We start from the raw sequence: 57,671 nt of genomic DNA on the forward strand, positions 1-57,671 counted from the left end.
CCCCTTAATAAAAAAGTGTGTAAATCAAATCACAGATAAAATTATAAAATATTGAAATGATTGAATAGTGGAGGCGTGTACCGGAGTCGAACCGATCTACATGGATTTGCAATCCAGTGCATAACCGCTTTGCTAACACGCCGTATTGAAGAGATTTAATGGAGCGGGAAACGAGGCTCGAACTCGCGACCCCGACCTTGGCAAGGTCGTGCTCTACCAACTGAGCTATTCCCACTTTAAGTCTTTGTTCTTAAAGAACGAGGTGCATTTTACGGATTTTCAGACCTATGTCAAATGCTAATTTAATTATTTTATTTCAAATGCTGAAAAAAAGATCACAACGCTGAAAAATCAATAAATGCATAGCTAATTCGTTGATTTTATAAGCATAAATCAATCTATTAAACTGATCTTTCAAGATAGAAAAAAAGCGGTTGAAATCCGCTATTTTTTTGCAAATTTCAACCGCTTGTATAAATAAGTTAAATTAACCTATTAGCGTTTTTTCGCTTTTGCGTTTGGTAAGTCTGTGATAGAACCTTCAAACACTTCTGCTGCTAAACCTACAGATTCGTGTAATGTAGGGTGAGCGTGGATAGTTAAAGCGATATCTTCCGCATCACAACCCATTTCGATTGCAAGGCCGATTTCACCTAATAATTCGCCACCGTTGCTACCTACGATTGCACCACCGAGTAAACGGTGTGTATCTTTATCGAAGATAAGTTTAGTCATACCTTCTGAACACTCAGAAGCAATCGCACGACCTGATGCAGCCCATGGGAACTTCGCCACTTCAAAGTTTAAGCCTTCTTGACGACATTCTTTTTCAGTTTTACCTACCCAAGCAACTTCCGGCTCAGTATAAGCGATTGATGGAATCACTTTCGGATCGAAGTAGTGTTTTTGACCTGCAATCACTTCTGCGGCAACGTGACCTTCGTGAACACCTTTGTGAGCTAACATTGGCTGACCAACGATATCACCGATAGCAAAAATGTGTGGTACGTTTGTACGCATTTGTTTGTCAACAGCGATGAAACCACGATCATCAACGTTTACGCCAGCTTTGCCCGCATCGATTAATTTACCGTTTGGTGTACGACCAATAGCAACAAGCACTGCATCATAACGTTTAGTATCGTTACATGCTTTACCTTCCATTGAAACATAGATACCATCATCTTTCGCTTCAACTGCGGTTACTTTAGTTTCAAGCATTAACTTGAATTTTTTCTCGATTTGTTTGGTGTAGATTGCTACAACATCTTTATCTGCTGCTGGGATAACTTGGTCGAACATTTCAACCACTTCAATCTCTGAACCTAGAGAGTGATAAACTGTACCCATCTCTAAACCAATGATACCGCCCCCCATGATAAGAAGTTTTTTCGGTACTTCTTTTAATTTAAGTGCATCTGTTGAATCCCAAATACGTGGATCTTCATGCGGGATAAATGGTAATTGAATTGGACGAGAACCCGCTGCAATAATTGCATTATCAAATTTAACAGTAGTTGGGTTACCATCACGATCACGTGCAACTAATGTATTTGGATCAGTAAATGCTGCTAAGCCTTCAACCACGGTCACTTTACGTGCTTTTGCCATACCTGCTAAACCGCCTGTTAATTTAGCGACTACAGCATCTTTACCTGCACGAACTTCGTCTAAATTGATAGTTGGTTCACCAAAGTAAATACCATTTTTGGTTGCGTGTTTTGCTTCTTCAATTACTTTAGAAACGTGTAATAACGCTTTTGATGGAATACAACCTACGTTTAAACATACCCCACCTAAAGTTGAATAACGTTCTACAAGAACGGTTTCTAAACCTAAGTCAGCACAACGGAACGCAGCTGAATAACCTGCAGGACCTGCACCAAGTACAACTACTTGGGTTTTAATTTCTTTACTCATATCTTTTCCTTTTCAAGCGGTCAATTTTGTCAATTTTCTTGCAAATCCGACCGCTTACAGATTGATTACATTGCTAAGTTACACAACCTAATTACATTACTAGGCGACGGATATCTGCTAATACACCGTTGATGTAACTTAAGAAACGAGCACCATCAGCACCATCGATCACGCGGTGGTCGAATGATAATGATAATGGAAGCATTAAGCGTGGTGAGAATTCTTTACCGTTCCATACAGGTGCCATTTCAGATTTAGACACACCCAAAATTGCTACTTCTGGTGCATTCACAATTGGGGTAAAGTGGGTTGTACCAATACCGCCCAAGCTTGAAATCGTGAAGCAGCCGCCTTGCATATCTGAACCAGTCAATTTGCCTTCGCGTGCTTTTTTCGAGACTTCCATCAACTCGCGAGATAACTCAATAATGCCTTTTTTGTTCACGTTTTTGAATACAGGAACCACTAAGCCATTTGGTGTATCTACAGCCACACCAATGTTGATGTATTTCTTAATTGTTAATTTTTGACCATCTTCAGAAATTGAGCTGTTGAAACGCGGGAACGCTTCTAACGCTTTTGCAACCGCTTTCATAATGAACACAACTGGTGTAATTTTCACATCAAGTTTTTGTTTTTCAACAATCTTGTTCTGTTCTTTACGGAATGCTTCTAATTCTGTGATATCTGTACGATCGAAGTGTGTAACGTGAGGAATCATTACCCAGTTACGGTGTAAGTTCGCACCAGAAATCTTATTGATACGGCTTAATTCTACTTCTTCAACTTCACCAAATTTGCTGAAGTCTACTTTCGGCCATGGTAATAAGCCTAAACCTGCACCGTTTGCAACACCGTTACCTGCTGCCGCTGCAACAGTACCTGTTTCAAACGCTTTAACTGCAGTTTTAACGTATGCTTGGATATCTTCTTTAACAATACGACCTTTACGACCTGAACCTTTCACTTTATCTAAGTTCACACCGAATTCACGTGCTAAACGACGAATTACCGGTGTCGCGTGTGCATAAGCCCCTGCCGCTACTACTGCATCTTGGCTTAAACCAGAAACGTTACCGCCTTGAGCTGATTGCGCTGCCGGTTGTGCCGCTGGTGCTGGCGCAGCTGCTTGTGCTGCAGGAGCAGGAGCTGCTGCCGGTGCTGCACCTTGAACTTCAAATTTCATGATTAATGAACCGGTTGACACTTTATCACCAGATTTCACTAAAATTTCTTTCACAACACCTGCAAATGGTGCCGGAACTTCCATTGAAGCTTTGTCACCTTCAACAGTAATTAAAGATTGCTCTTCAGATACTGTATCACCAACATTTACCATGATTTCAGTTACGTTTACTTCATCACCGCCGATATCAGGTACGTTCACTTCTTTAATTGCTGAAGCTGTTGCAGCCGGTGCAGCTGCTTGTACTGGCGCTTCTACAGCAATCGGTGCTGCTGACGCAGTTTCAAATTTCATAATTAATTTGCCGGTTGAAACTTTATCGCCTACATTGATTAAAATTTCTTTTACAACGCCCGCGATAGGTGCTGGAACTTCCATAGAAGCTTTATCACCTTCTACATTGATGATAGATTGATCAACTTCAACTGAATCGCCCACTTTCACCATAATTTCAGTCACATTAACTTCATCACCACCAATATCTGGTACGTTCACTTCGACGATTGCTGATGCAGTCGCTGCTGGTGCAGGATCTGCAGCAGCTGGTGCTTCTGCTGCTGGAGCTGCTCCTGCTGCTTCTAACACTAACATTGGTGAACCTGTTGTTACTTTATCGCCAACTTTAACTAAAACTTCTTTTACAACACCTGCTTCTGGTGCAGGCACTTCCATTGAAGCTTTATCACCTTCCACATTGATGATTGATTGGTCAGCAGAAATGGTATCACCCACGTTTACCATCACTTCTGTTACGGTAACTTCATCGCTACCGATATCTGGTACATTAATTTGTTTTGACATTTTGGTAATCCTTCTTTTAGAAATGGACAGAGCAATACCCTGTCCTTTTTTGCAAAATCTTAACTGATTTTGACCGCTTCCACTATGCGTATAATGGGTTGATACGATCTACGTTCAAGCCAAATTTCGCAATTGTATCTGCAACTACTTGGCTAGTTACTGTACCTTCTTTCGCTAATTGTGATAACGCTGCAACAACAACGTAACGAGCATCAACTTCGAAATGTTCACGTAAGTTAGCACGGCTGTCTGAACGACCGAAACCGTCTGTACCTAACACGTGGAAGTGTTTGCTCGGTACGAACGCACGAATTTGATCCGCATATTGTTTCACATAGTCAGTTGAAGCAACTGTCGGTAAATCCGCTAATACTTGTGCTACATAAGGAACACGTTGTTCCGCTGTTGGGTGTAATAAGTTCCAACGTACTGCATCGTTACCTTCACGCGCTAATTCGTTGAATGATGGTGCAGAGAATACGTCTGAAGTTACGCCATAGTCATTCGCAAGGATTTGTGCTGCTTCACGAACGTGACGCATAATTGCACCAGAACCTAATAACTGAACGTGACCTTTGCCTTTACCTTTAACAGTTTCAAATTTATATAAACCTTTACGGATACCTTCTTCAGCACCTGCTGGCATTGCCGGTTGATCCATTACTTCGTTTAATGTTGTCATGTAATAGAAAACATCTTCTTGTTTTTCACCATACATACGGTTGATACCGTCTTGCATGATTACCGCAACTTCAAACGCAAATGATGGGTCGTAAGTAATACAGTTAGGGATAATACCTGCTTGAATATGGCTATGACCATCTTCGTGTTGTAAACCTTCACCGTTTAACGTTGTACGACCAGACGTACCACCGACCATGAAACCACGAGCTAATTGGTCACCCGCTAACCACATCATATCGCCCACACGTTGGAAACCGAACATTGAGTAATAGATGAAGAATGGGATCATCGGTTGGTTGCTTACAGAGTAAGACGTTGCTGCTGCAACCCAAGACGCTGCACCACCTAATTCGTTGATACCTTCTTGTAGCACTTGGCCGTCTTTCGCTTCACGATAGTAAGCCACCAAATCACGGTCTGAAGGTGTATAGTTTTGACCGTGCGGGTTGTAAATACCCACTTGACGGAATAAACCTTCCATACCGAATGTACGCGCTTCGTCTACAATCATCGGCACGATTGTTTTACCGATGTTTTTATCTTTTAATAAGATATTTAATGCACGTGTAAACGCCATTGTGGTTGAAATACCACGTGGTTGTTCTTCAAGTAACGCTTTGAATTCTTCTAATGCAGGTACTTTATACTCTACGTCAAATTTAGGACGACGAGCCGGAACATAACCGTTTAATGCTTTACGTTGACCGTGAATGTAGTTGTATTCTTCAGAACCTTCAGCAAATTTGATGTACTCAAGATTTTCTACTTGCTCATCCGTTAATGGTAATTCGAAGTAGTCACGGAAGCCTTTTAAGCTTTCTAATGACATTTTTTTCGATTGGTGAGCAGTATTTTTACTTTCTGCTTCAGGGATTTTATAACCTTTAACTTGGTGAGCTAAAATCACAACCGGTTTGTCTGATTTTTGCGCTTTCGCATATGCAGCGTAAAGTTTTTCGCTGTCGTGTGCACCACGGCGAAGATCCCAAATCTCTTCGTCTGTCATATCAGCAACTAATGCAGCTGTTTCTGGGTAACGACCGAAGAAGTGTTCACGAATATAAGCACCGTCTTTTGATTTGAAGGTTAAGTAGTCACCATCAACCATTTCCATCATTAATTGTGCTAATTTACCTGAAGTATCTTTCGCGAATAATTTATCCCAGTTGCTGCCCCATAATACTTTGATTACTTCCCAACCTGCGCCTGTGAATAAACCTTCTAACTCTTGAACGATTTTACCGTTACCGTTTACCGGACCGTCTAAACGTTGTAAGTTACAGCTTACAGTGAAAATTAAGTTATTTAATTTTTCACGAGCAGCAAATGTTAACGCACCTTTAGACTCGATTTCATCCATCTCACCATCACCTAAGAATGCGTAAACTTTTTGGTCTGACGTATCTTTTAAGCCACGGTTTTCAAGGTATTTTAAGAAACGTGCTTGATAAATCGCATTAACAGGACCTAAACCCATTGATACGGTTGAGAATTGCCAGAATTCAGGCATTAATTTCGGGTGTGGGTATGAAGATAAACCATCCGCAAATGCTTCTTGACGGAAATTGTCTAATTGTTCTTCTGTTAAACGACCTTCCACATAAGCACGTGCATACATACCTGGTGCTGCGTGACCTTGGAAGAATACTAAGTCGCCACCGTTTTTCTCAGTTGCCGCTTTGAAGAAGTGGTTGTAGCACACTTCATACATTGTTGCCGCTGATTGGAAAGTTGAAATATGACCACCTAAGTCAAGATCTTTCTTCTGGCTACGTAAAACCATTGCGATAGCGTTCCAACGTACTGCAGAACGAATATGACGTTCAATTTTGTGGTCACCCGGGTAAGCTGGTTGTGCAGACACAGGGATAGTATTTACATATGCTGTTGTCACACCAGATTGAACCGGCACGCCATCTTTACGCGCTTGGCTTAATAATTCATCGATAATGAATTGTGCACGTTCAACACCTTCTACACGGATTAATGAATCAAGTGATTCTAACCACTCTTTGGTTTCAAATGGATCTACATCTCTTTCTAACTCTGACATAGGTTGTCCTTATTTTAAGTAAATAATGAGTGATAAGTTCTCTATACTTAAACTTATCGTTTGATGAAATTATAGACATTCATTCGATTAGACTAAACATAAAATACACAGAAAGTTTAACAAAATGTAAAAACCTGTTTTCTATTCGAGTGAATATCTTGCGATATCTACTTGATTTTAAACACTTTTTATCACACTATAAAAAATGTTGAAAATTTGTAGAAAAATTTTGGCTAACAAGATAACAAAATTGACCTATTTTGTCTATTTTTTTGACCTGCGCCAACCGTTGTCTTTCCTATAAACAAGCGGTTAAAACCTGCAATTTTTTTACAAATTTTAACCGCTTGTTTAAGGGCTATTTATTAAGTTTGATCTGTTTGGCCAGCTCTTGAATCAGCGCCGGCCCCTGATAAATCATTGCTGAATAAACTTGTAATAAACTTGCGCCCGCATCAATTTTTTCCTGACCGGAGGAGACAGAATGAATACCTCCGCTACCAATAATTGGCAACTGCCCGTTTAATTCCTTAGCCAACCTACGGATTAAATGGGTACTGAGCGAATTTAATGGCTTACCGCTTAAGCCGCCTTGCTGTTCCGCATGTTTTAAACCTGCTACCGGTTCTCGAGATAAAGTGGTATTACCGGCAATAACGCCGTCAATCTTATGTCGTACCAAACTATCCGCTACCGAAGCAACTTCTTCATCCGTTAAATCCGGCGCAATTTTCAGAACAAGCGGTTTATATTTTGCAAACTTTTGCGAAAGTATTGATTGTTCTTGCTTTAATGCACTCAGCAATTCATCTAATGCATCACCGTATTGCAATGAACGTAAATTCTTGGTATTCGGTGAAGAAATATTCACCGTAATATAATCGGCATACTCATACACCTTACGTAAACAAATTTGGTAATCATCCAAAGCGTTCTCAATTGGCGTAAAGGCATTTTTACCAATATTAATTCCGAGTACCCCGTCATATTTGGAACGCTTCACATTTTCTACCAACAAATCCACACCGTAATTATTAAAACCATTACGATTGATAATGCCCTCTGCTTCCAAAAGACGGAATTGACGTGGCTTAGGGTTACCGTCTTGTGCAACCGGTGTAACCGTTCCTACTTCAATAAAACTGAATCCTAACTTGCCAAAACCGTCAATCGCTTCGCCGTTTTTATCCGCACCGGCGGCAAGACCGATAGGATTTTTAAACTGCAGCCCCATCACCTCAACTGGATTATGAGGAATGGGTAAAGGATCAAAAGGTAATTTTCCGACAAGTTTAAGCGCTTGAACGGAAAAATTATGCGCATTTTCAGCGTCCATAGCAAACAGACATTTACGAATGAGGGAATACATGATGAGCTCTTCGGTTAATAGAAAGAAATAGATAAACTAAGGGCGAGTATTCAACTCGCCCTTATCAGAAATTATGCGTCAAACATTGCAGAAATGGACTCTTCGTTGCTAATACGACGAATAGCTTCTGCTAACATGCTTGATAATGTTAATGCACGCACTTTGTTTAATGCTTTGATTTCATCAGAAAGTGGAATTGTATCGGTAACAACTACTTCATCTAATGCTGGGTTCGCTAAGTTCATTGCTGCAGTACCTGAGAATACCGCATGCGTTGCGTAAGCAACCACTTTGGTTGCACCACGTTCTTTCAATGCTTCCGCAGCTTTAACTAACGTACCGCCAGTGTCGATCATATCGTCAACTAAGATACAGTCACGACCGGCAACATCACCGATAATATGCATTACTTGTGATACGTTTGCTTTTGGACGGCGTTTATCAATGATTGCCATATCCGCATCATTTAACAATTTAGCGATCGCACGCGCACGTACTACACCACCGATATCCGGCGATACCACCATCGGATTGTTTAAATCCGTTTTCTTAACAATGTCTTCGATAAGCACAGGTGAACCGAATACGTTATCTACCGGCACATCAAAGAAACCTTGGATTTGTTCTGCGTGTAAGTCACAAGTTAACACGCGATCAACACCTACGCTTGAAAGGAAGTCCGCCACAACTTTTGCCGTAATCGGCACACGCGCTGAACGAACGCGACGGTCTTGACGAGCATAACCGAAATAAGGAATAACAGCCGTGATACGACCTGCAGACGCACGACGTAAAGCATCAACCATCACAATCAATTCCATTAAGTTGTCATTAGTTGGTGCGCAAGTTGATTGGATAATAAATACATCCGAACCACGTACGTTTTCATTAATTTGAACTTGAATTTCACCGTCGCTAAAACGACCGACTGTTGCATTGCCTAAAGAAATGTAAAGGCGTTCTGCAATACGTTTTGCAAGTTCTGGCGTTGCGTTACCCGCAAACAGTTTGATATCTGGCATTGGAATTGATCCTTGAATTTACAAAGGGAAGTTAGGGAATTAAGTTTAATTTTTTGTGCAAAGGCGAGATATTCTGCCCTTTAGCAACAAAACCACACACGTTTTGAGGTTTGCAGTCGAAGACTTTCTTCGCGTCTTCTTTTGAATTAAATTCGGCAAAAATACAAGCACCTGTGCCCGTTAACCGAAACGATGCATATTCTACCAATTCTTGAACAAGATCTTCAACCTCTGAATAATGATCTCGTACAACTTTTTCGCAATCGTTTGCCCAATCGCTAGCTAACAGTTCTTCCAAACTACATTTTGGCGTATTTCGAGGCAAATCTGGGTCATTAAAAACGACTGCGGTCGAAATAGAAACGCTCGGTTTTAACACTACAAACCATTTCTCTTCCGGCTCGCACGGTGTTAACACTTCACCGACGCCTTCCGCAAAAGCAGCAACACCACGCACAAAAATCGGCACATCCGCACCTAAGCTCAGCCCTAATGCAGCAAGCTCTTCAAGACTTAAGCCGGTTTGCCAAAAATGATTTAATCCGACTAATACGGTTGCTGCATTCGATGAACCGCCGCCAACGCCGCCGCCCATTGGCAAACGCTTAGTTACACTGATTTTGGCACCTTTCGTACAAGCGGTATGCTTTTGTAATAATTTTGCAGCTCGATAAATTAAGTTCTGCTCTTTTTCAACCCCTTCAATTTCGTTTAACAATTCAATTTCACCGCTCTGATTTACTTCCAGTGAAATCTCATCGCCAAAATCTAAAAATTGAAATAAGGTTTGTAACTCGTGGTAACCGTCTGTGCGTCTATTAGTAATGTATAAGAAAAGATTTAACTTAGCCGGGCTAGGTAAAGTGACTTTATTCATTAATACGTCCATTGATCAATACGAATTTTTAAGGTTTGTTGACCATTCTCTAATACGATTAACTTCGGTAAGTTCGGTTGGCGATCTTCGTGATATTCAACATAGCTCGCTTGCCACACTTGACCATTAATCGGATAACTAAATTGTGAAAGTTGACGTTTTTCATTCACAATATAATTACTGTTTTTTTCCGGCTGACCTTTTACCCAATAGGCAAATTGATCAATCGGAAACGAAACACCGATAATTTCTTCCATCAGTGCATTCACATCCGCTTCCGTACGTGAACGCCCTTCGCTGTCCGAAACGGTTAATCCCCGTTGAGTACGATGTAATTTCATCGACTTTGTCGATAAATTTGATGAAAGCTCTAAGCCGAAATTATTTGCTGATTGGTATTGCCAATCAAAGTGTGAAGAAAAACGCTCTTCAGGTGAAATGTACCCGAATTGCCCTTTTGCTTGATAACGCTTAATTTGCGCTAATTGATTAAGATGTTGCTGCCATTTGGCATCAGTATATGGGATTTGTGCGGTCGGTGTCTGAACGGTTGTAGGTGCATCTAACACCGAATTACAGCCCGTTAACACTAACATCGCGCCGAGCGAAATTAAAAAAGAAAATTTTTTCATAGCGAACCTTTTATAACATGAGTGGCTATTCTACCTTATAAGCGGTCTAATTCTGTTAAAAATTTGTAATTTTTTAGCCATTTTTGACCGCTTGTAAAAAACGAAAAGTCTCCCGAAAGGGAGACTTTGTTCGATTAGCTAAACTGAAGGCTATGTAATTGTTTATAAGCCCCGTTTTGTGCGAGTAATTGAGTGTGAGAACCACGTTCGATAATTTGTCCGTGATCGACGACTAAAATTTCATCAGCTTTTTCAATCGTAGATAAGCGATGCGCGATCACAAGCACAGTTTTATCTTTTTGTAACTCAGCAAGTGCCGCTTGAATTGCACGTTCGGATTCCGTATCTAGTGCGGAAGTCGCTTCATCCAATACTAATACCGGCGAATTACGTAATAAAGCACGGGCAATCGCTAAACGTTGACGCTGCCCTCCCGAAAGGCTAGCCCCATTTTCGCCGATCACCGTATCTAAACCGTCATCGAGCTTCTCAATAAACTCCATCGCATGTGCCGCTGTCGCTGCCGCAATAATTTGCTCACGACTATATTTCTCGGTAGCCGCATAAGCGATATTATTGGCAATCGTGTCATTGAATAAATGCACTTGCTGTGAAACCACCGAACATTGTTCACGTAAATTCGCTAATTTATAGTCTTGGATATTTACGCCATCCAATGTAATTTCACCTTCATCAATATCATAAAAACGCGTTAATAGATTCACAATTGTTGATTTGCCTGAGCCGGAACGACCGACTAATGCCACTGTTTTGCCTTGCGGAATAGCAAAAGAAATGCGATCTAATGCACGTTCGTCTTTACCTTCATAACTAAACGAAACATTATTGAATGTCACATCGCCTTTTGCTCGAGCCACTTCTTGAGTACCAAGATCTTTCTCTGTTTTCAAATCAAGGAATTCAAATAACGTTTGACAAGCCGCCATACCACGTTGGAACTGTGAATTCACATTCGTCAACGATTTTAACGGACGTAACATTGCCATCATAGATGAAAACACCACGGTAAACGAACCTGCCGTAAGATTTTCACTTATCACTTCAGGGAATGTCGCTACATATAAAACAACCGATAAAGCAAAAGACGCAATTAATTGCACAACACCATCTGAAATCCCATCTGCCGAGACGATTTTCATCCCTTTACGGCGCATATCATTACTTACCCGATCAAAACGCTCTTTTTCAACTTGCTGACCGCCGAATGATAAAACAACCTTATGCCCTTTTAACATCTGTTCGGTAGTTACGGTTAATTCACCCATTGAACTTTGGATATGACGGCTCAATTTACGGAAACGTTTTGACACAATACCGATTAATATACCGATGATCGGCGCCATAACAAATAACACTAACGATAATTGCCAACTGGTGTAAATCATCACCACAAATAATGAAATTAAATATGCCCCTTCACGTACGATAGTGACTAATGCGTGTGAAGAAGAAGTCGCAACCATTTCCGTATCATACGTTACACGAGAAAGAGAGCGTCCAACCGGATTTTGGTCAAAATAACTGACCGGCATATACATTAAGTGTTGGAAAATATTACGACGTAAAGTCATCACAATATTGCCCGAAACCCAAGCCAAGCAATAACCGGCAATATAGTTCGTGATACCTCTCACTAAAATAAATACCACGACTAACACAGCCATAAGTTTTAAAAAGCTGTGATCCGCCTGACCAAATCCTTGATCTAATAAAGGTTTTAAAAGATAGATAAGCCCCGAATCTACCAGTGCATTCAGCACAAGTGCCACCGCACCGACAGCAAGTCCCCACTTATAAGGCGTAATCGTTGGAAATAAACGCTTAAACGTTTTAAAGGTCGAAAGATCTTTTTCTTGCATAATGTCCATTCTTAATTTTCAAAAATCGGGGCATTGTACCCTGAATTGAATGAGATACCAAATTAATAGAATAAAGCTAATACAAGTCTGAACACGAAAGGCGCTAAAACGGATGAAAGTACGCCACTTAATACCAATGCGATAGAGCTGTAGCTACCGGTTTTGACGCTATATTCCATACAACGCCCCGTTCCTGACGCATGAGAAACAGCTCCCATAGCTAAACCGATAGCACGGACATTACATACGCCAATATAATGTAAGAAGCTAAATCCGAATACCGATCCTAACAGTCCGGCAACCAGCACGCCAACCGCTGTTACTGCGGAACTTGCGCAAATTTGGCTTGAAATCGCAGTTGCTATCGGCGTAGAAATCGATTTATGTACAATTGCCGCAAGAATAGACGGACTTGTGCCCAGTAACACGGCAAATAGCACACCGGTTAACATTGTACATACGCTGCTAAATACAACAACCGCTAAAATCGGACGCCATTTTTTACGAATTTGCGGTAGCTGCTCATAGAATGGTAAGGCGAGTGCAACAACAGACACACCAAGTAAATTATTGATCGGAAAATTGCCCTGATAATATTCCGCATAAGGCACTTTACCCATCACAATCACTAAAATGACGGTTGCCAAAGCAATCACAAAAGGATTAAGTACGGACGAACGTAATTTTTGGCTGATACGCAGCCCAGTAAGAAAGGCGAAAATAGTTAAGAGAGAATAAAAATATAGCATATTACCTTCTTCTATTATTTACGGTGAAAAATCCATTGCGCAAACAGTCCAATTAAGACTAAAGAAACTGCGGTACTAAGTATATTGGCGAACACAAATGAGGTGAAATGTACCTGTAAAGTATCAAGATGTTCGATAATTTCAGCACAAATAGGAATAAAGAAAATCGTCATATAACGGGTTAACGGTCTTGTACTGGGTGTTACCCATTCAACTTTTACGATACCGATAACTAAACAACTAAACAACTAAACAGTAACAGCATTCCCCAAATACTATCGGAAATACCAATCGGAATCAGAATGCTAAGCAGTTTACCACCATATAACATGGCAAACAGTAACGCTAAGGAAATCAACATTCTGAGCATACGAACAATCACACGAGTATCCTCCAAAATAAGCGGTCAGATCCGCAAAAAATTTTGCAAATTTAACCGCTTGCTCACTAATTTTTTAAGAACTGAATCACTTTATTTAAATCACGTGTTCGTGTTGACGGCGGCAAACTTTTCAGGAACGTTTGACCATAATTTCGCATTACTAAACGTGAATCACAAATGATCACCACGCCTCTATCGGTTACATCACGAATTAATCGCCCTACCCCCTGCTTCAAGGTGATAACCGCTTCCGGAATTTGAATATCGTTAAACGGTTCTCCACCTTGTAAACGACAATCTTCCATACGCGCTCTTAGCAACGGTTCATCCGGCGAAGTAAATGGCAGCTTATCTATAATCACCAATGATAACGCATCACCTCGCACATCGATTCCTTCCCAGAAACTTTGGGTGGCAACCAATACGTTATTTTCTTCCGCAATAAACTTTTCCAATAAGCGGGCTTTGCTAGTTTCCCCTTGCAACAACACACTTAATTTACTATGTTCACGCAGAAAATCCGCTAAACCTCGCATCATAAAATAGGAAGTACAGAGCAAAAAGCAACGACCGTTATTAGCTTCAATAACGGGCATCAACATTTTGCCTAATTCGGTTAAAGTGTGCGATTTATTTGTGTCCGGCAAATATCGTGGGACACAAAGTAACGATTGATTAGCGTAATCAAAAGGACTTTGTAACACCAACTGTTCCGCATTCTCAATGCCTAGACGCTGACAGAAGTGATCAAATTTGCCTCCAACTTCAAGCGTTGCTGAAGTAAATACCCAACCAATTTGCTGATTTTTGAGTTGTTCGCCAAATTTGTCTGCCACAGTTAACGGCGTGATATGTAACTCGAAAGAACGCCCGTTGGCTTCATACCAATAGCAATAGCCAACGACAGTAGTATCGCTCAATTTTTTTAATTGAACTTTGACTTCCGCCAATCTTTCGAAAATTTTATCGAGCGTTTCCGAACGACCGAGCGATTTTTTAATCACATCGCTTAAAAAATCAATGTTTTCTGCGACTTTGGTTAAACCGTCCACTACTTTTTGATCATTAAACAACTCTCGCAAATTACCTCGAATCGTACCTTCCGTTCCCATTAACAAACGAAAATCTTGCACTACTTTTTGCAAATGATCCGCCGCTTTGCCTAATTGTGCGAGATCCTTTAATTCGGTTCGATAAACAATATTGGTATCTTTACAAATATCAAACAATTGGCGAGAACTTAACGATTGACCGAAATATTGGCTGGCAATATCCGGTAATTGATGTGCTTCATCAAAAATGACCAACTCTGCTTCTGGAATTAATTCACCGAAGCCGGTTTCTTTAACCGCCATATCGGCACAAAACAGGTGATGATTGACCACCACCACATCCGCTTCCATTGCTCGGCGGCGGGCTTGTAACACATAACAATCTTTAAAATGCGGACAGTCCGAACCTAAGCAACTTTCTGCAGTACTCACTAACTGCGGTAAAATCAGACTATCTTCCGCAATCGTGATACATTCACTTAAATCACCGGTTTTAGTTGAAGTATGCCATTTGCTGACTTTCGATAAATCCGCTAACACCGATTTATCGCCTAGCACGCCCATTGCCACCACTTGATCTAAGCGTTCCAGACAAAGGTAATTAGCTCGTCCCTTTAATAGAGCGACCTTACCTTTGTATTTTAAGGCTTTCTGAATGGTTGGTAGATCTCGGTTAAATAATTGATCTTGAAGATTTTTCGAGCCAGTCGACACAATCGTTTTTTTTCCAGAAAGCAATGCCGGCACTAAATAAGCGAATGTTTTACCGGTACCGGTACCCGCTTCTACTACGGCAGGTGTTGCAAATTTTACCGCTCTTCCGACCGCTTGCGCCATATCAAGTTGCGCTGCACGAGGACGAAACCTTTGAATATTATTACTTAATAAGCCGTCTTCACTGAAGGCATGGATAATTTTATTGTCTAATTTATTCATATATATTAAAAAGCGTTAAGGCTGTTTGCCCCAAATGTGCAAACAGTCTTTCATTATAATACTGTATAAATATTTAGCCAATTTTTTTGTATTTGTAAATTATCCTTAGAAACAGCTTTTACCAGTAGTAGACTGATATATCAATACTTCTTTTTTGTGTAGAATAGTCACCTTATAATTGTTAAGCTTATTAGGATAACAGATGAGCATTGTTGAATGTCTTAGTTATGGTTCGGTTCTTATTCTGATCCTTTCATGTTTTATTAGTGGTATGACGATGCTACGTCTCTCTAATATCTTTTGGGGATTGGGATTTATGCTTTATGGTTTTAGCAGTAAAGCTTATATTGTAGCAATTTTAAACATTATTATCGTAGGTTTGAACGGCTACTTATTTGCAAAAGAGCGCCAATAATCGACCGCTTATCAGCTCGAACTTTATTTAACGACAACACTCCAAAATAAAAATTTGCACCTTAGTAAATCACTACTAAGGTGCAAATTTTTACCTATCTCACTTAATGCTCGTTTATTTGATATAAGAGGCACTTTTCATTGCTGTTACAAAACTCGCTAACTCTGCCAATAGTTGAGGCTGGTTATCTAAATGGTTCTCAATAATTTTAACGATCGCAGATCCGGAAATCGCACCGTCACAACCGAGTGCTAGCGCTTCTTTAACTTGTTCCGGCTTCGCAATACCAAAACCTTGCAAAATTGGCGCAGAATTTGACCGCTTGAGGCTATCGATAAGGTTATCCAGATTCGCTGCATGAGCTTGATTCTCTGCACTGGTCACGCCGGCACGTGAAACTAAATAGGTATAGCCCTCAGTTAAATTGGCAATACGTTCAATCGTTGCTTTATTTGCATTTGGCGGGCAAATGAAGACTAATTGAATACCGTGTTTTTTAGCTGTTTGCGTAAATTCTTCGGCGGCAAGTACCGGCACATCGGCAATGAGTACCGCATCAACGCCTATTTCGGCACAGCGCTTGAAAAACACTTCTTGGGTTGGTACGAAGACTAAGTTAGCACAAAGCAGCAAGCCAATCGGAATCTCAGGATATTTTGTTCGAATTTTAGCAATCATTTCAAAACAAGCATCGGTACTATAACCACCATCTAACGCTCGTTTATTCGCCGCTTGAATCACTGGACCGTCCAATAAAGGATCTGAAAATGGGAAACCGAGCTCCAACGCATCCACACCATTGGCAATCAATGTTTCGATAATCTCAAATGAACGATCGAAATCCGGATCACAGAGGGTAACAAACGGCACAAATGCCCCTTCATTTTTTGCTTTTAACTCAGCAAATAAAGTGTCAAAACGGCTCATTTTAGTTTTCCCCATTTAAAATTTTATCTACGGTAAAAATATCTTTATCGCCACGACCGGAAAGATTAACCACCAATAGTTGTTCTTTATCCGGATTTTGTGCGATTAATTTCAGTGCGTAAGCCAATGCGTGTGAGCTTTCGAGTGCCGGAATAATACCTTCGTACTGTGCTAATGATTGGAAAGTGTCTAATGCTTCTTGGTCGGTAATCGACACATAATCCGCACGCCCAATCGAATTAAGATAGGCGTGTTGTGGCCCGACTGAAGGGAAATCTAAACCTGCCGAAACAGAGTAAGATTCTTCGATTTGTCCGTCTTTGGTTTGCATAATCGGCGATTTCATACCGAAATAAATGCCGGTTGTACCGTGTTTTAGCGGAGCGCCGTGTTCGCCGGTTTCAATCCCTTTACCAGCCGGTTCTACACCGATCAGTTGTACGCTTTCTTCCTCAATAAAATCTGCAAACATTCCAATAGCATTAGAGCCACCGCCAACCGCTGCAATCACCGCATCCGGTAAGCGGTTCTCTTTTTCTAAAATTTGACGTTTGGTTTCTTCGCCGATCATTTTCTGAAATTCACGCACCATCGTCGGGAATGGGTGTGGGCCTGCCGCCGTACCGATTAAATAATGCGTCGTTTCATAATTTGCCGCCCAGTCACGCATCGCTTCACAACAAGCATCTTTTAATGAACAAGAGCCTTTTTGCACCGGAATCACTTCCGCCCCCATTAAACGCATACGGAATACATTAGGCGACTGACGTTCAACATCTTTTTCCCCCATATAGATCACGCAAGGTAAATCTAACATTGCACACGCTAATGCGGTTGCCACCCCATGTTGTCCGGCACCAGTTTCAGCGATAATACGGGTTTTGCCCATTCGTTTTGCTAATAACGCTTGGCCTAATACTTGGTTGGTTTTATGAGCACCGCCGTGTAACAGATCTTCTCGCTTAAGATAAAGTTTAGTTTTGCTTCCTTTAGTGAGATTACGGCATAGCGTTAATGCGGTCGGGCGACCGGCGTAGTTTTTGAGTAAATCGATAAATTCCGCTTGGAATAACGGATCATTTTGTGCTTCAACAAAAGCAGATTCGAGTTGTTTTAAGACCGGCACGAGAATTTCCGGCACATACATTCCGCCAAATTCACCGAAATAAGGATTAAGAAGTGTGTCTGACATATCGTGTTCTCTCTATAAGAAATATTATATACTATTAAAATAGTACATAACTCTACGATATGCAAGTAAAAATTTCTTTTATTTAGTATTTAAAAGCGGTCTGTTTTAGACCGCTTTTAGTAAGTGAACTACCCTCTTGCTACCGCAAGCGGTGAGAAAGTCTGCGCAGTCGGCATCACTTCAATACGGTTAATATTGACGTGTTCCGGTTGTTGATTCAGCCATAACACAATATTAGCAATATCTTCCGGTGCGACATAGTTCACGTTTTCATATACTTTTGCCGCTTTGTCGTCATCGCCTTTAAAGCGTACGTTCGAAAATTCCGTACCGCCGCATAAACCAGGTTCTACATTCGTTACACGCACTTTCGTACCGGCTAAATCCGCACGTAAATTGAGGCTGAATTGTTTAACAAAGGCTTTTGTGCCGCCATAAACATTACCACCCGAGTAAGGATAATTACCGGCGATTGAACCTAAATTGATGATATGCCCGCTATTACGTTCTACCATTTCCGGTAAAATCAAACGGGTAACCGTCACCAGCCCTTTAATATTAGTATCGATCATTTGATACCAATCTTTTAAATCGGTTTTATATGCCGGCTCCAATCCTAATGCTAATCCGGCATTATTCACTAATAAATCTACTTGTTGCCAGCCGGCAGGACGGTTATTTAAGGCTTGAGTGGTTGCCTCTTCATCGCGAATATCAAATGCAAGCGGTAAGAAATTATTACCTAATTGCGAATGTAGCTCGGCAAGACGTTCTTTACGTCTGCCGGTACCAATCACTTTATAACCTGATTTAATCAGTAATTTACAAATGGCTAAGCCAAATCCTGCGGTTGCACCAGTGACTAATGCTGTTTTCATTGTGTTTGCCCTCTTATCATTATTAAAATTATCCAAATAACAAGCGGTCATATTTTGCAAAATTTTTACAAAATATGACCGCTTATTAGCTTAAACCTCATCAATCACAAATTCAAACCAATCTATCACATCTTTTTCATGAATACCGTTTGGGATGAGGATATTGGCATTTTTAACCGATAGCGGATCGTTAGAGATCAACGGATGCCAATCAAATAACGGCTTACCTTCATAAAGCAGACGATAGGCACAGGTTTTCGGCAACCAACCAAAATCAGGCAAATTTTTCTTAGTCAATTTGGTGCAATCTTGTTCAATTTTGAAACGATTCGGATAATTGGTACAACGCCCGCTATCCACGTCCAACAAATTACAAGCGACCGAAGTGTAATACAAACGCTCTTGTTTGCCTCGACCTTGAATATATTTGCGGTAGCAACATTTTCCACAACCGTCACACAATGCTTCCCATTCCGCATCATTCATTTCAAGCAGGCTTTTTGTTTGCCAAAAGTTTGGCGTTAATTGATTCGTCATCTTTTTTGTTAAATATCTGTTACATTTCTTTATTTTAAACGGATTTTAGCATATTCTAGCAGGGTTGAAAAAAGCAAACGTTTGCCACTGTGGAGGATGAATGAAAAGCGATGTAGAAATTGCTCAAGCTGCCATTATGCAGCCTATTAATAAAATTGCGGAAAAATTAGGTTTAAATGCCGATCAAATCGAACAATACGGCAAATATAAAGCGAAAATTAATCCGGCGGATGCTTTCAAATTACCAGCGAAAAACGGTAAATTAATTTTAGTGACCGCTATTAACCCGACTCCGGCAGGAGAAGGGAAAACTACCGTCACCATCGGTTTAACCGATGCGTTAAATCAACTTGGTAAAAATGCTGTGGTTGCGGCACGTGAGCCGTCATTAGGTCCGGTATTCGGCGTGAAAGGCGGTGCGGCTGGCGGTGGGTATGCACAAGTATTGCCAATGGAAGATATCAACCTACACTTTACCGGTGACTTCCACGCAATTACCAGCGCTAATAACCTCTTAGCTGCATTATTAGATAACCACATCTACCAAGGCAATGCATTAAATATTGATACCAAACGTGTGTTATGGCGTCGTGTAATTGATATGAACGATCGTCAATTACGTAACGTATTAGGTGGTTTAGGCAATCCGACCGATGGTGTGATTCGTCCGGACGGTTTCGATATTACCGTAGCTTCAGAAGTGATGGCAATTTTCTGTTTAGCGAAAGATCTTGCTGATTTAAAAACGCGTTTAGGTAATATCTTAGTCGCTTACACTAAAGATAAACAGCCGGTTTATGCGAAAGATTTAAATGCGCATGGGGCAATGGCGGCATTATTAAAAGATGCGATTAAACCGAATTTAGTACAAACGATTGAAGGCACCCCTGCCTTTATTCACGGTGGCCCATTTGCCAATATCGCTCACGGTTGTAACTCGGTTACTGCAACGCGTTTAGCATTACATTTAGGTGATTATGCAGTAACAGAAGCCGGTTTCGGTGCGGACTTAGGCGCAGAAAAATTCTGTGATATTAAATGCCGTTTAGCTGATCTTAAACCGGATGTGGCTGTAGTCGTTGCCACGGTAAAAGCGCTGAAATATAACGGCGGTGTTGAAAAAGCGAATTTAGCTGAAGAAAATTCAACCGCTTTACAACAAGGTTTACCGAATCTGCTTAAACATATCAGTAACCTCAAAAATGTATTCGGCTTACCGGTTGTGGTCGCATTAAACCGCTTTGTGTCAGATACTGATGCGGAATTAGCCCTAATTCAGACCGCTTGTGCGAAACAAGGCGTGGAAGTATCGCTCACTGAAGTGTGGGGTAAAGGCGGTGCCGGTGGTGTGGACTTAGCACAAAAAGTGTTAAAAGCGATTGATGAACAACAAAATCGTTTTAATTTCGTCTATGACGTAAATGAAAGCGTGCAAAACAAAATCAAAGCAATCGCACAAAAAATCTATGGTGCGGGTGATGTGAATTTTAGTGCCGAAGCCTTAGCGGAAATTAAAAATCTGGAAAAATTAGGTTTAGATAAATTACCGATTTGTATGGCGAAAACACAATATTCATTAAGCGATAATGCCAAATTACTCGGTTGCCCAAGCGGTTTTACTGTTACCGTACGCAGTATTAGTGTTTCTGCTGGTGCCGGCTTTATCGTTGCGATTTGCGGTAGCATTATGCGTATGCCGGGCTTACCAAAAGTGCCGGCGGCAAATCGTATTGATGTCGATGAAAACGGTTTGATTACCGGTTTATTCTAAACGCAATGAATATAAAAATCCCCGCCAAATGCGGGGATTTTTTATAGGATAATTTACAAAAAGCAGTAAAAACTGACCGCTTGGATGCGTACAATCAGTTAGATTTAACGAATCACCACTGCCGTACCGGTTGCAACCACAATAAACATTCCCTTATCGCCACCCATTGATTGATATTCCATTGAAACACCAACTACTGCATTTGCGCCGACACGTTTCGCTTCTTTTTCCAGTTCAGCTAGCGCCTCTTGTCTAGCACTATTTAACTTGCTCTCGTAAGCGCCTGAGCGCCCACCAATCACATCAGTAATACTCGCAAAAAAATCACGAATAAAATTAGCACCGGAAACCACTTCGCCAAACACTAAACCTTTATATTCAGTGATTTGATGACCTTCAATGGTAGGTGTGGTGGTAATAATCATATTTTCTCCTCGTAAACGTTACTTCGCTTAATTGCTTAACTGTTTCTTTAATACATCCAATGCAATCGCACGGTGTGAAATTTGTTTTTTCTCGCTGGTTTCCAACTCGGCAAAACTACAATTTTTAGGCGGGTAGAAAAACAGCGAATCATAACCAAAACCATTTTGACCACGTTCTTCACGTAAAATTTCACCGAAACATTCACCTAAGGCGATTTTCGGTGTCGGATCAGTTTCGTGTTGCAGAAAAACGATACAACTTACAAATTTCGCTCCACGTTTTTCATCTGCAACATTTTGCAGTTCTGCTAATAATTTTTTGCGATTCGCCTCATCATTGCCGTCTTCACCTGCATAACGGGCGGAATAAAGCCCCGGTGCGCCGCCCAGTGCGTCTACAGCTAAACCTGAGTCATCTGCAATTGCCGGTAATCCAGTCATTTTTGAAGCATAACGTGCTTTTAACAACGCATTTTCGACAAAAGTTAAACCGGTTTCTTCCGGTGATTCGATACCGAATTCACTTTGCGCCACCACATCAAAGCCAAATTGCGCTAATACATCCGCCATTTCTTTGACTTTACCTTTATTGCCTGTGGCTAATACGACTTTAGTTCGTTCCATTTAATAATCCTTTTGCAAAAATTTGATAAAAAATGACCGCTTATTCAATGCCTTTTTGGTAAGACATCATCAATAACGTACGCCATTTGTCCTGCCCTTGTTCATCTTTTCCCATATTGGCAATATTCGGAAATCTGCCCCACTGCTCAAAGCCGTGCTTACGCATCAAGTTTTGACTGACTTGATTCAATTCGAACACATATGCCATTAGGGTATAAATATTATGCTTTAACATTTCCGCTTGCATAAATTCAATGATCTTCGAGCCATAGCCTTTACCTTTAGCGCTACTGTCTAAATAAATACTAATTTCAGAGGTATGCACAAACGCAGGTCGCTCATAAAACGGCGAGAAACTAAACCAGCCGGCAATGCCGTTTTCATCTTCTACCGTCCAAATCGGATATTGTTCACTGGTTAAATGAAAGTCAAACCAAGCACGACGATTAATTGGTGTTGCTAATTCCAAATCTGCTGTAATTTGATGAGTTGGAATCGCTTGGTTATAAATATTTAAAATTGTTTCGAAATCCGCTTCCGTCGATTTTCGAATCTGCATTTTATTGCCTTCCTTTATAAAAAATTATGCGGTAATCATATTTGGTAATACAACCATGACCTCAACACCACCTTCCAAACGGTTCTTGATACTAAACTCGCCTTTTAACTCAGCAGTGCGTTCTTTCATGATCGTCAGCCCATAATGCCCTTCCGGCTCAATATCGCTTGCAATGCCTTTGCCGTTGTCACGAATAATCAAGCAATGCTCACCATCCGCATTAGTTTCAGCAATCACATCGATTGCGCTCGCATTAGCGTGTTTAATCGCATTAATCACCGCTTCACGCACAATTTGTAACGCATGCACTTGTTGCTGCGCACTAAAAATTTGCGATGGGAGTTTACAATTCAGACGAATGTGAGCCGATGTTCGAATACGTAATGAATCTAATACTCGCTCCAATGCATGAGTAAGATTAGCCTCCTCAATAGTCAAACGGAACGTAGAAAGTAACTCTCGTAACTGACTATATGCTTCATTCAGCGCTTTTTCAAAGTCATCTAAGATCGCTTTTTGTTTTTCCCAATCTTGTTTGGTTTCACCATTACGTTTTAATAGACTCACTTGGATTTTAAAAAACGTCAGTGATTGCGCTAATGAGTCATGCAGTTCTCGTGCAATAATTGAGCGCTCTTCCATCAATACTAACTGTTGTTGCTGTTTCTGCACTTGCACAACATACAGGCTACGCCCAATCATTTCCGATACGTTTTGGATTAAACGCTCATCAGGACATAAAAGTGATGGTTTCCAACGTAATAACGCAATTTTCTCGTTTTCAATCGCAATTTCGTTATAACGCCAATCTTGTGCCGGTGCATTATCAATGGTCACATTCCAATAATCCGCTCCATACACTTGAATCTCAATTCCACGTAATTGTTCATTATCAAGCACGGTTTGTAACACTTGAAATAAGACGTTTTGATTAACCGGTTTTGCCGTTAACAGTTGAGAACATTGGAATAATACCAACAGAGAACGATTTACCGACATCAAACGGCGGGTCTTATCCTCAACTTTCTCTTCAAGAGAAGCATATAGTTTAGCTAAATCGCTTGCCATTTGGGTAAATGCAGAAGAAAGAAAACCTAATTCGTTCGGTTCATTTACCGCTAGCTGGATATGATCAAAATCTTCATTTTTAACTTGTTGGCTTGCCGTCACTAGCTGATCAAGCGGTCTAATAATGCGTTTTTGAGTGTACCACACGCCAAAATAAGCTAAAGCAATAATCAATAGCATAGAAACCGCAATCACGCCGATTGCCACCTTTAATTTTAGCTCAACAAATTCTTGTAACAACCATACGAAATTATTAACTTGGTTCGCATACCCCTCAATATTGGATTCATAAGAGCTTCTATCTCGCTTAACGATAAAAGATTCCATTTCTTGCCAGCTTTCTTGCAGCTTGACATAAGCCTCTGTAACTTCTTTCGGTAACAGGCATTTATGCGCTAAAGAATCTTGAATTTCAGGCGAATTCAAACTTTGACGATATTCATTTAAACGAGTCGGGATAGATTGCGGATGATGCTCCATTTCGTAGAGGAAACGATAACTCTGCATCCGCAATGAGCCGGAAACATTAATCAACCCCGCATCAGATTTATTACTCCACATAATGCCTAATGAAATACCACTAATTAAAGATGCAAACGCGATCATGACGAGAAAATAAGATCCAATGCGGCGAGCAATAGAATACTTAGGATAATTAACCAGTTTATTCATTATAAATTAAGTAATTCCGTTAATTCTTTGGCAATACTGTCTTCATTATTTGAGCCGATTGTTTTATCCGCGCGTTGCTGAACTTTAGCCTCAGAACTACCCATTGCGATACCTAAACCAACCAGTTCTAACATAGAAATATCATTGAAATTGTCACCAAATGCAATTACGTTTTGCGGATCAATTCCTTCAATTTTTAGCAATTCTGCCAACATTGCGCCTTTACTATTACCGACACTGGTAATATCCACTCTATCCACCCAAGACCATTCCTGGCTAAATTGATCAAGCGGTAATTTTTCAACAAAACTTTGCATTTTAGCTAAGTCCGGATCACTAATTAACACTTTCCAAACCGTAGTACCTTTATCAATCTCTTGCTGAAATTTCTCAACTTGATGAACATTTGGACGCACAGCTTCCGGACAAGATTGTACCCATTTTTGAAACTTGGTGAAATGCGGATTAAGCTGCTCATAAGTCATTGCATCACGAAAATATACCGCCGTATGAATACCCAACGCTTGCGCTTGATTAATTAAACCGGAAGCTTGCTCTGCTGTTAATGGGTTACCTGACAGCACTTTATCATGTTGAAAATCATATAAATAAGTACCATTGCAGCAAACAACCGGTGTATCCAAACCAATTTCCGCATAGTAAGGACGAACTGCCGTATGATGACGACCTGTTACAAAGAAAATTTTTACGCCTTTCTCTCGTGCCTTTTGAATGGCTTGCTTACTCGATTCTAAAATAACAGCATTTGGTGAAAGTAAAGTCCCATCTAAGTCAAAAGCAACCGCTTGATAACGCATAAAAATTCTCCTATTACAGGGTGGTAAGAAAATATAAGGGCAATCAAAATTGATTGCCCTTATATTTTACTCTATGTTCTAACGAAACAGTAGATTATTTATTACTGTTATATTGTGGCGTTTGGTAAAGTGGCGTTGGACCGTTAGGGCCTGCAACATTACCACCTTCGTTTTGTTTTAACACGCCGCCGTTTGCAGAAATTTCTACACGACGGTTAGGGCGTAAACAATCACGTAATGCTTGACCTGACTCACCATCACACGCTTTAACTTGGCTTGCTTTACCATAACCAACAGCATTAATTTGTACAATCACACCTTGTTGAACTAAACGTGATTTCACCATGTTCGCACGGCGTTGTGATAAATCTAAGTTATATTTTTCTGAACCTAAACGGTCTGTATAACCAGCCACTTTAACTTGTTGTGCGCCAGATGATTTTAATTGTGTAGCAACACTATCAACAACTTCTTTACCTTTCGCAGTTAATGTATCTTTATCGAAATCGAATAAGAAATCACCACTTAAGTTAAATGATGAGTTACCATTACAGCCATTCGGATACTAGAAGAAGCTTTGTGCGTTCATATTTTTGTCAAATAAGATTTTGTATTGACAAATTTTGTGCACACCATTCTCACGATAGTTAAATGCATAATCCCACTCACGAACGCCATATAAGCCTTCTTCGAAGTGTGGGCGACCGATTAGGTTATATAATTGGTCTTTGTTCATACCACGTTCGATTTGACGAACGTTTTCCCAGTTTGGCCATGAACCGAATTGTGAACCATCATGGTTGAATTCCGATTCAGAGAGTTTGGGGAATACTGGATTTTCTGTCGTACCTTCATCAGTCACTTTGCTTAAGTTACCACAAGCAGCTACGGCTAATGCGATACCAGATAATAACAATCCGCGAAAAACAGTTGTATTTTTCATCGTTGGTTGTTCCTTGTTAGATTAAAAACTTCATTCATATGTTCTAAATACCATCCATCGGTATATAGGCGATCAGATTTCACAACACAATATTATTTTATTCTAGGGTTAGAAATAGAATAAACTAAATAATTAATGTATCGACTCTTAATTGTAAATTTTTATTCCCTCTAAACTCATTTATATCAAGTTTGTAAACCAATTTAACTTGTTTAATCGATAAATCAGGAAAATAACGCAAATCGGCATTAAACCAAATTGCATCAAATAATCCACCGTTAGGTTGCTCGACCATTAACTTTAAGTGTTTACCACCTAGTATACGCTGTTGCAATAAACGAAATTCACCTTCAAACGTAGGCTCTGGGAAGTTTTGTCCCCAAGGCCCCGCCTGCTGTAATAATTCCGCTATTTCGATATTTAATTCAGATGGTGCTAATTCCCCATCCGTATAAATGACACCTTGTAATTGTTCCGGTTCAATTATTTCATTAATAATTTCATCAAATACTTTTTGAAAACGTAAAAAATTCTCTTGATGAATTGTTAAACCTGCTGCCATCGCATGCCCACCGAATTTAATAATTAAATCCGGATATAATGAATCTATACGTTCTAATAAATCACGCATATGTAATCCGGCAATTGAACGTGCCGAACCTTTCAAATATTCACTGTTTTCACTCTCTTGTGCAAACACAATGACAGGCCGATGAAATTGCTCTTTAATACGTGAAGCTAAAATCCCGATCACGCCTTGGTGCCAATCCGGTTGATATAACACAATACCGTGCGCTTGTTCTTTTTGCATCAAACTCGGTAAATTTGCGCAAATTGCCAAGGCTTCCGTCTTCATTTCTTGCTCAAACTCTTTACGAGTTTGGTTGAGACTATCCAATTCAAATGCTAATTGACGTGCAATCTCCATATTCTCTGCAATGAGCAGTTCTACGCCTAACGACATATTTTCCAAACGACCCGCTGCATTTAAACGAGGGGCAATTGCAAAACCTAAATCGCTAGCTTGTAGAGAAGATAAATCTCGCTTAGATACTTCCGCTAAAGCGCGAATACCTGCTCGACAATGTCCCGAACGAATGCGATTTAATCCTTGGTGAACTAAGATTCGATTATTGTGATCAAGCGGAACCACATCCGCTACCGTTCCCAATGCAACAAGATCCAATAATTCCGCTAAATTAGGTTCTTTCTCTTTAAAACATCCTAATTCACGCATTTTGCCCCGTAGCGCTAACATTATATAAAACGCGACACCGACACCAGCCAAAGACTTTGAAGGAAATGAGCAATCCGCCAAATTCGGATTCACCATTGCATCCGCATTCGGTAAACTTTCTGCCGGTAAATGATGATCGGTAACTAAAACTTTGATGCCGTGTTCTTTTAGTAAATCGATCCCCTCAAAAGAAGAAATGCCATTATCAACGGTCATCACAACATCCGTTCCTTTTACTAGCACCATTTCCGCCACAGCTAAACTTAAACCATAGCCTTGTGAAAAACGATCCGGAATTAAATAATCCACATTTTCAAAGCCTAATTGACCTAACGCCAGAAGAGCTAATGCGGTACTGGTTGCCCCATCAGCATCAAAGTCTCCGACAATAATAATCCGTGATTGTTGTTTATAGGCTTCGATAAGTAATTCAACTGCAGCATCAATATTCGCTAATTGATTGGGTCTATGTAAAAATTGCAGTGTTCGTTCTAATTCTTGAGGCGATGCAATACCACGGCTTTGATAAAGTCGATTTAATAGTGGATGGTCTGATAATTTTATGGATGTGAGTTTAGATCGTTGTTTGATTAGCTTTTGCACTGGATTTTCTTCTTTTCTTTATAAATAAAACAAGCGGTGTAATTTTGCAAAAATTTTACAAAATCAGACCGCTTGTATTCAAGAGATTAATGCTATTCGCTTAGTATTTTAAGTAATTCTTTCGGCTCAACATAACCTGCGATTAATTGACCGCTGCTATCAACCATATTCGGTGTACCTGTTACTCCAAATTTAATCCCCAATTCGTAATGTTTTTTTACGATATTTGGTGTTTTGACTTCTTTCGGTAAAGTACCATTTTCAGCATCAGTTAACGCTTTCACTTTATCCGTTGATGTCCAAATCGCTTCCATTTGTCTTGCCGTCTGAGTATTCATACCGCCACGAGGGAAAGCAAGGAAACGAATCGTAATACCTAAATCGTTATACTCTTTGATACGTTGGAACATTAAATGGCAGTAGTGGCAAGTAATATCCATAAATACGGTAACTACGTGTTTTTCATTCTTCGCCGGATAAATAATCATCTCTTTTTCTAGAGAATTTAAATCTGCAAGTAATGATTTATTAGTAATATCAACCGCTTTGCCGTTTTTTAGCTCAAAAATCTGACCTTGAATAACAAAACGCCCGTTCTCACTAATTTGCACAACGCCTTCATTCGAAACTGCCGTTCTGAAGCCCGGTAATGCCGAATCACTGATTTTTACATTGGTTGCGCCCATGCCTTCTAACGTACGTTTGAGGCTTGCATCATCAGCCATTACTGATGTACTTAATACGGATAAACCTAATAATACAATCGCATTTTTTTTCATCATAAATTCCCCAAAAAATTAAAGTTTAAGCTTAGCTTCTACCGCTTTTGCTCGTTTTAAGAAAGATTGCCTCTCTTTACTTGCCATACCGGAACTTGAGCCAGGTAATTTTACCGTCATCGGATTAACTGGACGTCCATTGATATGGAATTCATAGTGTAAATGTGGGCCTGTTGATCCTCCGGTATTTCCGGATAACGCTATACGCTCACCTTTTTTCACATTCTGTCCTACTCGCACAAGCGTTTTGCTTAGGTGCATATAAACCGTAGTAATATGCCCGTGGCGGATCTTAATATAACGTCCCGCACCTCTTGCTTGATAGGCGATGTGTTCCACCACGCCATCACCCGGCGCAATAATCGGCGTACCGGTCGGGATACCAAAATCCACGCCGTTATGCGGTCTCACTCGACGTGTAATCGGGTGAACACGTCTAGGATTATAAGAAGATGAAACTCTTGCACTAAACAATAATGGAATACGAGCGAAACCTTTGCTCAATGTTTCACCATGGCTACTATAGTAACGACCATTATCAGCTTGAATCGCATAATAACGTTTCTTACCACTTAAAATAAAGATCCCTTCAACATTACCGACATCCGTTACCGTGCCGTTAATGTACTCACGTTTAACCAAGATCGCAAAACGATCACCTTTTTTGAGTTTATTGGTTGCAATTTGTGATTGTAATCCAACAGCCAGCTGATTAACTTGACGTTCAGATAATCCTACATTTTTAAGACTTGTCGCAAAGCTGCCATCAATCGTGCCTCGCACAACATCTTGGCGCCATTCGCCTTTTTTCTGTATTCTCTGGAAAACCCATTTACCGTTATCTTTACGCTCATAAATGCGTTCTTCTTTCTCAGAGAGCAACCAGTTCATATATTCCAATTCACCGTGGTTATCTAAAATCCAATAAAATTGTTGCCCACCGTCTAAATTCGCTAACTCAGGGAAGCGTTTAATCATTGCTCTTGCTACGCTTACACCTAAACCGGACTGTTCTAAGACATCTTTTAATTTATCGCCTCGACCAACCGTATAACTAAACTGATCTTGAATGCGTAATGCTTCATCGGCAACTTCTAAGATTTCATCTAGTACTTTCTCTGCTTCCGGTGATAATTTTTCTTCCGGCTTTTCAGCTTCTTTAGTAACGGCCGTCCCCTCTTGCCCTTCTACTTCATCGTCTTTCTCATTCAGCAGATCTTCATAAGATGTTGCGTTAGCATCCTCTGCTGCGCCTTCAACCGCATTCGGGTCAGTTTCTGTAGATTCGTTTTCTGCGGAAGCTTGCTTTACCTCATTTTCAGCTGATGTCGCTTCCGCTTGCTCCGGCTCATCCTTATGTTCTTCCGTTTTTTCGCCCAGTACAATATATTGTTCTTGATTTGTTGCACTGCTAATGGAAGGTTGATTTTTTAAAGCAAGTACAATACCGATAAAAATCGATAACAGCGCCATAAAGAAAAATAATCCCTTTAAACGAGATTTCTTCCGGCGGCGATCTCTTGCTAGAATAACGTGTTGCAAAATATGTCCTATACTATCTTTTATTTATTACGAAAAAATTTGACAAATGTTCTGTTAGAAAATTCATTCTTGTCAGCATCACAAAAATCAGCTAACTTGTTCACTTTTATATTATACCCTTAATTTTTTTAAAATAATGCAAATAAAACAACTTACTCCCGTACCACAACCGAAAAAAAAAGGACTACCTCTTGTAGAACTTCAACAAATTGAAGTGAGTTTCGGAGATCAAAAAGCTTTGCAAAATATCAATTTAACGGTATATGCGAATTCTATTACAACGATTGTCGGCCCTAACGGCGGCGGAAAATCGACGTTACTTAAAGTATTACTTAAATTACTTGCTCCGACTAAGGGTAAAGTAATTCATCAAAAAGACCTTAAAATCGGTTACGTGCCGCAAAAACTGCATTTGGATCACTCTATGCCGATCACAGTGCAAAAATTTCTCTCATTAAAACCGCACTGTAGCGCACAAGCGATTCAAGAAGCTCTTGCACTCTTTTCTATTACGCATTTAGCAGAAAATAGTATGCAGAAATTATCCGGCGGTGAATTGCAGCGCGTTTTACTTGCTCGAGCTATTTTAGATCGCCCGCAATTATTAGTTTTAGACGAACCGATGCAAGGGGTGGATATTACAGGGCAAACCGAACTCTATCAACTATTAAATAATACTCGTTCGTGGTTAAATTGCGCAATTTTGATGGTTTCGCACGATTTAAACATCGTAATGGCAAATACTGATGAAGTTTTATGCGTGAATAAGCATATTTGTTGTGCCGGTACACCGGAAATGGTGACCAATGATCCGCATTTTATCCATTTCTTTGGTGACCAATTTGCCAAAAATGTTGCCTTTTATTCTCACCACCATAACCATCATCATAACTTACACGGTGATGTCTGCAGCGGACAATGTCATTGCAGTCATTAGTGTTAAATATAAGCGGTCTTCTTTAGCATTTCTTTTGCAAATTTTTCGCCAAAAAAGACCGCTTATTTGTTACCAATCTGTTAAAAATCTGACTTAGCTTACATTCTTCACTTAAATCTTCAGGCATAATAGCATCATTGATTTATAAATCGCCTAATAGCATGGTGTTTTAATCCATTTTATTTATATTAGCGTATATAATACTCGTCATAACTCAATAAACACACAAATATACAAGGTTAGGTCTGTATGCAACATAAAAATTTTGAAGACTGGTTAGTTTCCTCACCTTTCGGTGGTTCTAACCAAGCTTATGTTGAAGAAATCTACGAACAATATCTTGAAGACCCGACTAGCGTTGATGCTAGCTGGTGTACCATCTTTGATACCCTTCCGAAAATGCAAGTCGTAGAACAACCCCATTCGCAAGTGCGTGACTATTTCCGTAAACTCGCCCGTGAAAATGTCCTAGAATCCGTTACGGTTATCGATCCGGAAGCCAGCGCCAAACAAGTTCGTTTATTACAATGGATTAACGCTCACCGTTTCCGTGGTTATCTTGAAGCAAAACTCGACCCTCTTGGTTATTATCGTTGGAAAACCTCTCAAGTACCTGAATTAGATTACCGCCATCACGGTTTTACCGATGCGGATCTAAATGAAACCGTTACGATTGGTAAATATGTTTATGGCAAAGAAACAATGAAATTCAGTGATCTTGCCGATGCATTAAAACAAACCTATTTGGGTACGATAGGTTTAGAATTTATGCACGTGCAAGATATGGAACAACGTAACTGGCTACAAGCAAAAATTGAAAGCACCTTAAATAAACCGTTGTTCTCTCACGAAGAAAAAGTCAATTTACTTACCGAATTAACCGCTGCTGACGGTCTTGAACGTTATCTCGGCGCAAAATTCCCCGGTGCAAAACGTTTCTCACTCGAAGGTAGCGATGCATTTATTCCAATGATGAAAGAAATCATTCGTCATGCTGGTCGCCAAGGTATGAAAGACGTGGTGATGGGGATGGCGCACCGAGGCCGTTTAAATATGTTGGTAAACGTGTTGGGTAAAAAACCGGCGGAATTATTTGATGAATTTGCAGGCAAACACGCCGATGATAACCGTACTGGTGACGTGAAATATCACCAAGGTTTCTCATCTGATTTTGATGTGGACGGCGAACGTGTGCATTTAACCCTTGCATTTAACCCATCGCATTTAGAAATCGTAAGTCCGGTGGTTATCGGTTCGGTACGTGCGCGTCAAGAACGTATACGTGACACTGAGCATAATAAAGTCTTAGCCGTTACCGTACATGGCGATTCGGCTGTTGCCGGTCAAGGCGTAGTACAAGAAACCTTAAATATGTCTAATGCTCGAGGTTATAAAGTTGGCGGTACGATTCGAATTGTGATCAATAACCAAATCGGTTTTACCACCTCTAACCCGAACGACACTCGTTCAACCGAATTCTGTACTGATATTGCCAAAATGATTCAGGCACCGATTATTCACGTTAATGGTGATGATCCTGAAGCAGTCGCATTTGCTGCCCGTATGGCAGTCGAATATCGTGCCTTATTCAAACGCGATATTTTTATCGATCTGATTTCTTACCGTCGTCATGGTCATAATGAAGCGGACGAGCCTTTAGCTACACAACCAACGATGTATAGCATCATTAAAAAACACCCGACACCGCGTAAAGTCTATGCAGATCGTTTAGTTGCAGAAGGCGTATTAAACCAAGATCAAGCCACTGAAATAATGAATAACTATCGTGATGCGTTGGATAACGGTGATCGCGTTGTACCGGAATGGCGTGAAATGGATATGGCGGCGGTTGATTGGTTGCAATACCTCCATTATGACTGGACAGCACCGTATGAAAGCAAATTTCCATTAGACCGTTTCCAAACTTTAGCAAAACGTGTATGTGAATACCCTGAAAGTTTACGCCCACACTCTCGTGTCGAAAAAATCTATAACGACCGTAAAGAGATGTACGATGGCAAGAAATTATTAGATTGGGGTATGGCAGAAACGATGGCATACGCAACCCTATTAGATGAAGGTACGCACGTGCGTTTATCAGGCGAAGATGCCGGTCGTGGTACATTCTTCCACCGCCATGCGGTTGTACATAACCAAAATGACGGTACAGGTTATGTACCGCTTGCTCATTTACACGCAAATCAAGGGCGTTTTGAAGTGTGGGATTCGGTACTTTCCGAAGAAGCGGTATTAGCCTTTGAATATGGATATGCGACAACCGACCCGAAAACATTAACCATTTGGGAAGCGCAATTCGGTGACTTTGCCAATGGCGCACAAATTGTGATCGACCAATTTATCAGTTCCGGCGAGCAAAAATGGGGCAGAATGTGCGGCTTAGTGATGTTGCTTCCACACGGTTATGAAGGTCAAGGACCAGAACACTCATCAGCCCGTGTAGAACGCTACTTACAGCTTTGCGCACAACAAAATATGCAGGTTTGCGTACCAAGTACACCGGCACAGGTTTACCATATGCTCCGCCGCCAAGCGATTCGCAAAATGCGTCGTCCATTAGTTGCGATTTCACCTAAATCGTTATTACGCCACCCATTAGCGGTTTCTTCCTTAGCAGAATTGGTTGATGGCGAATTCCAAACGGTGATCGGCGAAATTGACAGTAATATCAAGGCGAAAAAAGTGAAACGTGTTGTGATGTGTTCAGGTAAGGTTTATTACGATTTACTCGAACAACGCCGCCAAAACGAACAAACTGATGTAGCGATTGTTCGTATCGAACAACTTTATCCATTCCCATATGAGGATATGAAAAAAGTATTAGAACCTTACGCACATGTAAAAGACTTTGTTTGGTGTCAAGAAGAGCCACTTAATCAAGGCACATGGTATTGCAGTAAACATAATTTTGAAGCATCAATCCCAGAAAAAGCGAAATTAACTTATGCAGGTCGTCCAGCATCCGCATCACCGGCTGTAGGCTATACTTCATTGCATACTCAGCAACAAAAACAATTAGTGGCGGATGCTTTAACGATTTAACAAATAAGCGGTCAATTTCCAGCAAAACTTTGCAAAAAAATCATCAAATTTGACCGCTTGCAAAATTATCGGCACAGCTAAAACACTGTGTTAACGAATATAAAGGAACATAACTATGACTATTGAAATTTTAACGCCGGACTTACCCGAATCTGTTGCAGATGCGACTGTTGCTACTTGGCATAAGAATGTGGGTGATGCAATTAAACGTGATGAAGTAATCGTTGAAATTGAAACGGATAAAGTCGTATTAGAAGTACCAGCGCCGCATGACGGTATTTTAGCGGAGATCAGCCAAGTTCAAGGCGCTACTGTTATTTCCAAACAATTACTCGGCAAAATCTCAACCGTCCAAGCAGGCGATTTCACCCAAGAAACGATTAAACCGACGAATGAAGCGACTCCGGCGGATCGTAAGTCTGCAGCTATTGAACATGACCATTCCGATGCGGATTCTCAAGGTCCTGCGATTCGCCGTTTATTAGCAGAACATAATATTGAAGCGCATCTTATCAAAGGTACCGGTGTAGGCGGTCGAATTACCCGTGAAGATATTGAACATCATTTAGCACAACGTCAAACACAAGCTTCAAAACAGGCTACTGCCACAGAGCAAAGCACTGTCAGCACCGTGTCTTACTCAGCACGTAGCGAAAAACGTGTGCCAATGACACGTTTACGTAAGCGTATCGCAGAACGCCTGTTAGAAGCGAAAAACACAACGGCAATGTTAACCACATTCAATGAAGTAGATATGCAGCCGATTATGACATTACGTAAAACTTACGGTGAAAAATTTGAAAAACAACACGGTGTACGTTTAGGCTTTATGTCGTTCTATATTAAAGCGGTTGTTGAAGCATTAAAACGTTATCCGGAAATCAATGCTTCGATTGATGGCGATGACGTGGTATATCACAACTACTTCGATATTAGTATTGCGGTCTCAACCCCTCGCGGCTTAGTCACACCGGTTATCCGTAACTGTGACAAATTATCGATGGCGGATATTGAGAAAACCATTAAAGAACTGGCTGAGAAAGGTCGTGACGGCAAATTAACCGTAGAAGACTTAACCGGCGGTAATTTTACCATCACAAACGGTGGTGTATTCGGTTCATTAATGTCAACCCCGATCATCAATCCACCACAAAGTGCAATTTTAGGGATGCACGCCATTAAAGATCGCCCGGTTGCCGTAAACTGCCAAGTGGTTATTCGTCCAATGATGTATCTGGCACTTTCTTATGACCATCGTTTAATTGATGGACGTGAATCTGTTGGTTTCTTAGTTGCTGTAAAAGATTTATTAGAAGATCCGACACGTTTATTACTTGAAATTTAACAGCTAATCAGCTTAGTTAAGTAAACCGCTTACAGCATCCTGTAAGCGGTTTTTTTTAATAAAGTTCACACACACTTTGTAAATTAATCAATTTTATTGTATTATAACGTTATTGTTGAGCAAATTTAGAGAAATATGACTGATTACAATTACCCGAGTGCATACAAAATATATCCTGATACTCCTCAAAAATCTTATCGTCTTAAACGTTTACGCTTCTGGTTACGTTCTCGTTTACATCAAAAACAAATTAATTTATTCACTCAATTTATAAATCAGAATCCGGCACTTATTCCTCTGTTGAATCAAAGACCTAATTATAGTTATCCTCTTGTGCATCGTTTTTTGGATAAGCGTTTTAGTGCAACACAACGTTTTCAAGCAATTTGTGATAACTTAACCTTTCTCCCGAAAGCATTAGCTCAATACCAATTACCTCCACTATGGGAAAAGTCAATAAGCTTTGGCGAAATCATCTCGGATTTTGAGCTTCGTTTGAATATCAATGAACATCAACCTATGGAAGGTTTTTGGGCATTGGAGTTATATCAAAAAAGTTCACAACAGCTTGTATATCTATTAACTTTTGGGCTAGTTGAAAATGCACTACTTATCGGTGTGATTCAAGGCTCTAACCAGGTCAATGCCAAAGAGTTAATGAAACAATTAACTAAGCAATGTTATGGCCTACGCCCTGCTCATTTAATGGTAGAAAGTATGAAGTTGCTTGCTTCCGTGCTTGGCTATAAGCAGCTACTTGGTATTCCTCATAAATATCAAAATAAATCTCGATTTATCCAAAGCAAACGTTATGTTGTTGATTATGATGCTATTTTTAGTGAAAGCGGTGGAATCCTAAAAGATTATTGGCAAATGTCTGTGGCGAGCGATAAATCGCTTGAACGCATCCCAAGCAAAAAACGTTCGATGTATCGTAAACGCTTTGCACTACTTGAACAAATAGAAGGCAATATCCGCATGGCATTTGGAACTGCCTAATACTTATCTGCTTCGGCTCACTATTTTTTAACCGCTTATAAGCTAAATATAAGCGGTTAAATTTTCATATCTTTTTGCATTTTTCCTGCTATCTTCAATTTGCTTTTTTAACTAAGATCCATTAAATTTCTGAAAGAATTTCTAACAAAAATGATTCTATACAGGAAATTATATGAACCTACATGAATATCAAGCAAAGCAAATTTTTTCACAATATCAACTCCCGGTGAGCCACGGTATTGCCTGTACAAATACGCATGAGGCGCTTGCCGCCATTCAACAATTAAACGGAGATATTTGGGCGGCTAAATGTCAAGTCCATGCAGGAGGAAGAGGCAAAGCCGGTGGGGTTAAATTAGTCCGTAATGACGCAGACGTTCGTGAGTTCTGCGATAAATGGTTTGGGCAGCATTTAGTCACATTCCAAACCGATGCTCATGGACAACCGGTAAATACGATTTATATTGAAGAAACTTGCCAAATCGAACGTGAATTATACTTAGGTGCAGTAGCTGATCGCTCATCACAAAAAATCGTATTTATGGCATCCTGTGCCGGTGGTATGAATATTGAAGATGTCGCTCAGCAAACGCCTGAACTTATCCATAAAGTAACTATCGATCCGCTTACCGGCGCTCAAGCATTTCAAGGCCGAGAACTTGCCTTCCAATTAGGGCTTTCCGGCGATCAAATTAAACAATTCACACATATTTTTGTACAACTCGCCAATTTATTTATTGAAAAAGATCTTGCTCTAGTTGAAGTAAATCCTCTCGTGCTGACCAAACAAGGTCAATTACTCTGCTTAGATGCCAAAATGGTTGTCGATAGCAACGCACTTTATCGCCACCCTGAACTCAAAGTTCTACAAGACCCAAGCCAAGAAGATCCTCGAGAAGCTGAAGCAGCAAAATGGGATCTCAATTATGTTGCGTTAGATGGAAATATAGGCTGCATGGTTAACGGCGCTGGCTTAGCAATGGGAACGATGGATATCGTCAAATTGCACGGTGGTCGTCCGGCAAACTTTTTAGATGTCGGTGGTGGAGCAACCAAAGAACGTGTTGCAGAAGCTTTTAAATTAATTCTTTCCGATCGAAATGTGAAAGCAGTCTTGGTCAATATCTTCGGCGGCATTGTCAGATGTGATTTAATTGCAGAAGGTATTATTGCTGCAGTTAATGAAGTCGGAGTCAGTCTTCCGGTTGTTGTGCGTTTAGAAGGAACAAATGCCGAATTAGGTTGTCAACTTCTCGCAAACAGCGGTTTAAGTCTCATTGCAGCCACTACATTAACTCAAGCGGCACAATTTACAGTCACAGCAGCACAAGGGAAATAATATGGCGATTTTAATTGATAAAAATACTAAAGTTATCTGCCAAGGTTTTACCGGTGGACAAGGTACATTCCATAGTGAGCAAGCATTGGCATACGGTACTCAACTTGTCGGCGGTATCTCGCCCAATAAAGGTGGTACAACCCATTTAGGCTTACCGGTATTTAATACCGTACGTGAAGCAGTAGAAAAAACCGGTGCAACCACAAGCGTCATTTATGTACCAGCTCCAGGCTGTAAAGATGCGATTTTAGAAGCGATTGATGCCGGCATCCAACTAATTGTCTGCATTACCGAAGGTATTCCAACCTTGGATATGCTGATCGTTAAACAAAAATTAAAAGAAAGCGGTGTACGAATGATTGGCCCAAATTGTCCGGGTATTATCACACCTGATGAATGTAAAATCGGTATTATGCCTGCTCATATTCATAAAAAAGGAAAAATCGGTATTGTGTCTCGTTCCGGTACATTAACTTATGAAGCGGTGAAACAAACAACTGATGAAGGATTCGGACAGTCTACTTGTGTCGGTATCGGCGGCGATCCAATTCCCGGTTCCAGTTTTATTGATATTCTAAAACTCTTCCAATCAGACCCAGAAACTGAAGCAATCGTAATGATTGGTGAAATAGGAGGTACGGCGGAAGAAGAAGCAGCTGAATTTATCAAAATGCACGTCACCAAACCTGTTGTCAGCTATATCGCCGGTGTTACTGCACCAAAAGGGAAACGTATGGGCCATGCTGGTGCGATTATCAGTGGAGGTAAAGGTACGGCAGATGAAAAATTTAAGGCTCTAGAACAAGCGGGTGTAAAAACGGTGCGAAGTTTAGCGGAAATTGGAGCAGCGCTTAACGAACTCCTTAATAAATAGTAACAAGCGGTTAAATTTTACTGTTTTTTTGCAAAAAATTGCTCAATTTTAACCGCCTGCTATTGCTATAATAAATAAAAAAATCAAGGAATAAATTATGCCTAAACGTTCCCAAAATATTTATAATACTCTTTTCCAATTGGAAATCTTACGTCGTATTCCAAAGGGAAAAGGGCGTTACATTACTGCAAAGCAATTACACTCCCAATTAGAAGAACTCGGTTTCGATAAAGATATTCTACCGTACAGAGAACATTAAATATTTTATGTGCACATTTTGATATTGAAAAAGATGATCGTGATATTCAGCATGCTTATCGTTGGAAAGAACAAGCGAAAGGACTGGCAATTTCTACGTTAACTGCTCACGAATCTTTATTATTAATGTTGGCTGAGGAACATTTAAAGAATCTGTTGCCGGCGAATTTAATGAAATCCTTCAAACCGTTTTTTGATGAAGCACGTTATCAAAAACAATTTGGTAAAGAAACGCTTGAATATAAATGGTTGGATAAAGTTAGCAGTGTACCGACCAGCCAGCCATTGCTTCCTGCGAAAGTTTCTCCTGATATTTTGAAGCAGTCAGTTCGGCATTATTTGAAAATAAATTATTGAATGTTGAATATCAAAATCAGCACGGTAAGAAAAATAAAGCGCAAGTGATGCCGCTTGCTTTGGTTCAACAAGGTGGTGCAATGTATTTAGTTGTGCAATATGAGGGGTTTGAAAATTATCGTCATCTTGCCTTACATCGTATTAAAAAAGCAGCAGTTTCAACTTTCAGTTTTGAATATCCGAAAGATTTCAATCTTAAACATTATCAAGAACAAGGTAATTTCGGTTTTGGTGATGGTAGTATGGTTAAATTGACTTTCTCAATTTCTCATTCTGCCGGCTTCCACTTAACTGAAACACCGCTTTCAAAAGATCAGCAAATTTTAGAAGAAACCGAAGCGTTTTACCGAATCCAAGCCACTGTTCCCGACAACAGATTTTATTTTCACCACCCACAAGCTCAAGCACTACAATAGTATCACTTTCATTTTTAACGTGTTGAGAATAGTAAAAATCAAATAACGCACGCCGTCCCCTACTTAGTCAACTAAGTAGGGGATTTTTTTGTTTGTGCTTTTTGTGCTACGTTGTGCGTGGTGTATTGCGAAGGTTAAAAATGGTATTAAATAGAAGCTCTAGCATCTCTTTTACAGGTAGGGAATATCAGGGTAAAGGTAAGTAATAAAATCGCTTAAAACGCATTTGAGGGCGTTCTAGAGGGTGAGCCTAAATTTTAGGCGATTGATGATCTATTTTTGGCGTACTCCTTAGCCCACGCAAAGCGAGGGGCTTCTCAACTCTAGAGAACGGGGAAGCTGTCAAGTAGAGAAATCACGGCGGAAATGGCTTTCATTTAGTGCCTCACCCTGTAAATTGTAGGCAAGGCACTAAATAAGTAAAATGCCCTAGAATTGACAAATCTTTTTTTTGTTGGTGATATTTTTCCGCACCTCTATTGTATGGCGAACTAGTGCTTTTTCAGTGGGGCTTTTCCAATCGGATTGTATGATTTCATTTTGCATATATAGACAACTTCTGATCAAAACTCTTATATAAAATCTGGACAGATCCAACACTGACTCGTAAGCAAAAATGGGATCGTAGCTTTGGGAAATATTAAATAGAGTCAACTAAAAGGCTAACTTCGGTTAGCCTTTTTTATTGGGGGAAAATGTCCACATTAGGAGAATTAGCTATCAAGTTGAGGTTAGATTCTGTTGAATTTCAACAGGGGCTAACGAGGGCAGAGCATAAAGCACGTAAATTTGCTGATCGCGCTGTTCAATATTTAGATAATATCGAAAAAACGGCTAAAAATATCAATAATGCGACTCAGTTTGAGTTTCGTATCTAGAATTTAGATCGCTTACGTAATGTTGCAAATACTGCATTCAAAGTAGCTGATGAATATACCCAGCTAGCCAATAAATTGCGTTTAGTCACAGAAAGCGAAGCTCAACACGCAAGAGCAATGGTTTCTGTATATGATATTTCGCTAAAAACTGCCCAATCTAGCCAAGTAACATCATCTGTCCATCAAACTTTTGCTCAAAATGCGAAAGAGCTTGGTTTAGCGCAATATGATGTAGCTCAGTCTGACTGAAACAGTCTCAAAAGTAGTAGCAATATCAGGTGCAAGTTCAGCAACAGCATCAAATGCCTTGGTACAATTTAGCCAATCATTACTAATAGGCAAACTGAAAGCCCAAGAATTTAACTCACTGATGACCCAAACGCCATCAGTAGTACAAGCAATTGCAAAAGGTTTAGGCGTAACGACTGCTGAACTAAAAGAAATGGTGGATAAAGGTGAATTATCTGCTCAAAAAATGGTGGAGGGGCTGAAAAAAGCTGAAAGCTCCGTTAATGACTTATATGGTAAAACATCAACCACAATAAGTGGTGCTATGCAGAACCTTGCCACAGCAACAGAAAAATGGGTAGGTGAAAAGGATAAGGCAATTGGTGTATCAAATGGGTTGGTGAACGCAACAAATTTTTTAGCAACTAATCTTGATACGATCGCCCCTGTTCTTTTAAATATAGGGGCAGCTTGGGCAGCTATCAAATTAAAAGAACGGGTACAAGAAACCTACAATACCACAGTTGTTACACAACAAAAAGCGAAATCTGCTGTCGTTACTGCTCAGGCTACATTGAGACAATCACAGTCTGAATTGGTTTTCGCTTGTTCAGCTATGCAATCTCTACAAGCTCAATTACAGTTAGCTCGTACTGAGCAAGAAAGAACGATAATTCGGCAAAGAATGAAAGCTCAGTCGGCAGAAATCATTGCGCTTACAAATGCAGAACGTGTTGCTACACAAAATCTTGCGAAGGCGAAAAAATCGGCAAATTTATTAAATGGTGCGATGTCTGCGCTAGGTGGACCTATTGGTTTAGTAACAGTGGGGCTTACATTTGGCGCTTCAGCATTATGGGAATGGTATCAGTCCGCCGAACAAGCAACACAAAAAGTTATTGATTTTGCTGATGAATTGCCTCGCTTAAAAGAAAATCTCAATGCAATGAACAGCATTGATCTACGAGCAACCAAAGCTCAACTCGAAGAAAGTGCTATTGCTCAACAACGAGAAGTTGAAAAATTAAAACGTAAGGTAAAAGATCTTCAACAGGAAATAGCACAAACACCTACGTTAGAAATTTTAGAAGATGATTACGGCTATCAAGTCACGATTGATAACACTGCTAAATTAGCTCAATTACAGAGAGATTTAGATAAAGAGATTAAAAAATTATCTGATAGCACCCAGAAATTAGCTGAAACACAAGCAACCACCGCTACAGTTACTCAACAACTTGCCGATGTGAGCCAAAATGAGCTTGATGCAATTTATCAGCGATTAGGGATTACTTTAATTGATGTTGATCGTAATTCTCAAGATTTTAATAGTTCAATGTTGATTACAGGCAATACAGCAACGCAAGTACAAAGTCCGTTAAGCTCGATGATGGATAAAATCTTTGGAGTGGGTGATACTGCTCGTGCGAGTGCAAAAGACTTATATGTGTTCTCTCACGTTGCTCGAGATGCCCTTGCTCAAGGAAAAATTCCTGAGTTACCAAAACCTGATGAAAAAACGCAACAGGCTATTGACCGAATTAAACGCCGTAATGAAATCAACAATGCCAAAGGGCAAAATTGGGTAAATAAAAGTGTCAATGATGCGTTGATTAACCAAGGATTAGATCCAACCAAAGCTGACTATGCCGAAATGCGAGAGGTTTTAACTGAGCAGTTCCAACATCAGCTTAATGAAAGAAATCGGCGTGGTGAGCGTGGTAGTAAAGATGAAGCGGAGAAAGCAGCAGAAAAATCTCGTGAAGATTACCAAAAACAATTTGGTGAGATGTCGTATCGTTTGCCTGAGTTAAAAGCGAATACTAAAGATATTGAGATGTTTGGTCAGGTATCACACTATCAAGAAGTCAAAAAATTAACAGAAGACATTGCTCTTAATGCAGAAAAGTACAAAAACTTCGGTCTTGAAGGCATAGAACAGCTGAAATCTTTATTAAGTCAGATTGATGGTGAACATCAGAAATTAGAAATTGCAAAATTTGGGTATGACAATACACAAAAAATCAAAGCAATGGAGTTCGAATTAACCTTGTTAGGCAAAACTCGTTCTGAACAAGAATTATTGCAGTATGGTTATCAGCTAGAGCAAGAAGCCGCAAAACTCCGTATTGGTATGACGGAAGAAAATATTGCTAAGCTAGACGAAGAAATTGCTAAGCTGAAAGAATGTTACTCAATTTTACAGCAAGAGCAGGAAAGAAAGCGCTCTGATCCTGTTGAAGGTATCAAGTCTGGTTGGTCAGATATAGAAAATAGTGTAACTGATGTGGCGGGAAATATGCAGAATATTACTGTAAATGCATTCAATAATATGTCTGATGCGCTGACAGATTTTGTTTTAACAGGCAAAGGCAATTTTAGAGATATGGCAACCTCAATTCTCAAAGATATTGCAGCAATGACCGTTAAGATGCTGTTGTTTAATGCAATAAAATCAGGTATGAGTGCTTTTGGTGGTTTCTCAAGTGGCGGTTTTGTTGGTGGTGATTTCGCCACAGGTGGCTATACAGGCGACGGCGGTAAATTTACGCCTGCGGGTATCGTCCACAAAGGCGAATATGTCATCACAAAAGAAGCCACCAGTAGAATCGGGTTGGATTATCTTAATTATCTCAACTATGGCAGACGCGGCTTTGCAAACGGCGGTGGCGTGGCTGTGCCGAGAGTGCCGAGTATCAACCATCAACTTTCTAACAATGGCGAAACCCATAATAGTGTGACGATAACGGTCAATATCGATAAAAATGGTAATGCTGAATCAAGTGTTGAACAGCAAGCTCAACAAGGTAAACAGCTTGGTAATTTAATCCAAGCCAAGGTGCTAGAAGTGTTATCCAGAGAAAGACGAGTTGGTGGAATGTTGTCGCCTAATATTAGAGTGATTTAGTAATCGTATTTTTATCGAAAAAAACATTGAAGATACTCGCACAGGAGCTGTTGCGAAACAGCATGCTGTAGCTGGCTTAAATGTGGATTATCTTAATAATTCCACAAGCATTACCATAGCATCTTACGTTTCGAAAGAAAAGAAAGAGGAAGGTAAAGAGCCTTTATATGTAAATACTTTTACGTTCCAATCAGTGCCAGATTGGTCACAAGTGCCTTACGAATGGGCATTAAATGAGTTGATTAAAGCGCAACCGGAAGATTTTGTACCAGAAACCTATTATGGCTATGTAAATCCTTATTTATTCGCTAGCGGCAAGGTTAAAGATACGGATTAAAGCAACGAAGGTATAGCCTAGTGAAATGCTAGGCTATCTGTTTACTATAAACGAAAAGCGGAGAAAAAATGAAACCGAAAAAACATTACTGTACGGAGTGGCATAACGCCCCAACATCAATCAATAGTTGTTGCCACCAACACGATAGAGATTATGGCATCAAGGGCACAGTCACTCGCGCCGAAGCCGATAAGCGATTGCGTGAGTGTATGATTAAAAACGGTCATCCGATTAAGGCTTGGTTTTTTTGGGTTGTGGTGAGATTGTTTGGGTGGATTTTTTACAACAAGAAGAACCTAAGCTGATTCCCAATCCTAATTTAGTTCAACTGCTCGCTATGGGGGGTATTAGAATGTTGTGAAGAGTTGGGGAATGGGTGTGATGAGTGTTAAAATAGCCCTGTAACGTAGCCGCTAACGGCAAAAAAGCGTTACGAAATAAATCCTAACTTTTTGATATTTTTAGTCTTAAAATCCTAAAATTGTTCATTTTTTCGGAACAGATTTGCTACATAAAGCCTTATTGTAAAAAGACTGTTTAGATTTTTGCAAAAAATTGCTCAAATCTGACCGCTTGTTGACGTACAATAACAAGATTCGGGAATAGATTACGAGGTATAACATGGCGGAAGAACCGATTCGTTTGACGCAATACAGTCACGGTGCCGGTTGAGGCTGTAAAATTTCTCCTAAGGTGTTAGGGACAATTTTACAAAGTCAGCTGGAAAAATTTGTTGATCCAAATTTATTAGTGGGTAATGAAACCGCCGATGATGCTGCTGTGTATGACATCGGTAATGGCGTTGGCATTATCAGCACCACAGACTTTTTTATGCCGATTGTGGACGATCCGTTTGATTTTGGACGAATTGCGGCGGCAAATGCGTTGAGTGATGTGTTTGCAATGGGCGGGAAGCCGATTATGGCAATTGCAATTTTGGGTTTCCCAGTAAATATACTTCCGGCAGAAGTCGCACAAAAAATTGTGGAAGGCGGACGTTTTGCGTGTCAGCAAGCCGGTATTGCGTTAGCCGGCGGCCATTCGATTGACTCACCTGAGCCGATTTTCGGTTTAGCGGTAACCGGTATGGTGAGTACCGAACAAGTGAAAAAGAATGCTTCAGCAGAAGCTGGTTGCGAGCTATTTTTAACTAAACCGCTCGGTATCGGTGTGTTAACCACTGTGGAGAAAAAAGGTTTATTAAAAGCGGAACATCAGAATTTGGCACGAGATGTGATGTGTCAGATTAATTTGATTGGTGCACAATTTTCACAATTATCCGATGTGACGGCAATGACGGATGTGACTGGTTTCGGTTTGTTAGGGCATTTAAGTGAAATCTGCCAAGGTTCGAATGTTCGTGCCGAAGTGAATTTTGCTGAAATTCATACGTTGGGCGGTGTGAAAGAGTATATCTCTCAAGGTGTAGTACCGGGTGGAACAAATCGTAACTTTGACAGTTATGGACATTTAATTTCAGCCATGACTAATGAACAAAAAGCGATTTTGTGTGATCCGCAAACTTCCGGCGGTTTGTTGATTGCAGTGCGCCCACAAGCGGTCGAAAAAGTGCAACAAATTGCAAAACAGGCAAACGTGCCTCTATTTAGAGTGGGGCGTTTACTTGAGGCGGACGGTGCGAAGCCGTTAATTGACGTCATTTAAGCGGAAAATTGAGGAACGATATGCATAAACCGAATATTACTTTAGCCTGTGTGGTGCATTGCAAAGGTAAATTTTTATTTGTGGAAGAAATCGAATACGGTAAACGAACCTTAAACCAACCGGCAGGGCATTTGGAAGCAAATGAAACATTGTTGGAAGGTGCGAGTAGAGAGTTATTCGAAGAAACTGGGATTCGTGCGGAAGCTCAACGTTTAATTAAGATTTATCAATGGCACGCACCTCGTTCACAGACCGATTATTTACGCTTTGTATTTGCGGTTGAGTTAGACGATTTTGTGCCGATTTCGCCGCAAGATAGTGATATTACTCAAGGTTTTTGGCTGAGTTTAGATGAATTTAAGCATTTTATTCAGCAGGAAGGACAGTGCGAACGTAATCCGTTAGTCAGCCAGTCTATTGAAGATTATTTGAGTGGCGAAAGCTATCCGCTTGATGTGTTACGAGTGTTTGAATAAGAGGTAGAAATGGCAGAGCAATTTGATGTGGTCATTGTTGGCGGTGCGGTGACCGGTTCGGTATTAGCATTGGTGCTAAGTAGCTTGTCGCAGCATAAAATGCGGATTGCGATCGTTGAAAAACAGTTGCCTGATTATGCGCAACAAGGCGGTTTTGATGCACGTAGTATTGCGTTGGCACAAGGCAGTTTGCAAAAATTTGCTCAAATTCAACCGCTTGTCGACAGCTCACTTGCCGAACAAATTCAGCAAATTGCCACACCAATTCAACAGATTCAGGTGTCGGATCTCGGGCATTTCGGTAAAACGACACTGAAAGCGAGCGAGCTGAATTTAGTACAATTAGGTGTCGTGGTTGAGCTTGCAAAATTAGGTAAAAATTTGAGCGCTTGTATTGAGCAGCAACCGAATATCCATTGGTTTTGTCCGAATCAAATAGCTCGTTTCGAACGTTCACAAACTGAGGTTTCGCTTACGTTACAAAACGGCGAACACATTAGAACACAGCTGATAATTGCTGCAGATGGGATTCAATCCCAAATCGCTCGGCAGTGCGGTGTTGAAACAGAGCTATTAAAGGATTATCAACAGTCGGCTTTAATTGCAAATGTCGAAATCAGTGAACCGCATAAAGGGCAGGCTTTTGAGCGTTTTACGACGCAAGGGCCGTTAGCGTTGTTGCCGTTAAGTGATAATCGAATGTCATTAGTTTGGTGTGTGAAACAAGCGGAAGATTTGCTGAGGCTTACCGATGAAGATTTTCTTTCGCAATTACAGCAGCAATTCGGTTGGAAATTAGGGCAATTTGTGCGAGTCAGCAAGCGATTCGTTTATCCGCTCACTTCGCAAAAAGCACAATCGCATATTCATCATCGCTTGGCGATTGTAGGTAATGCGGCACAATTATTACATCCGGTTGCGGGGCAGGGCTTTAATCTTGGAATGCGAGATTTGTTTACCCTTGCACAACTATTGTCAAAAGCCTTTGAACAAGGGGAAGATTTGGGCGAGTTCATATTGCTTAATCAATTTGAGCAATCGAGAAAGCAAGATCAAGCAGAGATTCTTTCTCTAACAAGCGGTCTGATTTCACTGTTTTCTTGCGATTTATTACCGCTACAAGCGGTCAGAAATGTGGGCTTATTTACGATTTCTCATAGCAAGTTATTGCGAGAACATATTGCAAATAAGGCTTTAGGTTGGCAATAAAAGTAAAAGGACGCACTGAGCGTCCTTTTGTTTATAACTGATATTTTTTCATTAATTTTAATTTTTCATGTAAGATTTCATTACCTAATTGGGTAATCATTTTCCCTTTATCTTGAACTGATTGAGCCAAGGCTTCATTCGGTTGAGATTCTAATTTAATCATATCTCTGAATGTTTCTTGGCTTAATTGTAATGCTCTTAAGCCGATATTTTTAATTGGTAAAATTTCATCATTTTGGATATCCAGATAGTTCAACGATGCTTGGATCGTATCCACTTCTTCTAAATAATTTTGCATAGTTTCAATGCGCACATATTTATTTGTAGCGGTTTCTAAACCGTACATCGCAAAGACGGTCGCTTGAATATAATCATTTCCGTAAACCTCATCCCAATGATGAAAGCGTTGGAAATCAGCCTGTGGAGAGTGGTTTTCCAACGTTGTACAACCGATAAGACCTAATATAAATGAATAAGAAATAATAATTTTTATTATGTTGTGCATTTTGATGCTGTTTGCTGCCGAGTGAAAAAGGCTAGGCATTGCCTAGCCGATAAAAATATAATTATGGAGCTGGAGCTGGAGCTGGAGCTGGAGCTGGAGCTGGAGCTGGAGCTGGAGCTGGAGCTGGAGCTGGAGCTGGAGCTGCGCCATATTTAGTTGCTAGTTCAGCTTCAATTTTTTGACCTTCCGTCGCAATTTTATCTAATTGCGTTTGTAATTCACCAAACGCCTTGTGTGCTTCAGGAGTTGGATTTTTAGCAAGTTTGTCATTTTCATCAATCATTTTTGCACCTAATGCCATAGCTTCGAGTGCTTTATCTTTAAGTGCGTTTACTTGCGGATCCGTAATTTCTAGAGTTGCTGCACTTTTTTGGATATTTTCAATTTGCTCAAGAATCGCTTTATTCATGGTTGTTTGAATAAGTGCCGCATCTTTTGCTTTATCTCCTAATTTTTCAATTGCGCTGTTAATGGCATCACCAATTGATTTTTCTTGTAATTGTTGCCATTCTTGGAACTTTTTATAGTCTTGTGCGCCGGTATCTACCGTTGCCGTTTTAGTTTCTGTTTGAGTTGCAGATGTATCAGCCGCTTTCGTTGCCGGTTTATCGCAAGCAGTTAAAAATAATGTGAATAACGCTGCAGCGCCGAGTTTAGTAAATTTATTCATGTGATTGTCCTATATGAAAAAGGTTAGTGTCGTTAAACACTAACCTTATAATTTTATCATTGTATCAGCAAATTATTTAGCAAATTTTGCTTTTAAATCCGCTTGTAATTTTTGAAGTTCTTGAGCCGCTTGGTTTAATTGAACCGCTTTAGCTTGAATAGCTTGTTGAGCTTCTGCTGTTGGTGCAGCCATAACTTTTACTTGCTCTGAAAGTACTTCGCTTGATAAACCTAATACTGCTTTAGTTTTATCTTTTAATGCTTTAATTTCTTCGCTTTTCACATCAACAGCGTCTAAGCTTTTTAATGTTTCTTGCACTTTACCAGCGAAGTTATTTAATACAGCTTCTAATGCTTTAGGATCTTTTTCTTTCTGACCCATAACTTCAGCTAATTGTTTTTGGAACTCAGCTTGTGCTGTTGCTTGAGTTTGTTCTTGAACTTGGTACCATTCTTGGAATTTTTTGTAATCTGCTGCAGGATCTGCTTTGTTACATGCTGTTACGCTAAATGCTAAGAGTGCTACCGCACCGATGGTTGCTAATTTTTTCATTAGTATTCCTTAAAAAGTAAGATTAAAGTTCCCTTTGGAAAGGGCGTTTATTGTAACGATAATAGACAATAAGATAAAAGGCTAGTTCAGTAAAATCTTGTATAAGATTGTCGAGTGTGTAATTTTTGAACTCTTATTTATACATTCATCGCTTGCGCAATCAGCTGTTTTTTTAACTGAGGCATTTGGTTCACCGCAGTTAAACCAATACCGCGAATGAGTTTTTTAAGCGGATTATTGCCATAAAAAAGCTGTTTTAAACTTTCCATCGCCGTCAATAATTTAATCGCTTCAGCTTTGCGAGTACGCTCAAAACGGCGTAGGTGGCGATATTCACCGATATCATGACCGAGTATTAAGTGTTGCTGAATTTCTTGTGCGAGCATAATTGCATCGGCAAAACCTAAATTTACCCCTAAGCCGGCTAACGGATGGATAGTATGTGCCGCATCCCCAATCAGCGCAATACGATTTTGTGCAAAATCACGCGCATAACGTGCTACAAGCGGATAAATTGCACGCTCACTTTGCAATTCAATCATACCTAGCTGATTATCAAAGGCAATGGTTAAAGCTTGATTAAATTGTTTCTCATCGCAATTTAGCAGCATTTCAGCCTGCTCCGGCGCTAAAGACCACACAATTGAGCAGTGTTGTTCATCGGCAAGCGGTAAAAATGCCAAAATACTCTCCGGAGCGAAAATTTGGCGTGCAATAGCTTGATGAGGTTCCGCTGTCTTTACATTACAGACTAATGCAGTATGTTGATAATCTTTGCTTGTCAGCGGAATGTTGGCTTGTTGACGAATCCATGAATTGGCACCGTCTGCGGCTACTACTAATTTAGCCGTTAACATTTCACCATTGTCTAATGTTAAAAATGCGCCTGTCTCATTGATACCGATAGTTTGTGCTGACGCTAATATAATTTCAGCATTCGGTTGTTGACTGACTTGTTGCCAAAGAGCATCTTGAATACGATTATTTTCAATAATAAAGCCGAGTTGCTCCACTCCTAATTGCTTAATTTCCGGCTGGCTATTGTCAAAGTGAATTTGAGCAAAGCTGTCTTTTTCCCATACTCGCATTTGTTGATAAGGTGATAAGCGATTAGCAGCAATGCGATCAAAGGCACCGATTTGGCGTAACATTTTTTCGCTGGTGGCATTAATCGCACTTACTCGATTGGAATAGCTATCGCTAAGTGACGGCGCATTTTTTTCAATAATCTTGATTTGGCATTCCGTATCTTTTAATAGCGCTGCGAGTGCAAGCCCTACCATGCCGCCGCCAATAATGATGATATCTGCTGATTTCATAGTGTGCTATGTTATTGAATGTATAAATTAAAAGCGGTCGTTTTTCTTGAAAAATTTGCAAAATTTTGAGAAAAACTGACCGCTTAGATTAGCAAGGTTTACGATGATGTTTTTCGAGACTGCGATGACGAATTTGTACGTCTTTGTCTCGACTCTGAAAATATTTGGCTAATTGTTCCGCAACGAATACGGAGCGGTGTTTTCCACCGGTACAACCGATAGCAATCGTAAGGTAGCTACGATTATTTTTTTCCAACATCGGCAACCACATTTCTAAATAATTACGTGTGTGGTAAATAAAATTGTGTACTTCAGTTTGTCGATCTAAAAAATCGATAACCGGTTGCTCTAAACCAGTCATTGGTTGTAATTCAGGATTCCAATGCGGATTTGGTAAGAAACGAACGTCAAAAACGTAATCTGCATCGGCAGGTAAACCGTATTTAAAGCCGAAAGATTCAAAGACGATTTTGAGTTCTTTATCGGTTGAACCGCGTAAGAGACTACGCAAGTTCTCCGCTAATTCATGCGAAGAAATATTCGTAGTATCAATAATATAATTGGCTTGATGAAAAAGTGGTTCAAGTAAGGCGCTTTCTAAGTCAATCGCACTCTCAAGTGATAAATCTTTACTGGAAAGAGGATGTAAACGTCTAGAATCACTATAGCGTCTGATGAGCGCATTACGTTCACAATCGAGGAAAATTAATTTGGTACTGATTGTAAGTTGTGAAAGTTGGTTAAGGAATTCTTCGATGCGTTCCGAATTTTCCGGTAAGTTACGAATATCAAGGCTGACTACCGCAGAACAACCGGAACTGGATAAGAATGAGGCTAATTCAGGAATAAGCGGAAGCGGTAGGTTATCTACACAGTAATAACCTACATCTTCTAAAGCTCGTAACGCAACAGATTTACCAGAACCGGAGCGTCCACTTATAATCACTAATTCCATATCTTTCCTCTAATGCAATTAATCTTGCTCAATAACCTGATTATCTGCGTATTCAAGTAGTTGCCAAATTTCTTCAGCACTTTCTGCGTTACGCAGTTGTTTTATTAATGTTTTATCACTGAGACGTTGTGCAATTTGTTGTAAACAACCTTTATATTGTTCACAACTTTCCTCAGGGAACATTACCGCATAAATTAAATCAACTTCTTTATTACCACTTGCTTCGTAATCAATCGGCGTTTCAAGCTGAACGAATACGGCAATCGGATTTTCTAAAGAAAGTGTTGATGAACTCGGTAATTTTGCGTGTGGTAAGGCTATTCCATGATTTAAACTTGTAGAACCAAGTTTTTCTCGTTTGAATAGGTTGCCAAAACATTCAATTGGACAAATCCCTTCATTTTCTTCGCAGCCACAACTTTTATTCAATGACTCTGCGATGATTTTACCGACTAATTCTAGCGCTCTTTTCTTACTTGAGATCAAAGCGCCTTGGCGAATATTTTCGATCGTGAGAAATTTTGTTAATTTCATATGTTTTACTCTGAAAAGATAGGGTAGTTATACACCACCCTATAAATCCATCAGATTAAAGTTTAAATTGGTCACCTAAGTAAACACGTTTTACATCAGGGTTATTTAATACTTCAGCCGGAGTACCGCTAGCAATCATTTGCCCGCTACCTACGATATAAGCACGCTCACAAACGTCTAACGTTTCACGCACATTATGGTCAGTGATTAATACGCCTAAACCACGTTCTTTTAAATTCACAATAATTTTTTTTATGTCAATCACAGAAATTGGATCCACACCAGCAAAAGGCTCATCTAATAAGATGAATTGCGGATTTGCTGCAAGCGCTCGTGCAATTTCAACACGACGACGCTCCCCGCCTGAGAGTGATTGACCTAAGCTGTCACGGATATGCGAAATATGAAATTCATTGATCAATTCTTCTGCCCTAGCTTTACGTTGCTGATTGTTCAAGTCTTTACGAACTTGGAGAACAGCCATAAGGTTGTCATATACGCTTAAGCGACGAAAGATCGAGGCTTCTTGCGGTAAATAACCGATACCTTGTTTTGCACGATCATGCATCGGAAGTACGCTAATATCTTCATCATCAATTCTTATTTTACCTTGATCATAGCGTACAAGACCTACGACCATATAGAAAGTGGTCGTCTTACCAGCCCCGTTCGGCCCTAACAGACCGACAATTTCTCCTGCTTTAACATTCAGGCTCACGTCTTTTACGACCTGGCGATTTTTATAGCTTTTTGCTAAATGTTCTGCATAAAGCGTTGGCATTGATATTACCTACTATTTTTTATTGTTTAGTTCGTTCGGAATAAGCACGGTTCTTACTCGTGATTTATTTCCACTATTTGCTTTTAACTGTTGTTTTTTTATATCATAAGTAATTTTACTTGCTTTGATAAAACTACCTTGTTGTTTTAATTCCGCATTACCGATTAATGTCAAAAATTCTGAATTGAGATTGTAATGCACACTGTTACCTTTACCGTTCACTGATTTACCGTTATCCAGTGTTTGTTGGAAAGTCACCGGCGAACCTGTTGCATCAAGCGTTTCTTTTTTACCTTCTTGACGTGTAATTGTTACTTTATGTGCAGTAACTTTAATTGAGCCTTGGGTAATAACGACATTATCGGTAAAAACAACCACATTGCTATTCATATCGAGAGACTGGCTACCCGAATCAATGTTGATTGGTTGATCTGTATCACCTTTTAGTGCATGTACTGAGATACTTACACCCAATAGAGTTGTAAGAACAACCGATTTCATGACAAGTTTCATTGTACGTCCTTAGGAGATTGCGTCTCTGATTTTTCTTTTTCGTTAGACTGTCTTATAACAGTTGGTTCAATATAAGTTTTTACGTTTTTAGTGAGTGTGGCAACTTGCTGTTTTAAATTGCCTTTTAAACCGACCCCGCTAGTTGTAAAACCTAATCCTACGGATTTTACCGCACTGTCGGTAAAAATATCTTGAGTGTTTAAATCAACGGTTAGTTTGTCAGTTTCAACTCGCTGTAAGCGAGAGGTGGGATCAAGCGCTTCAATTTTAACGTCACCTGATAAATTCAGCATTTTTTCTTTCGTAATTTCAGCGTGTTTTGCGCTTACCTTCCATTGCTTGAGTGCAGTCTGTGCATCAAATAAGTCAACAAAAGGGTTTAAAAATTCCGTTCTTTCGCTTGATTCATAACGTTTAATTTCATCGGCTTGAGCAAAATATTGTGGGTTGCCTTTTAGATCATAAACCGAAGTAGTCATTTTATTCCCAGTATAATCAGGATTACCTTCTTTCTTGATTAATTGATCTAAACCGTTTGTTTCTGGCGTTTGTTGGCTCATATACCAACCGCCTAAAGCGGCAGCAATAACAAGGAGAATGATGTTTAAGCGAATATTCATATAAATAAAAAATCGAGTAAAAACAATTCGAAATGATAACATAAATTTTAGAATGGATATAGCAAGTGAATGAAAAGAATTTTGCGAAGAATATGTAAAATCCATAGAAAAAAAGACCGCTTGTAGTAAACCAAGCGGTCTTTTTTAACTAATTTTTTGCGATTAGCCGGTGTTGCGCATACCTGCGGCAATACCTGTAATGGTGATCATCAACGCTTGCTCTAAAGCAGGGTCCGGTATATCACTTTGGCTACGTAAACGTTGTAATAACTCGACTTGTAATAAGTTGAGAGGGTCGGTATAAACGTTACGTAATGCGATGGATTCGGCAATCCAAGGTAAATCTGCCATCAATTGACCATCGTGTGCTAAGGTCAACACGGTTTGAATATCCGCCGATAATTGCGCACGAAGCTCTTTACCCAAGCGGTGTAATTCTTTTGCTACCAAACGTTGATCGTAATGTTCAGCAAGCCATAAATCCGCTTTTGAGAATACCATTTCTAACATACCGATACGGGTAGAGAAGAATGGCCACTCTTTGCACATTTCTTTGAGGGTTGCTTCATCGCCTTGTTCAATCATTTGGCGAAGCGCAGCACCCGCACCAAGCCAAGCCGGTAACATTAAACGGTTTTGCATCCAAGCGAAAATCCATGGAATTGCACGTAAGCTTTCTACACCACCATTCGGATTACGTTTTGCCGGACGAGAACCAAGCGGCAGTTTTGATAGTTCTTGTTCCGGTGTTGCACTGCGGAAATATGGGACAAAATCCGGCTCTCCACGAACAACGCCGCGATAAATTTCACATGAAATATCTGAACCTTTGTCCATAATATCTCGCCATGCTTGTTTTGGTTCCGGTGGCGGTAATAAGTTGGCCTCTAAAATCGCACTTGCATAGAGATTTAAGGTTTCTACTGCGACTGCAGGTAAACCGAGTTTGAAACGAATCATTTCGCCTTGTTCGGTTACACGTAAACCGGATTTTAATGAGCGAGGCGGTTGCGATAATAACGCTGCGTGTGCCGGCGCACCACCACGACCTACTGTGCCGCCACGACCGTGGAATAACACTAATTCGATATTATATTTTTCCGCTAAATTGACCAATGCTTCTTGTGAACGATATTGCGCCCAACTTGCCGCTAACATACCGGCATCTTTAGCCGAGTCTGAATAGCCGATCATTACCATTTGATAGTTGTTGAACACACCACGATACCAACCGATATTAAATAAATCGGTCATCATTTTTTCACTGTGATCTAAGTCATCCAGCGTTTCGAACAGCGGCGCAACCGGTACGGTATATTTACAACCGGCTTCTTTCAATAATAAATGTACCGCTAACACGTCAGAAGCTTCATGCGCCATAGAAATAACATAAGCGGAAATTGTGCCTTCAGGTTGTTGGGCAACCACTTTACAGGTATCTAAAATTTCTTGCGTTTCAGGGCTTGGTGTCCAGTTAGTCGGTACTAAAGGACGGCGAGAACTCAATTCACGTACTAAGAAAGCTTGTTTGTCGTCTTCAGTCCATTGCGCATAATCACCTAAACCGATATAACGAGTAATTTCGGAAATTGCCATTTCGTGACGGGTACTTTCTTGGCGGATATCAAGGCGAGATAAACCCAATCCAAAACAACGGATACGACGTAAGCAATCTAATAGGCCACCATTTGCAATAATGCGCATACCACAAGCCTGTAATGACTGATAGCAGTCATAGAGCGGCTCCCATAAATCGTTATCGTTAGTGATGATATCACTTGGAGCAACTGTGGTCGCTTTACCTTCAATTAATTCACCAAAGTAGGTTAAGGTTTTTTGTAATTTTGTACGCAACCCTTTTACTACAACACGATAAGGTTCGATATGATCACCGTATTTTGCACGGAATTCAGGCGTACACTGTACAATGGAAAGCTCTTCGGCTAAATCACTGATATCATTTAAAAATAATTCCGCTGCTTTCCAACGGTTCATGTGTAACACTTTGCGTGTCACTTCTGAAGTAACGAACGGGTTACCGTCACGGTCACCACCCATCCAAGAAGAGAAGCGTACCGGAGCAAGCGCTACGTCGTGCTGTACGCCAAAATGTTTTTCTAATTGGAAATTCAGTTCACGGCAGAAATCAGGTACGGCTTTCCATAAACTGTTTTCAATAATTGCCATACCCCATTTAGCTTCATCAACCGGAGTCGGGCGAGCAGCACGGATCTCGTTGGTATGCCAAGCAAGTGCAATCAGCTGCATTAAACGACGTTTAAGTTTAGTTTGTTCCGCATCGGTTAAATCATCGTGTTCTAATTGACCTAAACATTTATTGATCTCAACATGTTTATGCACTAATGAACGGCGGGTAACTTCGGTTGGGTGTGCGGTTAACACTAATTCAACCAATAATTTTTCAACGGCTTTGATGACGGTTTCAACCGGAGTGTTTTGCGCTTTTAAGCGAGCGAATAGCGCATCTAACGAACGGTTACCTAACGAGGCATCTTGATGGTGACGAGAAATGGTTTGATATTGTTCAGCAATATTGGTGAGGTTTAAGAATTGGCTAAATGCACGTGCAACAGGTAACACATTTTCTGTTGAGATATTCGCCAATTTATCTAGTAATTGTTCGCGTGCTTTTTCATCGCCAGCACGAGAATTTTTTGAAAGAACTCGAATACTTTCAATTAATTCTAAAATGTCATTACCTTGGGCTTCACGAATAGTTTCACCTAAAAAATCACCAAGCATATGGATGTTGTTACGCATAGTAGAGTATGGCTGATTCATAATTTTTTCCTATGTATTGCATAAATTCAACTAAGGGTAGATATACCTAAAAATAGTGAAAATAGCAATAAAGAATTAATTAATTTTGTGAAATAATGACAAAACTCAAATTAATCGAATACACATAGGTTAGAGTGGTAAAAAAACGGCCAAATTTGACCGCTTTTTTGCCAAAAGAATGGTTATTCCACTTGGAATAAGAAAGGATTCAAACCACTGCGATCTAGCCCTTTTTGCTCCATTTCCGCATCTAAAATCAGTGTGCCTAAATCATCGGCAACAGGTTCTACGTGTGGGTCTTTCTCTTGATAAAGCACTTTTAAATAGCTTTCACAATCACCGCAGCTTTCAGCTTTAACCGCTGCATCCACGCTATCAATGCTCCAATAATCCAATTTGCCGCTTTGGTCGCAGACAGAACATTGTGAGCGAGTCATATTCCATTCGCTTTCGCATAATGCGCAATGTAAATAACGCAGTCCTTGGGTGTCGCCAAAATGTACCACACTTGCCACCGGTGCAGAATCGCATACCGGGCAGGTATGACGTTCACCAACTTCGGTTCGGGTATTACGTGGTAATTGTTGTGCGAGTTGTGTCC

The 57,671-nt window shown here is 40.2% G+C and carries 52 protein-coding genes, 2 tRNA genes and 2 pseudogenes (1 of these 56 cut by a window edge); 19 read left to right on the forward strand and 37 right to left on the reverse strand.

Features of this window, described 5'->3' with window-relative positions; genetic code table 11:
* Positions 1 to 68: 68 nt before the first annotated feature.
* From HMPREF0027_RS03895 to HMPREF0027_RS03955, 13 genes and pseudogenes are all read right to left on the reverse strand, one after another.
* Positions 69 to 142, reverse strand: a tRNA-Cys gene (locus HMPREF0027_RS03895).
* A gap of 17 nt (positions 143 to 159) precedes the next feature.
* A tRNA-Gly gene (locus HMPREF0027_RS03900) sits at positions 160 to 235 on the reverse strand.
* A gap of 260 nt (positions 236 to 495) precedes the next feature.
* A complete protein-coding gene (gene lpdA / locus HMPREF0027_RS03905; RefSeq protein WP_005622415.1) occupies positions 496 to 1,920 on the reverse strand; it encodes a dihydrolipoyl dehydrogenase in 1,425 nt (474 codons plus the stop codon).
* Between the two features lie 91 nt (positions 1,921 to 2,011).
* Positions 2,012 to 3,907: a pyruvate dehydrogenase complex dihydrolipoyllysine-residue acetyltransferase gene (gene aceF, locus HMPREF0027_RS03910; protein WP_005622416.1), complete on the reverse strand. Its 1,896-nt coding sequence runs from the start codon at positions 3,905 to 3,907 to the stop codon at positions 2,012 to 2,014.
* Between the two features lie 82 nt (positions 3,908 to 3,989).
* Entirely contained in the window at positions 3,990 to 6,644 is a 2,655-nt protein-coding gene (gene aceE / locus HMPREF0027_RS03915) for a pyruvate dehydrogenase (acetyl-transferring), homodimeric type (RefSeq protein ID WP_005622417.1), read from the reverse strand.
* A 358-nt stretch (positions 6,645 to 7,002) separates the two neighbouring features.
* Positions 7,003 to 8,013 (reverse strand): quinone-dependent dihydroorotate dehydrogenase, encoded by a 1,011-nt coding sequence (pyrD, locus tag HMPREF0027_RS03920; protein ID WP_044024260.1) that lies wholly within the window; start codon positions 8,011 to 8,013, stop codon positions 7,003 to 7,005.
* A gap of 71 nt (positions 8,014 to 8,084) precedes the next feature.
* A complete protein-coding gene (locus HMPREF0027_RS03925; RefSeq protein ID WP_005622419.1) occupies positions 8,085 to 9,035 on the reverse strand; it encodes a ribose-phosphate pyrophosphokinase in 951 nt (316 codons plus the stop codon).
* 31 nt (positions 9,036 to 9,066) lie between these two features.
* Positions 9,067 to 9,912 (reverse strand): 4-(cytidine 5'-diphospho)-2-C-methyl-D-erythritol kinase, encoded by an 846-nt coding sequence (ispE, locus tag HMPREF0027_RS03930; RefSeq protein ID WP_044024261.1) that lies wholly within the window; start codon positions 9,910 to 9,912, stop codon positions 9,067 to 9,069.
* Positions 9,912 to 10,544, reverse strand: a complete 633-nt coding sequence (gene lolB / locus HMPREF0027_RS03935; RefSeq protein ID WP_005622423.1) for a lipoprotein insertase outer membrane protein LolB — start codon at positions 10,542 to 10,544, stop codon at positions 9,912 to 9,914. Before lolB ends, ispE begins: the two co-directional genes overlap by 1 nt.
* Before the next feature lie 134 nt (positions 10,545 to 10,678).
* The gene (msbA, locus tag HMPREF0027_RS03940) at positions 10,679 to 12,424 is read right to left on the reverse strand and encodes a lipid A ABC transporter ATP-binding protein/permease MsbA (RefSeq protein WP_044024264.1); all 1,746 of its coding nucleotides are present in this window, start codon (positions 12,422 to 12,424) and stop codon (positions 10,679 to 10,681) included.
* Positions 12,425 to 12,486: 62 nt separating this feature from the next.
* Positions 12,487 to 13,173: an LrgB family protein gene (locus HMPREF0027_RS03945; RefSeq protein WP_005622425.1), complete on the reverse strand. Its 687-nt coding sequence runs from the start codon at positions 13,171 to 13,173 to the stop codon at positions 12,487 to 12,489.
* A gap of 14 nt (positions 13,174 to 13,187) precedes the next feature.
* Positions 13,188 to 13,555 (reverse strand): annotated as a pseudogene (locus HMPREF0027_RS03950) (CidA/LrgA family protein).
* Between the two features lie 65 nt (positions 13,556 to 13,620).
* Entirely contained in the window at positions 13,621 to 15,543 is a 1,923-nt protein-coding gene (locus HMPREF0027_RS03955) for a DNA repair helicase YoaA (RefSeq protein WP_005622432.1), read from the reverse strand.
* 202 nt (positions 15,544 to 15,745) lie between these two features.
* Between HMPREF0027_RS03955 and HMPREF0027_RS03960 the strand changes: the two genes are divergently transcribed.
* Positions 15,746 to 15,958 (forward strand): hypothetical protein, encoded by a 213-nt coding sequence (locus HMPREF0027_RS03960; RefSeq protein WP_044024265.1) that lies wholly within the window; start codon positions 15,746 to 15,748, stop codon positions 15,956 to 15,958.
* Between the two features lie 114 nt (positions 15,959 to 16,072).
* Here the strand turns inward: HMPREF0027_RS03960 and trpA are convergent, their stop codons facing one another.
* From trpA to HMPREF0027_RS03980, 4 genes are all read right to left on the reverse strand, one after another.
* Positions 16,073 to 16,885 carry a tryptophan synthase subunit alpha gene (gene trpA / locus HMPREF0027_RS03965; RefSeq protein ID WP_044024266.1) on the reverse strand — a complete coding sequence of 271 codons (813 nt, stop codon included), beginning with the start codon at positions 16,883 to 16,885 and terminating at the stop codon, positions 16,073 to 16,075.
* 1 nt (position 16,886) lies between these two features.
* Entirely contained in the window at positions 16,887 to 18,077 is a 1,191-nt protein-coding gene (gene trpB, locus HMPREF0027_RS03970) for a tryptophan synthase subunit beta (RefSeq protein ID WP_005622435.1), read from the reverse strand.
* 128 nt (positions 18,078 to 18,205) lie between these two features.
* Positions 18,206 to 18,955 (reverse strand): SDR family oxidoreductase, encoded by a 750-nt coding sequence (locus HMPREF0027_RS03975; protein WP_044024268.1) that lies wholly within the window; start codon positions 18,953 to 18,955, stop codon positions 18,206 to 18,208.
* A gap of 90 nt (positions 18,956 to 19,045) precedes the next feature.
* On the reverse strand, positions 19,046 to 19,492 hold the full coding sequence (locus tag HMPREF0027_RS03980; protein ID WP_005622439.1) for a YcgN family cysteine cluster protein: 447 nt from the start codon (positions 19,490 to 19,492) through the stop codon (positions 19,046 to 19,048).
* A 100-nt stretch (positions 19,493 to 19,592) separates the two neighbouring features.
* On the opposite strand from HMPREF0027_RS03980, the gene HMPREF0027_RS03985 reads away from it, so the two are divergent.
* Positions 19,593 to 21,263 carry a formate--tetrahydrofolate ligase gene (locus HMPREF0027_RS03985; RefSeq protein ID WP_005622441.1) on the forward strand — a complete coding sequence of 557 codons (1,671 nt, stop codon included), beginning with the start codon at positions 19,593 to 19,595 and terminating at the stop codon, positions 21,261 to 21,263.
* Between the two features lie 104 nt (positions 21,264 to 21,367).
* Here HMPREF0027_RS03985 and HMPREF0027_RS03990 read toward each other — a convergent pair whose 3' ends face one another.
* From HMPREF0027_RS03990 to mepM, 9 genes and pseudogenes are all read right to left on the reverse strand, one after another.
* Complete coding sequence (locus tag HMPREF0027_RS03990) at positions 21,368 to 21,688, reverse strand: YbjQ family protein (RefSeq protein WP_005622442.1); 321 nt, start codon at positions 21,686 to 21,688, stop codon at positions 21,368 to 21,370.
* Positions 21,689 to 21,715: 27 nt separating this feature from the next.
* Positions 21,716 to 22,312 (reverse strand): RdgB/HAM1 family non-canonical purine NTP pyrophosphatase, encoded by a 597-nt coding sequence (rdgB, locus tag HMPREF0027_RS03995; RefSeq protein ID WP_005622443.1) that lies wholly within the window; start codon positions 22,310 to 22,312, stop codon positions 21,716 to 21,718.
* 40 nt (positions 22,313 to 22,352) lie between these two features.
* On the reverse strand, positions 22,353 to 22,871 hold the full coding sequence (locus HMPREF0027_RS04000) for a GNAT family N-acetyltransferase (protein ID WP_005622444.1): 519 nt from the start codon (positions 22,869 to 22,871) through the stop codon (positions 22,353 to 22,355).
* A gap of 24 nt (positions 22,872 to 22,895) precedes the next feature.
* Entirely contained in the window at positions 22,896 to 24,611 is a 1,716-nt protein-coding gene (gene narQ, locus HMPREF0027_RS04005; protein WP_005622445.1) for a nitrate/nitrite two-component system sensor histidine kinase NarQ, read from the reverse strand.
* A complete protein-coding gene (locus HMPREF0027_RS04010) occupies positions 24,611 to 25,429 on the reverse strand; it encodes a pyridoxal phosphatase (RefSeq protein ID WP_005622446.1) in 819 nt (272 codons plus the stop codon). The genes narQ and HMPREF0027_RS04010 overlap by 1 nt, the downstream gene beginning before the upstream one ends.
* Before the next feature lie 94 nt (positions 25,430 to 25,523).
* Positions 25,524 to 26,372 (reverse strand): annotated as a pseudogene (locus tag HMPREF0027_RS04015) (OmpA family protein).
* 124 nt (positions 26,373 to 26,496) lie between these two features.
* Positions 26,497 to 28,212: a single-stranded-DNA-specific exonuclease RecJ gene (recJ, locus tag HMPREF0027_RS04020; RefSeq protein WP_005622450.1), complete on the reverse strand. Its 1,716-nt coding sequence runs from the start codon at positions 28,210 to 28,212 to the stop codon at positions 26,497 to 26,499.
* A gap of 92 nt (positions 28,213 to 28,304) precedes the next feature.
* Positions 28,305 to 28,991 carry a bifunctional protein-disulfide isomerase/oxidoreductase DsbC gene (gene dsbC, locus HMPREF0027_RS04025; RefSeq protein WP_044024427.1) on the reverse strand — a complete coding sequence of 229 codons (687 nt, stop codon included), beginning with the start codon at positions 28,989 to 28,991 and terminating at the stop codon, positions 28,305 to 28,307.
* A gap of 18 nt (positions 28,992 to 29,009) precedes the next feature.
* A complete protein-coding gene (gene mepM / locus HMPREF0027_RS04030; protein ID WP_044024270.1) occupies positions 29,010 to 30,464 on the reverse strand; it encodes a murein DD-endopeptidase MepM in 1,455 nt (484 codons plus the stop codon).
* Between the two features lie 205 nt (positions 30,465 to 30,669).
* Between mepM and znuC the strand changes: the two genes are divergently transcribed.
* From znuC to ubiH, 17 genes are all read left to right on the forward strand, one after another.
* Complete coding sequence (gene znuC / locus HMPREF0027_RS04035) at positions 30,670 to 31,470, forward strand: zinc ABC transporter ATP-binding protein ZnuC (RefSeq protein WP_005622453.1); 801 nt, start codon at positions 30,670 to 30,672, stop codon at positions 31,468 to 31,470.
* A 249-nt stretch (positions 31,471 to 31,719) separates the two neighbouring features.
* Complete coding sequence (sucA, locus tag HMPREF0027_RS04040) at positions 31,720 to 34,530, forward strand: 2-oxoglutarate dehydrogenase E1 component (protein WP_005622454.1); 2,811 nt, start codon at positions 31,720 to 31,722, stop codon at positions 34,528 to 34,530.
* A 115-nt stretch (positions 34,531 to 34,645) separates the two neighbouring features.
* A complete protein-coding gene (gene odhB / locus HMPREF0027_RS04045) occupies positions 34,646 to 35,875 on the forward strand; it encodes a 2-oxoglutarate dehydrogenase complex dihydrolipoyllysine-residue succinyltransferase (protein ID WP_005622455.1) in 1,230 nt (409 codons plus the stop codon).
* A gap of 135 nt (positions 35,876 to 36,010) precedes the next feature.
* Positions 36,011 to 36,874, forward strand: a complete 864-nt coding sequence (locus tag HMPREF0027_RS04050; protein ID WP_005622456.1) for a VirK/YbjX family protein — start codon at positions 36,011 to 36,013, stop codon at positions 36,872 to 36,874.
* Positions 36,875 to 37,046: 172 nt separating this feature from the next.
* Positions 37,047 to 38,213, forward strand: a complete 1,167-nt coding sequence (gene sucC, locus HMPREF0027_RS04055; protein ID WP_005622457.1) for an ADP-forming succinate--CoA ligase subunit beta — start codon at positions 37,047 to 37,049, stop codon at positions 38,211 to 38,213.
* 1 nt (position 38,214) lies between these two features.
* Positions 38,215 to 39,087: a succinate--CoA ligase subunit alpha gene (gene sucD, locus HMPREF0027_RS04060; RefSeq protein WP_005622458.1), complete on the forward strand. Its 873-nt coding sequence runs from the start codon at positions 38,215 to 38,217 to the stop codon at positions 39,085 to 39,087.
* A gap of 97 nt (positions 39,088 to 39,184) precedes the next feature.
* Positions 39,185 to 39,346 (forward strand): hypothetical protein, encoded by a 162-nt coding sequence (locus HMPREF0027_RS12465; RefSeq protein ID WP_005622459.1) that lies wholly within the window; start codon positions 39,185 to 39,187, stop codon positions 39,344 to 39,346.
* 170 nt (positions 39,347 to 39,516) lie between these two features.
* On the forward strand, positions 39,517 to 39,702 hold the full coding sequence (locus HMPREF0027_RS12470) for a hypothetical protein (protein WP_244261836.1): 186 nt from the start codon (positions 39,517 to 39,519) through the stop codon (positions 39,700 to 39,702).
* Positions 39,699 to 40,118: a helix-turn-helix transcriptional regulator gene (locus HMPREF0027_RS12475; RefSeq protein WP_005622462.1), complete on the forward strand. Its 420-nt coding sequence runs from the start codon at positions 39,699 to 39,701 to the stop codon at positions 40,116 to 40,118. Before HMPREF0027_RS12470 ends, HMPREF0027_RS12475 begins: the two co-directional genes overlap by 4 nt.
* Positions 40,119 to 40,813: 695 nt before the next feature.
* Positions 40,814 to 40,996 carry a hypothetical protein gene (locus HMPREF0027_RS12480; RefSeq protein ID WP_005622463.1) on the forward strand — a complete coding sequence of 61 codons (183 nt, stop codon included), beginning with the start codon at positions 40,814 to 40,816 and terminating at the stop codon, positions 40,994 to 40,996.
* A 75-nt stretch (positions 40,997 to 41,071) separates the two neighbouring features.
* On the forward strand, positions 41,072 to 41,245 hold the full coding sequence (locus HMPREF0027_RS12485) for a hypothetical protein (RefSeq protein WP_005622464.1): 174 nt from the start codon (positions 41,072 to 41,074) through the stop codon (positions 41,243 to 41,245).
* Between the two features lie 22 nt (positions 41,246 to 41,267).
* Positions 41,268 to 44,132, forward strand: a complete 2,865-nt coding sequence (locus HMPREF0027_RS12490) for a phage tail tape measure protein (protein WP_244261856.1) — start codon at positions 41,268 to 41,270, stop codon at positions 44,130 to 44,132.
* A gap of 193 nt (positions 44,133 to 44,325) precedes the next feature.
* Positions 44,326 to 44,469 carry a hypothetical protein gene (locus tag HMPREF0027_RS13110; protein ID WP_244261837.1) on the forward strand — a complete coding sequence of 48 codons (144 nt, stop codon included), beginning with the start codon at positions 44,326 to 44,328 and terminating at the stop codon, positions 44,467 to 44,469.
* Between the two features lie 68 nt (positions 44,470 to 44,537).
* Positions 44,538 to 44,774, forward strand: coding sequence for a hypothetical protein (locus tag HMPREF0027_RS12500; RefSeq protein ID WP_005622467.1), 237 nt, complete (start codon positions 44,538 to 44,540; stop codon positions 44,772 to 44,774).
* A gap of 316 nt (positions 44,775 to 45,090) precedes the next feature.
* A complete protein-coding gene (gene selD, locus HMPREF0027_RS04085) occupies positions 45,091 to 46,134 on the forward strand; it encodes a selenide, water dikinase SelD (protein WP_081456955.1) in 1,044 nt (347 codons plus the stop codon).
* A gap of 20 nt (positions 46,135 to 46,154) precedes the next feature.
* Positions 46,155 to 46,610, forward strand: coding sequence for an NUDIX hydrolase (locus HMPREF0027_RS04090; RefSeq protein ID WP_005622469.1), 456 nt, complete (start codon positions 46,155 to 46,157; stop codon positions 46,608 to 46,610).
* A 9-nt stretch (positions 46,611 to 46,619) separates the two neighbouring features.
* Entirely contained in the window at positions 46,620 to 47,819 is a 1,200-nt protein-coding gene (ubiH, locus tag HMPREF0027_RS04095; protein WP_005622470.1) for a 2-octaprenyl-6-methoxyphenyl hydroxylase, read from the forward strand.
* A gap of 31 nt (positions 47,820 to 47,850) precedes the next feature.
* On the opposite strand, the gene HMPREF0027_RS04100 is transcribed toward ubiH, so the two are convergent.
* From HMPREF0027_RS04100 to fdhE, 11 genes are all read right to left on the reverse strand, one after another.
* Positions 47,851 to 48,324, reverse strand: a complete 474-nt coding sequence (locus HMPREF0027_RS04100) for a hypothetical protein (protein WP_044024429.1) — start codon at positions 48,322 to 48,324, stop codon at positions 47,851 to 47,853.
* 61 nt (positions 48,325 to 48,385) lie between these two features.
* Complete coding sequence (locus tag HMPREF0027_RS04105; RefSeq protein WP_005622472.1) at positions 48,386 to 48,994, reverse strand: hypothetical protein; 609 nt, start codon at positions 48,992 to 48,994, stop codon at positions 48,386 to 48,388.
* 72 nt (positions 48,995 to 49,066) lie between these two features.
* On the reverse strand, positions 49,067 to 49,546 hold the full coding sequence (locus HMPREF0027_RS04110) for a hypothetical protein (protein ID WP_005622473.1): 480 nt from the start codon (positions 49,544 to 49,546) through the stop codon (positions 49,067 to 49,069).
* 137 nt (positions 49,547 to 49,683) lie between these two features.
* Positions 49,684 to 50,865, reverse strand: coding sequence for an FAD-dependent 2-octaprenylphenol hydroxylase (locus tag HMPREF0027_RS04115; RefSeq protein ID WP_005622474.1), 1,182 nt, complete (start codon positions 50,863 to 50,865; stop codon positions 49,684 to 49,686).
* 88 nt (positions 50,866 to 50,953) lie between these two features.
* A complete protein-coding gene (gene rapZ, locus HMPREF0027_RS04120; protein ID WP_005622475.1) occupies positions 50,954 to 51,820 on the reverse strand; it encodes an RNase adapter RapZ in 867 nt (288 codons plus the stop codon).
* 18 nt (positions 51,821 to 51,838) lie between these two features.
* Positions 51,839 to 52,354, reverse strand: a complete 516-nt coding sequence (locus HMPREF0027_RS04125; RefSeq protein ID WP_005622476.1) for a PTS sugar transporter subunit IIA — start codon at positions 52,352 to 52,354, stop codon at positions 51,839 to 51,841.
* A gap of 55 nt (positions 52,355 to 52,409) precedes the next feature.
* Positions 52,410 to 53,135 carry an LPS export ABC transporter ATP-binding protein gene (gene lptB, locus HMPREF0027_RS04130; protein ID WP_005622478.1) on the reverse strand — a complete coding sequence of 242 codons (726 nt, stop codon included), beginning with the start codon at positions 53,133 to 53,135 and terminating at the stop codon, positions 52,410 to 52,412.
* Between the two features lie 12 nt (positions 53,136 to 53,147).
* Positions 53,148 to 53,648: a lipopolysaccharide transport periplasmic protein LptA gene (gene lptA, locus HMPREF0027_RS04135; RefSeq protein WP_005622479.1), complete on the reverse strand. Its 501-nt coding sequence runs from the start codon at positions 53,646 to 53,648 to the stop codon at positions 53,148 to 53,150.
* Positions 53,645 to 54,268, reverse strand: a complete 624-nt coding sequence (gene lptC / locus HMPREF0027_RS04140; RefSeq protein WP_005622480.1) for an LPS export ABC transporter periplasmic protein LptC — start codon at positions 54,266 to 54,268, stop codon at positions 53,645 to 53,647. Before lptC ends, lptA begins: the two co-directional genes overlap by 4 nt.
* A gap of 162 nt (positions 54,269 to 54,430) precedes the next feature.
* Positions 54,431 to 57,070 carry a phosphoenolpyruvate carboxylase gene (gene ppc / locus HMPREF0027_RS04145; protein ID WP_005622481.1) on the reverse strand — a complete coding sequence of 880 codons (2,640 nt, stop codon included), beginning with the start codon at positions 57,068 to 57,070 and terminating at the stop codon, positions 54,431 to 54,433.
* A gap of 182 nt (positions 57,071 to 57,252) precedes the next feature.
* A protein-coding gene (gene fdhE, locus HMPREF0027_RS04150) for a formate dehydrogenase accessory protein FdhE (protein WP_005622482.1) crosses the window boundary here: on the reverse strand, positions 57,253 to 57,671 show its end. It continues 499 nt past the right edge of the window; the window shows 419 of its 918 coding nt (coding positions 500–918); its start codon lies off the right edge, out of view; it ends in the stop codon at positions 57,253 to 57,255.

The sequence above is a fragment of the Actinobacillus ureae ATCC 25976 genome, assembly GCF_000188255.1.
Classification (GTDB): Bacteria; Pseudomonadota; Gammaproteobacteria; order Enterobacterales; family Pasteurellaceae; genus Actinobacillus; species Actinobacillus ureae.

Bases quoted from the DNA above. Each gene is read 5' to 3' on its own strand.
- lpdA (WP_005622415.1), bottom strand. From the start codon at position 1,920: ATGAGTAAAGAAATTAAAACCCAAGTAGTTGTACTTGGTGCAGGTCCT.
- aceF (WP_005622416.1), bottom strand. From the start codon at position 3,907: ATGTCAAAACAAATTAATGTACCAGATATCGGTAGCGATGAAGTTACC.
- aceE (WP_005622417.1), bottom strand. From the start codon at position 6,644: ATGTCAGAGTTAGAAAGAGATGTAGATCCATTTGAAACCAAAGAGTGG.
- pyrD (WP_044024260.1), bottom strand. From the start codon at position 8,013: ATGTATTCCCTCATTCGTAAATGTCTGTTTGCTATGGACGCTGAAAAT.
- HMPREF0027_RS03925 (WP_005622419.1), bottom strand. From the start codon at position 9,035: ATGCCAGATATCAAACTGTTTGCGGGTAACGCAACGCCAGAACTTGCA.
- ispE (WP_044024261.1), bottom strand. From the start codon at position 9,912: ATGAATAAAGTCACTTTACCTAGCCCGGCTAAGTTAAATCTTTTCTTA.
- lolB (WP_005622423.1), bottom strand. From the start codon at position 10,544: ATGAAAAAATTTTCTTTTTTAATTTCGCTCGGCGCGATGTTAGTGTTA.
- msbA (WP_044024264.1), bottom strand. From the start codon at position 12,424: ATGCAAGAAAAAGATCTTTCGACCTTTAAAACGTTTAAGCGTTTATTT.
- HMPREF0027_RS03945 (WP_005622425.1), bottom strand. From the start codon at position 13,173: ATGCTATATTTTTATTCTCTCTTAACTATTTTCGCCTTTCTTACTGGG.
- HMPREF0027_RS03955 (WP_005622432.1), bottom strand. From the start codon at position 15,543: ATGAATAAATTAGACAATAAAATTATCCATGCCTTCAGTGAAGACGGC.
- HMPREF0027_RS03960 (WP_044024265.1), top strand. From the start codon at position 15,746: ATGAGCATTGTTGAATGTCTTAGTTATGGTTCGGTTCTTATTCTGATC.
- trpA (WP_044024266.1), bottom strand. From the start codon at position 16,885: ATGAGCCGTTTTGACACTTTATTTGCTGAGTTAAAAGCAAAAAATGAA.
- trpB (WP_005622435.1), bottom strand. From the start codon at position 18,077: ATGTCAGACACACTTCTTAATCCTTATTTCGGTGAATTTGGCGGAATG.
- HMPREF0027_RS03975 (WP_044024268.1), bottom strand. From the start codon at position 18,955: ATGAAAACAGCATTAGTCACTGGTGCAACCGCAGGATTTGGCTTAGCC.
- HMPREF0027_RS03980 (WP_005622439.1), bottom strand. From the start codon at position 19,492: ATGACGAATCAATTAACGCCAAACTTTTGGCAAACAAAAAGCCTGCTT.
- HMPREF0027_RS03985 (WP_005622441.1), top strand. From the start codon at position 19,593: ATGAAAAGCGATGTAGAAATTGCTCAAGCTGCCATTATGCAGCCTATT.
- HMPREF0027_RS03990 (WP_005622442.1), bottom strand. From the start codon at position 21,688: ATGATTATTACCACCACACCTACCATTGAAGGTCATCAAATCACTGAA.
- rdgB (WP_005622443.1), bottom strand. From the start codon at position 22,312: ATGGAACGAACTAAAGTCGTATTAGCCACAGGCAATAAAGGTAAAGTC.
- HMPREF0027_RS04000 (WP_005622444.1), bottom strand. From the start codon at position 22,871: ATGCAGATTCGAAAATCGACGGAAGCGGATTTCGAAACAATTTTAAAT.
- narQ (WP_005622445.1), bottom strand. From the start codon at position 24,611: ATGAATAAACTGGTTAATTATCCTAAGTATTCTATTGCTCGCCGCATT.
- HMPREF0027_RS04010 (WP_005622446.1), bottom strand. From the start codon at position 25,429: ATGCGTTATCAAGCGGTTGCTTTTGACTTAGATGGGACTTTACTTTCA.
- dsbC (WP_044024427.1), bottom strand. From the start codon at position 28,991: ATGAAAAAAAATGCGATTGTATTATTAGGTTTATCCGTATTAAGTACA.
- mepM (WP_044024270.1), bottom strand. From the start codon at position 30,464: ATGGCGCTGTTATCGATTTTTATCGGTATTGTACTTGCTTTAAAAAAT.
- znuC (WP_005622453.1), top strand. From the start codon at position 30,670: ATGCAAATAAAACAACTTACTCCCGTACCACAACCGAAAAAAAAAGGA.
- sucA (WP_005622454.1), top strand. From the start codon at position 31,720: ATGCAACATAAAAATTTTGAAGACTGGTTAGTTTCCTCACCTTTCGGT.
- odhB (WP_005622455.1), top strand. From the start codon at position 34,646: ATGACTATTGAAATTTTAACGCCGGACTTACCCGAATCTGTTGCAGAT.
- HMPREF0027_RS04050 (WP_005622456.1), top strand. From the start codon at position 36,011: ATGACTGATTACAATTACCCGAGTGCATACAAAATATATCCTGATACT.
- sucC (WP_005622457.1), top strand. From the start codon at position 37,047: ATGAACCTACATGAATATCAAGCAAAGCAAATTTTTTCACAATATCAA.
- sucD (WP_005622458.1), top strand. From the start codon at position 38,215: ATGGCGATTTTAATTGATAAAAATACTAAAGTTATCTGCCAAGGTTTT.
- HMPREF0027_RS12465 (WP_005622459.1), top strand. From the start codon at position 39,185: ATGCCTAAACGTTCCCAAAATATTTATAATACTCTTTTCCAATTGGAA.
- HMPREF0027_RS12470 (WP_244261836.1), top strand. From the start codon at position 39,517: ATGAAATCCTTCAAACCGTTTTTTGATGAAGCACGTTATCAAAAACAA.
- HMPREF0027_RS12480 (WP_005622463.1), top strand. From the start codon at position 40,814: ATGTCCACATTAGGAGAATTAGCTATCAAGTTGAGGTTAGATTCTGTT.
- HMPREF0027_RS12500 (WP_005622467.1), top strand. From the start codon at position 44,538: ATGAAACCGAAAAAACATTACTGTACGGAGTGGCATAACGCCCCAACA.
- HMPREF0027_RS04090 (WP_005622469.1), top strand. From the start codon at position 46,155: ATGCATAAACCGAATATTACTTTAGCCTGTGTGGTGCATTGCAAAGGT.
- ubiH (WP_005622470.1), top strand. From the start codon at position 46,620: ATGGCAGAGCAATTTGATGTGGTCATTGTTGGCGGTGCGGTGACCGGT.
- HMPREF0027_RS04100 (WP_044024429.1), bottom strand. From the start codon at position 48,324: ATGCACAACATAATAAAAATTATTATTTCTTATTCATTTATATTAGGT.
- HMPREF0027_RS04105 (WP_005622472.1), bottom strand. From the start codon at position 48,994: ATGAATAAATTTACTAAACTCGGCGCTGCAGCGTTATTCACATTATTT.
- HMPREF0027_RS04110 (WP_005622473.1), bottom strand. From the start codon at position 49,546: ATGAAAAAATTAGCAACCATCGGTGCGGTAGCACTCTTAGCATTTAGC.
- HMPREF0027_RS04115 (WP_005622474.1), bottom strand. From the start codon at position 50,865: ATGAAATCAGCAGATATCATCATTATTGGCGGCGGCATGGTAGGGCTT.
- rapZ (WP_005622475.1), bottom strand. From the start codon at position 51,820: ATGGAATTAGTGATTATAAGTGGACGCTCCGGTTCTGGTAAATCTGTT.
- HMPREF0027_RS04125 (WP_005622476.1), bottom strand. From the start codon at position 52,354: ATGAAATTAACAAAATTTCTCACGATCGAAAATATTCGCCAAGGCGCT.
- lptB (WP_005622478.1), bottom strand. From the start codon at position 53,135: ATGCCAACGCTTTATGCAGAACATTTAGCAAAAAGCTATAAAAATCGC.
- lptA (WP_005622479.1), bottom strand. From the start codon at position 53,648: ATGAAACTTGTCATGAAATCGGTTGTTCTTACAACTCTATTGGGTGTA.
- lptC (WP_005622480.1), bottom strand. From the start codon at position 54,268: ATGAATATTCGCTTAAACATCATTCTCCTTGTTATTGCTGCCGCTTTA.
- ppc (WP_005622481.1), bottom strand. From the start codon at position 57,070: ATGAATCAGCCATACTCTACTATGCGTAACAACATCCATATGCTTGGT.